The organism is Pseudomonas sp. LAMO17WK12:I1 (genome assembly GCF_900177315.1).
Taxonomy (GTDB): Bacteria; Pseudomonadota; Gammaproteobacteria; order Pseudomonadales; family Pseudomonadaceae; genus Aquipseudomonas; species Aquipseudomonas marginalis.
The window spans coordinates 448,104-505,774 of sequence record NZ_FWZV01000004.1; the positions used below are offsets into that span (position 1 = coordinate 448,104).

General features: G+C 56.0%; 50 protein-coding genes. 45 read left to right on the forward strand and 5 right to left on the reverse strand.

Translation table 11 applies throughout. The annotated features are described in order from the left end of the window. The first annotated feature begins 117 nt into the window (after window positions 1-117). The 34 genes from gyrA to B9N88_RS10015 all read left to right on the forward strand — a co-directional run bounded on the left by gyrA (window position 118) and on the right by B9N88_RS10015 (window position 41,372). Window positions 118-2,772: a DNA gyrase subunit A gene (gene gyrA, locus B9N88_RS09850; RefSeq protein WP_027604181.1), complete on the forward strand. Its 2,655-nt coding sequence runs from the start codon at window positions 118-120 to the stop codon at window positions 2,770-2,772. A gap of 110 nt (window positions 2,773-2,882) precedes the next feature. Then, the gene (gene serC / locus B9N88_RS09855) at window positions 2,883-3,968 is read left to right on the forward strand and encodes a 3-phosphoserine/phosphohydroxythreonine transaminase (protein WP_027604180.1); all 1,086 of its coding nucleotides are present in this window, start codon (window positions 2,883-2,885) and stop codon (window positions 3,966-3,968) included. After that, the gene (pheA, locus tag B9N88_RS09860; protein ID WP_003172650.1) at window positions 3,968-5,062 is read left to right on the forward strand and encodes a prephenate dehydratase; all 1,095 of its coding nucleotides are present in this window, start codon (window positions 3,968-3,970) and stop codon (window positions 5,060-5,062) included. Before serC ends, pheA begins: the two co-directional genes overlap by 1 nt. 9 nt (window positions 5,063-5,071) lie before the next feature. Next, on the forward strand, window positions 5,072-6,184 hold the full coding sequence (gene hisC, locus B9N88_RS09865) for a histidinol-phosphate transaminase (protein ID WP_027604179.1): 1,113 nt from the start codon (window positions 5,072-5,074) through the stop codon (window positions 6,182-6,184). A 28-nt stretch (window positions 6,185-6,212) separates the two neighbouring features. Continuing rightward, window positions 6,213-8,423, forward strand: coding sequence for a bifunctional prephenate dehydrogenase/3-phosphoshikimate 1-carboxyvinyltransferase (locus B9N88_RS09870; protein ID WP_027604178.1), 2,211 nt, complete (start codon window positions 6,213-6,215; stop codon window positions 8,421-8,423). Next, complete coding sequence (gene cmk, locus B9N88_RS09875) at window positions 8,420-9,109, forward strand: (d)CMP kinase (protein WP_003172653.1); 690 nt, start codon at window positions 8,420-8,422, stop codon at window positions 9,107-9,109. The genes B9N88_RS09870 and cmk overlap by 4 nt, the downstream gene beginning before the upstream one ends. 120 nt (window positions 9,110-9,229) lie before the next feature. Beyond that, window positions 9,230-10,915 (forward strand): 30S ribosomal protein S1, encoded by a 1,686-nt coding sequence (gene rpsA / locus B9N88_RS09880; RefSeq protein WP_027604177.1) that lies wholly within the window; start codon window positions 9,230-9,232, stop codon window positions 10,913-10,915. Window positions 10,916-11,066: 151 nt separating this feature from the next. Then, the gene (locus B9N88_RS09885) at window positions 11,067-11,351 is read left to right on the forward strand and encodes a hypothetical protein (protein ID WP_027604176.1); all 285 of its coding nucleotides are present in this window, start codon (window positions 11,067-11,069) and stop codon (window positions 11,349-11,351) included. 131 nt (window positions 11,352-11,482) lie between these two features. After that, a complete protein-coding gene (gene ihfB / locus B9N88_RS09890; protein ID WP_027604175.1) occupies window positions 11,483-11,785 on the forward strand; it encodes an integration host factor subunit beta in 303 nt (100 codons plus the stop codon). A gap of 19 nt (window positions 11,786-11,804) precedes the next feature. Next, window positions 11,805-12,053: a LapA family protein gene (locus B9N88_RS09895; protein WP_027604174.1), complete on the forward strand. Its 249-nt coding sequence runs from the start codon at window positions 11,805-11,807 to the stop codon at window positions 12,051-12,053. A gap of 1,016 nt (window positions 12,054-13,069) precedes the next feature. Continuing rightward, window positions 13,070-14,383 carry a UDP-N-acetyl-D-glucosamine 6-dehydrogenase gene (wbpA, locus tag B9N88_RS09900; protein WP_027604173.1) on the forward strand — a complete coding sequence of 438 codons (1,314 nt, stop codon included), beginning with the start codon at window positions 13,070-13,072 and terminating at the stop codon, window positions 14,381-14,383. A 17-nt stretch (window positions 14,384-14,400) separates the two neighbouring features. After that, window positions 14,401-15,351, forward strand: coding sequence for a UDP-N-acetyl-2-amino-2-deoxy-D-glucuronate oxidase (gene wbpB, locus B9N88_RS09905; protein ID WP_027604172.1), 951 nt, complete (start codon window positions 14,401-14,403; stop codon window positions 15,349-15,351). 7 nt (window positions 15,352-15,358) lie between these two features. Next, window positions 15,359-15,943 (forward strand): UDP-2-acetamido-3-amino-2,3-dideoxy-D-glucuronate N-acetyltransferase, encoded by a 585-nt coding sequence (gene wbpD / locus B9N88_RS09910; protein WP_027604171.1) that lies wholly within the window; start codon window positions 15,359-15,361, stop codon window positions 15,941-15,943. After that, complete coding sequence (locus tag B9N88_RS09915) at window positions 15,940-17,031, forward strand: DegT/DnrJ/EryC1/StrS family aminotransferase (RefSeq protein WP_027604170.1); 1,092 nt, start codon at window positions 15,940-15,942, stop codon at window positions 17,029-17,031. The genes wbpD and B9N88_RS09915 overlap by 4 nt, the downstream gene beginning before the upstream one ends. A 14-nt stretch (window positions 17,032-17,045) precedes the next feature. Then, on the forward strand, window positions 17,046-18,020 hold the full coding sequence (locus B9N88_RS09920) for an SDR family NAD(P)-dependent oxidoreductase (protein ID WP_027604169.1): 975 nt from the start codon (window positions 17,046-17,048) through the stop codon (window positions 18,018-18,020). Between the two features lie 74 nt (window positions 18,021-18,094). After that, window positions 18,095-19,972, forward strand: coding sequence for an asparagine synthase (glutamine-hydrolyzing) (asnB, locus tag B9N88_RS09925; RefSeq protein WP_027604168.1), 1,878 nt, complete (start codon window positions 18,095-18,097; stop codon window positions 19,970-19,972). A 2-nt stretch (window positions 19,973-19,974) separates the two neighbouring features. Next, window positions 19,975-20,808 carry a class I SAM-dependent methyltransferase gene (locus B9N88_RS09930; RefSeq protein WP_081744394.1) on the forward strand — a complete coding sequence of 278 codons (834 nt, stop codon included), beginning with the start codon at window positions 19,975-19,977 and terminating at the stop codon, window positions 20,806-20,808. 41 nt (window positions 20,809-20,849) lie between these two features. Next, window positions 20,850-21,980, forward strand: coding sequence for a glycosyltransferase family protein (locus tag B9N88_RS09935; protein WP_143491249.1), 1,131 nt, complete (start codon window positions 20,850-20,852; stop codon window positions 21,978-21,980). Next, window positions 21,973-23,379, forward strand: a complete 1,407-nt coding sequence (locus B9N88_RS09940) for an oligosaccharide flippase family protein (RefSeq protein WP_027604165.1) — start codon at window positions 21,973-21,975, stop codon at window positions 23,377-23,379. Before B9N88_RS09935 ends, B9N88_RS09940 begins: the two co-directional genes overlap by 8 nt. Further along, on the forward strand, window positions 23,363-24,238 hold the full coding sequence (locus B9N88_RS09945; RefSeq protein ID WP_081744393.1) for an NAD-dependent epimerase/dehydratase family protein: 876 nt from the start codon (window positions 23,363-23,365) through the stop codon (window positions 24,236-24,238). The genes B9N88_RS09940 and B9N88_RS09945 overlap by 17 nt, the downstream gene beginning before the upstream one ends. Before the next feature lie 163 nt (window positions 24,239-24,401). Then, a complete protein-coding gene (locus tag B9N88_RS09950) occupies window positions 24,402-25,388 on the forward strand; it encodes a glycosyltransferase family protein (RefSeq protein ID WP_256221113.1) in 987 nt (328 codons plus the stop codon). A 1-nt stretch (window position 25,389) separates the two neighbouring features. Continuing rightward, complete coding sequence (gene asnB, locus B9N88_RS09955) at window positions 25,390-27,273, forward strand: asparagine synthase (glutamine-hydrolyzing) (protein ID WP_027604163.1); 1,884 nt, start codon at window positions 25,390-25,392, stop codon at window positions 27,271-27,273. Further along, window positions 27,270-28,472 carry a glycosyltransferase family 4 protein gene (locus B9N88_RS09960; protein WP_027604162.1) on the forward strand — a complete coding sequence of 401 codons (1,203 nt, stop codon included), beginning with the start codon at window positions 27,270-27,272 and terminating at the stop codon, window positions 28,470-28,472. Before asnB (B9N88_RS09955) ends, B9N88_RS09960 begins: the two co-directional genes overlap by 4 nt. Window positions 28,473-28,491: 19 nt before the next feature. Then, window positions 28,492-29,601, forward strand: a complete 1,110-nt coding sequence (locus B9N88_RS09965; protein WP_027604161.1) for an NAD(P)/FAD-dependent oxidoreductase — start codon at window positions 28,492-28,494, stop codon at window positions 29,599-29,601. Between the two features lie 16 nt (window positions 29,602-29,617). After that, window positions 29,618-30,826: a glycosyltransferase family 4 protein gene (locus B9N88_RS09970; RefSeq protein WP_027604160.1), complete on the forward strand. Its 1,209-nt coding sequence runs from the start codon at window positions 29,618-29,620 to the stop codon at window positions 30,824-30,826. A 53-nt stretch (window positions 30,827-30,879) separates the two neighbouring features. After that, entirely contained in the window at window positions 30,880-32,229 is a 1,350-nt protein-coding gene (locus B9N88_RS09975) for a hypothetical protein (RefSeq protein ID WP_027604159.1), read from the forward strand. After that, window positions 32,226-33,707 carry an oligosaccharide flippase family protein gene (locus tag B9N88_RS09980; RefSeq protein WP_081744392.1) on the forward strand — a complete coding sequence of 494 codons (1,482 nt, stop codon included), beginning with the start codon at window positions 32,226-32,228 and terminating at the stop codon, window positions 33,705-33,707. The genes B9N88_RS09975 and B9N88_RS09980 overlap by 4 nt, the downstream gene beginning before the upstream one ends. Window positions 33,708-33,732: 25 nt before the next feature. After that, window positions 33,733-34,590: a dTDP-4-dehydrorhamnose reductase family protein gene (locus tag B9N88_RS09985; RefSeq protein ID WP_027604157.1), complete on the forward strand. Its 858-nt coding sequence runs from the start codon at window positions 33,733-33,735 to the stop codon at window positions 34,588-34,590. Window positions 34,591-34,609: 19 nt separating this feature from the next. Then, on the forward strand, window positions 34,610-35,620 hold the full coding sequence (locus tag B9N88_RS09990; RefSeq protein WP_027604156.1) for a polysaccharide biosynthesis protein: 1,011 nt from the start codon (window positions 34,610-34,612) through the stop codon (window positions 35,618-35,620). Then, window positions 35,613-36,740 (forward strand): non-hydrolyzing UDP-N-acetylglucosamine 2-epimerase, encoded by a 1,128-nt coding sequence (wecB, locus tag B9N88_RS09995; protein WP_027604155.1) that lies wholly within the window; start codon window positions 35,613-35,615, stop codon window positions 36,738-36,740. Before B9N88_RS09990 ends, wecB begins: the two co-directional genes overlap by 8 nt. Before the next feature lie 7 nt (window positions 36,741-36,747). Beyond that, a complete protein-coding gene (locus B9N88_RS10000) occupies window positions 36,748-37,704 on the forward strand; it encodes a UDP-glucose 4-epimerase family protein (RefSeq protein WP_027604154.1) in 957 nt (318 codons plus the stop codon). Window positions 37,705-37,760: 56 nt separating this feature from the next. Continuing rightward, complete coding sequence (locus B9N88_RS10005) at window positions 37,761-39,752, forward strand: polysaccharide biosynthesis protein (RefSeq protein WP_027604153.1); 1,992 nt, start codon at window positions 37,761-37,763, stop codon at window positions 39,750-39,752. A gap of 95 nt (window positions 39,753-39,847) precedes the next feature. Beyond that, window positions 39,848-40,870, forward strand: coding sequence for an MraY family glycosyltransferase (locus B9N88_RS10010; protein WP_027604152.1), 1,023 nt, complete (start codon window positions 39,848-39,850; stop codon window positions 40,868-40,870). Between the two features lie 169 nt (window positions 40,871-41,039). Further along, window positions 41,040-41,372 (forward strand): ComEA family DNA-binding protein, encoded by a 333-nt coding sequence (locus B9N88_RS10015; RefSeq protein ID WP_027604151.1) that lies wholly within the window; start codon window positions 41,040-41,042, stop codon window positions 41,370-41,372. 17 nt (window positions 41,373-41,389) lie between these two features. On the opposite strand, the gene B9N88_RS10020 is transcribed toward B9N88_RS10015, so the two are convergent. After that, complete coding sequence (locus B9N88_RS10020) at window positions 41,390-41,968, reverse strand: TetR/AcrR family transcriptional regulator (protein WP_027604150.1); 579 nt, start codon at window positions 41,966-41,968, stop codon at window positions 41,390-41,392. Between the two features lie 131 nt (window positions 41,969-42,099). On the opposite strand from B9N88_RS10020, the gene B9N88_RS10025 reads away from it, so the two are divergent. Together B9N88_RS10025 and B9N88_RS10030 are read left to right on the forward strand one after the other, a co-directional pair. Continuing rightward, on the forward strand, window positions 42,100-42,744 hold the full coding sequence (locus B9N88_RS10025) for a GntR family transcriptional regulator (protein WP_027604149.1): 645 nt from the start codon (window positions 42,100-42,102) through the stop codon (window positions 42,742-42,744). Between the two features lie 15 nt (window positions 42,745-42,759). After that, window positions 42,760-43,608 carry an urea carboxylase-associated family protein gene (locus tag B9N88_RS10030; protein WP_027604148.1) on the forward strand — a complete coding sequence of 283 codons (849 nt, stop codon included), beginning with the start codon at window positions 42,760-42,762 and terminating at the stop codon, window positions 43,606-43,608. A gap of 6 nt (window positions 43,609-43,614) precedes the next feature. Here the strand turns inward: B9N88_RS10030 and B9N88_RS10035 are convergent, their stop codons facing one another. Then, window positions 43,615-43,782: a DUF2897 family protein gene (locus tag B9N88_RS10035; protein WP_003172675.1), complete on the reverse strand. Its 168-nt coding sequence runs from the start codon at window positions 43,780-43,782 to the stop codon at window positions 43,615-43,617. Between the two features lie 110 nt (window positions 43,783-43,892). Beyond that, complete coding sequence (gene eat, locus B9N88_RS10040) at window positions 43,893-45,257, reverse strand: ethanolamine permease (protein ID WP_027604147.1); 1,365 nt, start codon at window positions 45,255-45,257, stop codon at window positions 43,893-43,895. 412 nt (window positions 45,258-45,669) lie between these two features. Between eat and kdpF the strand changes: the two genes are divergently transcribed. The 6 genes from kdpF to B9N88_RS10070 all read left to right on the forward strand — a co-directional run bounded on the left by kdpF (window position 45,670) and on the right by B9N88_RS10070 (window position 53,661). Then, entirely contained in the window at window positions 45,670-45,759 is a 90-nt protein-coding gene (gene kdpF, locus B9N88_RS10045) for a K(+)-transporting ATPase subunit F (RefSeq protein ID WP_003218754.1), read from the forward strand. Window positions 45,760-45,768: 9 nt separating this feature from the next. After that, a complete protein-coding gene (kdpA, locus tag B9N88_RS10050; RefSeq protein WP_027604146.1) occupies window positions 45,769-47,463 on the forward strand; it encodes a potassium-transporting ATPase subunit KdpA in 1,695 nt (564 codons plus the stop codon). A gap of 9 nt (window positions 47,464-47,472) precedes the next feature. Continuing rightward, window positions 47,473-49,536 (forward strand): potassium-transporting ATPase subunit KdpB, encoded by a 2,064-nt coding sequence (kdpB, locus tag B9N88_RS10055; protein WP_043293386.1) that lies wholly within the window; start codon window positions 47,473-47,475, stop codon window positions 49,534-49,536. A gap of 64 nt (window positions 49,537-49,600) precedes the next feature. Next, window positions 49,601-50,146 (forward strand): potassium-transporting ATPase subunit KdpC, encoded by a 546-nt coding sequence (kdpC, locus tag B9N88_RS10060; protein WP_027604144.1) that lies wholly within the window; start codon window positions 49,601-49,603, stop codon window positions 50,144-50,146. A 136-nt stretch (window positions 50,147-50,282) separates the two neighbouring features. Then, window positions 50,283-52,934: a sensor histidine kinase gene (locus B9N88_RS10065; protein WP_027604143.1), complete on the forward strand. Its 2,652-nt coding sequence runs from the start codon at window positions 50,283-50,285 to the stop codon at window positions 52,932-52,934. A gap of 37 nt (window positions 52,935-52,971) precedes the next feature. After that, window positions 52,972-53,661 (forward strand): response regulator, encoded by a 690-nt coding sequence (locus B9N88_RS10070; RefSeq protein WP_027604142.1) that lies wholly within the window; start codon window positions 52,972-52,974, stop codon window positions 53,659-53,661. Window positions 53,662-53,975: 314 nt separating this feature from the next. On the opposite strand, the gene B9N88_RS10080 is transcribed toward B9N88_RS10070, so the two are convergent. After that, window positions 53,976-55,013 (reverse strand): patatin-like phospholipase family protein, encoded by a 1,038-nt coding sequence (locus tag B9N88_RS10080; RefSeq protein ID WP_003172684.1) that lies wholly within the window; start codon window positions 55,011-55,013, stop codon window positions 53,976-53,978. A gap of 216 nt (window positions 55,014-55,229) precedes the next feature. Here B9N88_RS10080 and B9N88_RS10085 point away from each other — a divergent pair, with 216 nt between their 5' ends. The 3 genes from B9N88_RS10085 (at window position 55,230) to B9N88_RS10095 (ending at window position 57,202) form a co-directional block, all read left to right on the forward strand. After that, window positions 55,230-55,508, forward strand: a complete 279-nt coding sequence (locus B9N88_RS10085; protein ID WP_017848818.1) for a hypothetical protein — start codon at window positions 55,230-55,232, stop codon at window positions 55,506-55,508. Between the two features lie 44 nt (window positions 55,509-55,552). Beyond that, a complete protein-coding gene (locus tag B9N88_RS10090) occupies window positions 55,553-56,314 on the forward strand; it encodes a CHAD domain-containing protein (protein ID WP_027604141.1) in 762 nt (253 codons plus the stop codon). A 90-nt stretch (window positions 56,315-56,404) separates the two neighbouring features. Beyond that, window positions 56,405-57,202 (forward strand): acyl-CoA thioesterase, encoded by a 798-nt coding sequence (locus B9N88_RS10095; RefSeq protein ID WP_027604140.1) that lies wholly within the window; start codon window positions 56,405-56,407, stop codon window positions 57,200-57,202. 3 nt (window positions 57,203-57,205) lie between these two features. Here the strand turns inward: B9N88_RS10095 and B9N88_RS10100 are convergent, their stop codons facing one another. Beyond that, a complete protein-coding gene (locus B9N88_RS10100) occupies window positions 57,206-57,568 on the reverse strand; it encodes an Mpo1-like protein (protein WP_027604139.1) in 363 nt (120 codons plus the stop codon). Window positions 57,569-57,671 lie beyond the last annotated feature (103 nt).

A 57,671-nucleotide genomic window follows, 5' to 3' on the forward strand; every position in this document is an offset into this window, starting at 1 on the left:
GTCATAACTCGTTGATTTGTCGTAAGTCGTTGTCAGGCAGTGTGCCGGCGACGGCGAGCTTCGTTCGTCCCATATGGATGCGACGAGGTTTCACCCGAAAAAGGAATCAGGCTTCTCATGGGCGAACTGGCCAAAGAAATCCTCCCGGTCAATATCGAAGACGAGCTGAAACAGTCCTACCTCGACTACGCGATGAGCGTAATTGTCGGTCGGGCACTGCCTGATGCGCGCGATGGCTTGAAGCCCGTGCACCGGCGCGTGCTGTTCGCAATGAGCGAGCTGGGTAACGACTGGAACAAGCCGTACAAGAAATCTGCCCGTGTTGTCGGTGACGTGATCGGTAAGTATCACCCTCACGGCGACACTGCGGTGTACGACACCATCGTTCGGATGGCCCAGCCGTTTTCCCTGCGCTACCTGCTGGTAGACGGCCAGGGCAACTTCGGTTCGGTCGACGGCGACAACGCCGCGGCCATGCGATACACCGAAGTGCGCATGACCAAGCTGGCGCACGAGCTGCTGGCCGACCTGCATAAAGAAACCGTGGACTGGGTGCCGAACTACGACGGCACCGAAATGATCCCGGCGGTCATGCCGACCAAGATTCCCAACCTGCTGGTCAACGGTTCCAGCGGTATCGCCGTGGGCATGGCCACCAACATCCCGCCGCACAACCTCGGTGAAGTCATCGACGGTTGCCTGGCCCTCATCGACAACCCTGAGCTGACCGTCGATGAGCTGATGCAATACATCCCGGGCCCGGACTTCCCGACCGCCGCGATCATCAACGGTCGCGCCGGCATCATCGAAGCCTACCGCACCGGTCGCGGCCGTATTTACATGCGCGCCCGCTCGATCATCGAGGACATCGACAAGGTCGGTGGCCGCCAGCAGATCGTCATCACCGAACTCCCGTACCAGTTGAACAAGGCGCGTCTGATCGAGAAGATCGCCGAGCTGGTTAAAGAGAAGAAACTCGAAGGCATCACCGAGCTGCGCGACGAATCCGACAAAGACGGTATGCGCGTGGTGATCGAGCTGCGTCGTGGCGAAGTGCCTGAGGTGATCCTCAACAACCTCTACGCCCAGACCCAGCTGCAAAGCGTGTTTGGTATCAACGTGGTTGCACTGATCGACGGCCGCCCACGCATCCTGAACCTCAAGGACCTGCTGGAAGCCTTCGTACGTCACCGTCGCGAAGTGGTTACCCGCCGTACCGTGTTCGAGCTGCGTAAGGCCCGCGAGCGCGGCCACATCCTGGAAGGCCAGGCTGTAGCGCTGTCGAACATCGACCCGGTCATCGCCCTGATCAAGGCTTCGCCGACGCCGTCGGAAGCCAAGGAAGCGCTGATCAAGATGCCATGGGAATCCAGCGCCGTCGTGGCGATGGTTGAACGTGCCGGCGCCGACTCGTGCCGCCCGGAGACACTGGACCCGCAATACGGCCTGCGTGACGGCAAGTACTTCCTGTCGCCGGAACAGGCCCAGGCCATCCTGGAACTGCGCCTGCACCGCCTGACCGGCCTGGAACACGAGAAGCTGCTGGCCGAGTACCAGGAGATCCTCAACCAGATCGGCGAGCTGATCCGCATCCTCAACAGCGCCGTGCGCCTGATGGAAGTGATCCGCGAAGAGCTGGAAGTGATCCGCGCCGAATACGGCGACGTGCGCCGCACCGAAATCCTCGATGCCCGCCTCGACCTGACCCTGGGTGACATGATCCCGGAAGAAGAGCGCGTGGTGACCATCTCCCACGGTGGCTATGCCAAGACCCAGCCATTGGCTGCGTACCAGGCCCAGCGTCGTGGCGGTAAAGGTAAATCGGCTACCGGCGTGAAGGATGAGGACTACATCGCCCACCTGCTGGTCGCCAACAGCCACACCACGCTGCTGCTGTTCTCCAGCAAGGGTAAGGTGTACTGGCTCAAGACCTACGAAATCCCGGAAGCCTCCCGCGCTGCCCGTGGTCGTCCGTTGGTCAACCTGCTGCCGCTGGACAGTGATGAGTACATCACCACCATGCTGCCGGTCGAGGAATACACCGAAGGTCACTTCATCTTCATGGCCACCGCCAAAGGCACCGTGAAGAAGACCCCGCTGGAATCCTTCAGCCGTCAGCGCAGCGTGGGCCTGATCGCCCTGGAGCTGGACGAAGGCGACGTGCTGATCAGCGCGGCCATCACCGATGGCGAGCGTGAAGTCATGCTGTTCTCCGACGGCGGCAAGGTCACCCGCTTCAAGGAATCCGATGTTCGCGCCATGGGCCGTACCGCCCGCGGTGTACGCGGCATGCGCCTGCCGGAAGGGCAGAAGCTGATTTCGATGCTGATCCCGGAAGAAGGCAGCCAGATCCTCACCGCTTCCGAGCGTGGCTATGGCAAGCGCACCGCCATCAGCGAGTTCCCGGAGTACAAGCGTGGCGGCCAGGGCGTTATCGCCATGGTCAGCAACGACCGCAACGGCCGTCTGGTCGGCGCGGTCCAGGTGCTCGATGGCGAGGAAATCATGCTGATTTCCGACCAGGGCACCCTGGTGCGTACCCGTGTGGCCGAAGTGTCGAGCCTGGGCCGTAACACCCAGGGTGTGACCTTGATCAAGCTGGCCAAGGACGAAAAACTGGTCGGCCTGGAGCGTGTCCAGGAACCATCGGAAGTCGAAGGCGAAGAGCTGGAAGGTGAGGAGTTCGAAGGCGAGGTGATCGCAACCGGCGATGACAGCGTCGACGAGCCAACCCTCGATGCTGCCGCAGACGAAGAAGAACCGCAGGAATAAGCGGACACACAGGGGGCGGATGAAGATTCGCCCCCTTGTTGTTTGTCCCTTATGAAAGTATTGAAACCCGATTTATTGCACCACCCCACCAGATCAGAGTGAGATTGGATGTGAGCAAGAGAGCCTATAACTTCTGTGCCGGTCCCGCGGCGCTTCCTGAAGCAGTCCTGCAGCGCGCGCAGGGTGAACTCCTCGACTGGCATGGAAAAGGCCTCTCCGTGATGGAAATGAGCCATCGCAGTGATGAGTTCGTGTCCATTGCCACCAAGGCCGAGCAGGATCTGCGCGACTTGCTCGACATTCCATCCCACTACAAAGTGCTGTTCCTGCAAGGCGGCGCGAGCCAGCAGTTCGCCCAGATCCCGCTGAACCTGCTGCCGGAAGACGGCACGGCCGACTACATCGACACCGGCATCTGGGGGCAGAAGGCCATTGAAGAGGCTTCGCGCTACGGTCATGTCAATGTGGCCGGCACCGCCAAGCCCTACGACTACTTCGCCATTCCCGGTCAGAACGAATGGAAGCTGTCCAAGGACGCGGCCTACGTGCACTACGTCGCGAACGAAACCATTGGCGGCCTGGAGTTCGACTGGGTGCCGGAAGTGGGTGACGTTCCGCTGGTGTGCGACATGTCCTCGGACATCCTCTCGCGGCCTATCGATGTCTCGCGCTACGGCATGATCTACGCCGGTGCGCAGAAGAACATCGGTCCGAGTGGCATCCTGGTCAATATCGTCCGTGAGGACCTGCTGGGCCGCGCCCGTTCACTGTGCCCGACCATGCTCAACTACAAGGTCGCGGCCGACAACGGCTCGATGTACAACACCCCGCCGGCCTTCGCCTGGTACCTGTCGGGCCTGGTGTTCGAGTGGCTGAAAGAGCAGGGCGGCGTGGCGGCCATGGGCAAGCTCAACGAAGAGAAGAAGCGCACCCTGTATGACTTCATCGACGCCAGCGGCCTGTACAGCAACCCGATCAACCTCACCGACCGCTCGTGGATGAACGTGCCGTTCCGCCTGGCTGATGACCGCCTGGACAAGCCCTTCCTGGCCGGTGCCGACGCCCGCGGCCTGTTGAACCTCAAGGGCCACCGTTCGGTGGGTGGCATGCGCGCCTCCATCTACAACGCTGTCGACATCCATGCGATCAACGCGCTGGTTGCCTACATGGCAGAGTTCGAAAAGGAACACGGCTAATGTCTGAACAAGAACTCAAGGCCCTGCGTGTACGCATTGACAGCCTGGACGAGAAAGTCCTGGAGCTGATCAGTGAGCGTGCGCGCTGCGCCCAGGAAGTGGCACGGGTGAAGATGGCGTCCCTGGCGGAGGGCGAAGTGCCGGTGTTCTACCGGCCGGAGCGTGAAGCCCAGGTGCTCAAGCGCGTCATGGAGCGTAACAAGGGCCCGCTGGGCAACGAAGAGATGGCGCGGTTGTTCCGTGAAATCATGTCGTCGTGCCTGGCGCTCGAGCAGCCGCTGAAAGTGGCCTACCTCGGCCCGGAAGGCACCTTCACCCAGGCGGCGGCCATGAAGCACTTCGGCCACGCGGTGATCAGCAAGCCCATGGCGGCCATCGACGAGGTGTTCCGTGAAGTGGCGGCCGGCGCGGTGAACTTTGGCGTGGTGCCGGTGGAAAACTCCACCGAAGGCGCGGTCAACCACACGCTGGACAGCTTCCTTGAGCACGACATGGTGATCTGCGGCGAAGTCGAGCTGCGCATCCACCATCACCTGCTGGTGGGTGAGAACACCAAGACCGACAGCATCAGCCGCATCTATTCCCACGCCCAGTCCCTGGCCCAGTGCCGCAAGTGGCTGGATGCGCATTACCCGAATGTGGAGCGCGTGGCGGTGTCCAGCAACGCCGAAGCGGCCAAGCGGGTCAAGGGTGAATGGAATTCGGCGGCGATCGCCGGTGATATGGCGGCAGGTCTGTATGGCCTGACGCGCCTGGCCGAGAAAATCGAGGATCGCCCGGACAACTCCACGCGCTTCCTGATGATCGGCAGCCAGGAAGTGCCGCCGACCGGCGACGACAAGACTTCGATCATCGTCTCCATGAGCAACAAGCCCGGCGCGCTGCATGAGCTGCTGGTGCCGTTCCACGATAACGGGATTGACCTGACGCGCATCGAGACACGTCCTTCGCGCAGCGGTAAATGGACTTACGTGTTCTTTATCGACTTCATCGGCCACCACCGCGATCCGCTGGTCAAGGGCGTGCTGGAGAAGATCAGTCAGGAAGCTGTGGCACTCAAGGTGCTGGGCTCTTACCCGAAAGCGGTTTTGTGAGGCTTTAACATGAGTGGCAACTTCCTCGCCCTGGCCCAGCCGGGCGTGCAACAACTGTCGCCTTACGTTCCGGGCAAGCCTGTGGACGAGCTGGCGCGTGAGTTGAACCTGGACCCCTCCAAGATCGTCAAGCTGGCGAGTAACGAGAATCCACTGGGCCCAAGCCCCAAGGTGTTGGCGGCGATTCGCGAAGAATTGGCCGAGCTGACCCGTTACCCGGACGGCAATGGCTTCGCCCTCAAGTCCCTGCTGGCAGAAACATGCCGGGTCGGGCTGAACCAGGTCACCCTGGGCAACGGTTCCAATGACATCCTCGAGCTGGTTGGCCGTGCCTACCTGGCGCCGGGCCTGAACGCCGTGTTCAGCGAGCACGCGTTTGCGGTCTACCCGATCGTCACCCAGGCGGTCGGTGCCGACGCCCGCGTGATTCCCGCCAAGGACTGGGGCCACGACCTGCCGGCCATGCTGGCTGCCATCGATGCCCAGACCCGCGTTGTGTTTATCGCCAACCCGAACAACCCGACCGGCACCTGGTTCGATGCACAGGCGCTCAACGACTTCCTGCAGGACGTGCCTGAGCATGTGCTGGTGGTGTTGGACGAGGCCTACATCGAGTACGCCGAAGGCAGCGACCTGCCGAACGGCCTGGATTTCCTGGCGGCCTACCCGAACCTGCTGGTGTCGCGCACCTTCTCCAAGGCCTATGGCCTGGCGTCGCTGCGGGTCGGCTATGGCTTGTCGACAGCGGTGGTGGCCGATGTGCTGAACCGCGTGCGCCAACCGTTCAACGTCAACAGCCTCGCCCTGGCGGCAGCCTGTGCGGCGGTGAAGGATGCCGAGTACCTGGAAGACGGTCGCCGCATCAACGCAAGCGGCATGCTGCAGTTGCAGGATGGCTTCCGTGCGTTGGGCCTGGGCTGGATTCCCTCCAAGGGCAACTTCATCTGTGTCGACCTTGGTCAAGTGGCCGCCCCGGTATTCCAGGGGCTGCTGCGCGAAGGTGTGATCGTGCGGCCGGTGGCCAACTACGGCATGCCGAACCACCTGCGGATCACCATCGGCTTGCCGGCTGAAAACAGTCGCTTCCTGGAGGCGCTGGCCAAGGTCCTGGCTCGTGGTTGATGTCACTGCATTGCAACCTGCCGTGCCTATGATCGGTCGCCTGGTGGTGGTCGGCCTGGGCTTGATCGGTGGCTCCTTCGCCAAAGGCCTGCGCGAAAGCGGGCTGTGCGGCGAAGTGGTTGGTGTGGACCTTGACCCGCAATCGCGCAAGCTGGCGGTGGAGTTGGGCGTGGTGGATCGTTGCGAGGCGGACCTGGCGCTGGCGTGCCAGGGGGCTGACGTCATCCAGCTCGCTGTGCCGATCCTGGCCATGGAGAAACTGCTGGCGGTATTGGCCGGCATGGACCTGGGCCAGGCGATCCTGACCGACGTCGGCAGCGCCAAGGGCAATGTGGTGCGGGCGGCGCAGCAGGCCTTTGGCGGCATGCCGTCGCGCTTTGTGCCGGGCCATCCGATTGCCGGCTCCGAGCAGAGCGGGGTGGAAGCGTCCAATGCGCAGCTGTTCCGCCGTCATAAAGTGATCCTGACGCCGCTGGAGCAAACCGATCCGGCCGCGCTGGCGGTGGTGGATCGTCTCTGGCGTGAGCTGGGGGCGGACGTGGAGCATATGCAGGTCGAGCGCCACGACGAAGTGCTGGCGGCGACCAGCCATTTGCCCCATCTGTTGGCATTCGGCCTGGTGGACTCCCTGGCCAAGCGTAACGAAAACCTCGAGATTTTCCGTTATGCCGCCGGTGGCTTCCGTGATTTCACGCGGATTGCCGGCAGCGATCCGGTGATGTGGCACGACATCTTTCTCGCCAATCGCGAAGCGGTGTTGCGCACCCTGGACACCTTCCGCAGTGACCTCGACGCCTTGCGCGACGCGGTCGATGCCGGGGATGGCCATCAATTATTGGGCGTGTTCACCCGTGCGCGGGTGGCGCGTGAGCATTTCAGCAAGATCCTGGCTCGCCGGGCCTATATGGAAACCGCTGTGAACGCCGATGACCTGACATTTCTCGCCAACCCGGGCGGCCGCTTGAGCGGGCGTATCCGGGTGCCGGGTGACAAGTCGATCTCCCATCGCTCGATCATGCTCGGCTCGTTGGCCGAGGGCGTGACGGAGGTGGAAGGGTTCCTTGAGGGTGAAGACGCCTTGGCGACCCTGCAGGCGTTTCGCGACATGGGCGTGGTGATTGAAGGGCCGCACCATGGGCGCGTGACCATTCACGGTGTGGGCTTGCACGGCCTGAAGCCGGCGCCGGGGCCGATCTACCTGGGCAATTCCGGTACGTCCATGCGCCTGCTGTCCGGTTTGTTGGCGGCACAACGCTTTGACAGCGTGTTGACCGGCGATGCTTCCCTGTCCAAGCGCCCGATGAACCGCGTGGCCAAGCCATTGCGGGACATGGGCGCGGTGATCGAGACCGGGCCGGAAGGGCGTCCGCCGCTGACCATTCGTGGCGGCCAGGCGCTCAAAGGCATGAGCTATGCAATGCCGATGGCCAGTGCCCAGGTCAAATCCTGTCTGTTGCTGGCGGGGCTGTATGCCGAAGGTCAAACTGCGGTGACCGAGCCTGCGCCGACCCGTGACCATACCGAGCGTATGTTGCGCGGTTTTGGTTACCCGGTTGCGGTGGAAGGCGCTACCGCATCGGTGGAATCGGGTCATGTACTGACGGCTGCCCATATTGAAGTGCCGGGGGATATATCCTCTTCGGCATTCTTCCTGGTGGCGGCTTCGATTGCCGAAGGCTCCGAGTTGTTGCTGGAGCATGTCGGCATCAACTCGACCCGCACCGGGGTGATCGATATCCTGCGGTTGATGGGGGCTGATATCACGTTGGAAAACCCGCGCGAAGTGGGTGGCGAGCCTGTCGCTGACGTGCGGGTGCGGGCAGCTGTATTGAAGGGTATCGAGATTCCAGAAGCGCTGGTGCCCCTGGCTATTGATGAATTCCCGGTGTTGTTCGTCGCGGCCGCCTGCGCTGAAGGCCGGACCATTTTGCGGGGCGCCGAAGAGTTGCGCGTGAAGGAGTCCGACCGTATCCAGGTCATGGCCGACGGTCTGCAGGTGTTGGGGGTGAAGTGTGAACCGACCGCCGATGGGATTATCATTGACGGTGGCCTGATGGGCGGTGGTGAAGTCCATGCCCATGGCGATCACCGGATTGCCATGGCCTTCAGCGTGGCTTCCCTGCGGGCGGCTGCGCCGATTCGTATCCATGACTGCGCCAATGTTGCTACGTCTTTTCCGAACTTTCTTACACTGTGTGCCCAAGTCGGCATCCGTGTTGCCCAAGAGGCTCAATTGTGAATATCAAAGCACCGGTGATTACCATCGACGGGCCAAGCGGCTCGGGCAAAGGCACGATCGCCGGCATCCTGGCCAAGCGCCTGGGCTGGTGCCTGCTGGATTCCGGCGCGTTGTACCGCCTGCTGGCGTTTGCCGCACGCAACCATGGCGTCGACCTGACCAACGAAGAATCCCTGAAGCTGCTGGCCGCGCACCTCGATGTGCAGTTCGTCGGCGCGACGGAAGGTCATCCCCAGCGCATCATCCTGGAAGGGGACGATGTGACCGATGACCTGCGTAACGAGCAGGTCGGCTCCTGGGCCTCCCAGGTTGCCGCGCTGCCGGCGGTGCGTGATGCGCTGTTGCAGCGTCAGCGGGCTTTCCAGGAGCCGCCGGGGCTGGTGGCCGATGGCCGCGACATGGGCACGGTGGTGTTTCCCGAGGCGCCGCTGAAGATTTTCCTGACCGCCAGCGCCGAGGAGCGGGCTCGCCGCCGCTACTTGCAGTTGAAGGGCAAAGTCGATGGTGTTAGTCTGTCGAGTCTGCTAGATGAGATCCGTGCACGCGATGAGCGTGATACCCAGCGCGCAGTAGCCCCGCTCAAGCCGGCGGCTGATGCCATACAGCTGGATTCCACGGAGTTGTCCATCGAGCAGGTGCTGGAACGCATCTTGAGTGAAATCGCCATTCGCGATATCGCCGGGTGATCAAGAAGGCCGCAGGGGACCAGTCATAGTCCTGCGGTGGCTTCTTTTAACTGAAACTGACCCACACCGTCTGGGGTGTGGAGATGGGCGTATTCTTCGCCCTTATCAACAGGAATTAAAATGAGCGAAAGCTTTGCGGAACTCTTTGAAGAAAGCCTAAAAACCCTGAACCTTCAGGCAGGCTCCATCATCACCGGTGTTATCGTTGATATCGATTACCAAGCTCGCTGGGTAACCGTTCACGCTGGTCTGAAGTCTGAAGCTCTGATCCCGCTGGAACAGTTCTACAACGATGCTGGTGATCTGACAATCAATGTCGGTGACGAAGTTCACGTTGCTCTGGACTCGGTTGAAGACGGTTTCGGTGAAACCAAGCTGTCCCGTGAAAAAGCCAAGCGCGCTGAATGCTGGATTGTTCTCGAAGCAGCCTTCGCAGCTGAAGAAGTGGTCAAGGGCGTTATCAACGGTAAGGTTAAAGGCGGCTTCACTGTCGACGTTAACGGCATCCGTGCGTTCCTGCCAGGTTCTTTGGTCGACGTTCGTCCTGTGCGCGACACCACGCACCTGGAAGGCAAAGAACTCGAATTCAAGGTCATCAAACTCGACCAGAAGCGCAACAACGTTGTCGTTTCCCGTCGCAGCGTCCTGGAAGCAGAGAACTCCGCCGAGCGTGAAGCTCTGCTGGAATCCCTGCAGGAAGGCCAACAAGTCAAAGGTATCGTCAAGAACCTCACCGATTACGGCGCATTCGTCGATCTGGGTGGCGTCGATGGCCTGCTGCACATTACCGACATGGCTTGGAAGCGTATCAAGCATCCTTCCGAAATCGTCAATGTTGGCGACGAGATCGATGTCAAGGTTCTGAAATACGATCGCGAGCGCAACCGTGTTTCCCTGGGCCTGAAGCAACTGGGTGAAGATCCATGGGTCGCTATCAAAGCCCGTTACCCAGAAAGCACTCGCGTCACCGCGCGTGTTACCAACCTGACCGACTACGGCTGCTTCGCTGAGCTGGAAGAAGGCGTTGAAGGCCTGGTACACGTTTCCGAAATGGACTGGACCAACAAGAACATCCACCCTTCGAAAGTCGTACAAGTCGGCGACGAAGTGGAAGTCATGGTTCTGGACATCGACGAAGAGCGTCGTCGTATCTCCCTGGGCATCAAGCAGTGCAAATCTAACCCATGGGAAGATTTCTCTGGCCAGTTTAACAAGGGCGATAAAATCTCCGGCACCATCAAGTCGATCACCGATTTCGGTATCTTCATTGGTCTGGACGGCGGCATCGACGGCCTGGTTCACTTGTCCGACATCTCCTGGAACGAAGTTGGCGAAGAAGCTGTTCGTCGTTTCAAGAAGGGCGACGAGCTGGACACCGTTATCCTGTCGGTTGACCCAGAGCGCGAGCGCATCTCCCTGGGTATCAAGCAACTGGAAAGCGATCCGTTCTCCGAGTACGTTCAAGAGAACGACAAAGGCGCAATCGTTAAAGGCACTGTGAAAGAAGTTGACGCCAAAGGCGCCATCATCGTTCTGGCCGACGATATCGAAGCGACTCTGAAAGCCTCCGAAATCAGCCGTGACCGCGTTGAAGACGCGCGCAACGTTCTGAAAGAAGGCCAGGAAGTAGAAGCCAAGATCATCAGCGTCGATCGCAAGAGCCGCGTGATCCAGCTGTCCATCAAGTCGAAAGACGAAGTGGAAGAGAAAGAAGCCATCCAGAGCCTGAAATCGGCTCCGGAAGCTGCAACAGGCGAGACCACCATGGCCTCCCTGCTGCGCGAAGCAATGGCTAAACAGAACTAAGTTCTGTAAGGCTGTTAAAAAGGGCGACTTCGGTCGCCCTTTTTTGTGCCTGAAATTCGCTGAATCAACACGCAAGAACCAAGGCAGACGCCTTGGTGTCAGAGCTGAATACAGTATTGATAAAGGCGCTCCCGTGTTTTTAAGGATTTCGATGAACAGGCTTATCGTGGTGTTCGCAGTGGTAATGCTTGCAGGCTGTTCCGTTACCAGCGCCAAAACTCACGCGAGGCGCGGTGTCAGCGGCATTGAGGTCGATTGCTCGGGGTTGGGCAACAACTGGGATAAGTGCGAGAAACGCGCCGCCCGCGAATGCAGGATGCAGGGCTATAAGGTCATCACCAGGTCCAGCGACGCCAAGGACGAAGAGGGTGATTACTTGTTCGGTTGGAACCCTGCAGGAGCGGTCACTCGTACCATGCTCGTGATCTGCAATTGAGAGTGTGGGTCGCTCATGGCGGGCGTTATTCAAACGGCAGATAAGTTGGTAGATGGGCTGTTCAAATTCATCAAGTCATGCTAAAACCTTCGAAGCGCTTTTCCTAGCTGCTTGAAAAAGAAGGGAAAAATATGACGAAGTCGGAGTTGATCGAACGAATTGTCACCCATCAAGGGCTGCTTTCATCCAAGGATGTGGAGCTGGCTATCAAGACCATGCTTGAACAGATGTCGCAGTGCCTGGCTACCGGGGATCGGATTGAGATTCGTGGGTTTGGCAGTTTTTCGCTGCACTACCGCGCGCCAAGGGTAGGGCGGAATCCTAAGACTGGGCAGTCGGTGAGCCTGGATGGGAAATTTGTGCCTCATTTCAAGCCGGGGAAGGAATTGCGGGATCGGGTGAATGAGGATGAGGAAGTTGAAGGTAGCCTGTGATTGCGGTTTGGAGGTTTGGATGAGCAAGGTTAAGCAGTTTTTCGGTGTCGCGCTGCTCGTTTTCGTTGTGGCGGTTGTGATCATATTCACTCTGGAAAATGATCAGCGAGTAACCTTGGTTTTCCTTACGTGGTCCACGCCTCAAGCCTCTATTGCTGTCTATGTTGTGTTGGCTTTGCTGGTTGGTTGCTGTATAGGTCCAGTTATCAGTTGGTTGGCAGCCATTCGGGGTGGGCGAGTCGAAAAGGCAGGTCCGAAGGTACAGTAAGCTAGTGGTATGTGGCCCTGTTGTGGCTTTCTGGTTGTGTTATTGCTGGTTGATATAGCCGCTCTCTGGATTTGATGCTCAAAATCAATGTCTGCGCGCTCTTCGTCAGAGTGGTATTTTTAGTTTCGCCGATTTGAATGCTGGTGAGTTGGCCTGGTGGCGCAATGCTATCGGAGGTTTGGGCGATTTTGATCGCTGAATTATTGGCTTTGTGTTTCGCATGGCTATTTGCTTCAGGGGTTGATTGTTCATGCCCCGGCTTTTTATACGGCGTATCCGCTACCCTCCTGTGTTAGGCGGTATTACATCCGCTTCCCTTCATGGTCTCGCTTGATCTTCTTCGTGCATGTGGCAGAATGCCGTCTTTTTTTGCGGTGCTAGCTCTCTCCGCATCATCTGCGGCGCCCATTACGAAAAGTGCCCCAGGCCTCGAGAGCATGTTTTGAGTGGTCAATTTGGCTGGCTGATTTGCTGTGGTTAAACCTGACAGCCTTGTATCGAGCATGACATTTTGCAGCGGTGAGGAAGGCCCTTTTGGTTGATGTGGTCGACACTGCTCGGGGTGGGGGGCATCAGTCTAGCCGTTAACATACGCGAGTCCTTGGTCTGGATTTGCACGCCGGTATCCCGTGATTGCTGGCATTTATCTCCGGTGCTGTGGTGGAATCATCAATTTGGCTACAGCCATGCGGGAAGAATAACGGCATAATGTGCACTTTGACTCATTGTCTGTATTGTATCCGCTCAGGCTATCCTGCAGGTTGGTAGACCCCAACCGGTGAGGTCCCTTGAAGGTTTCGTCGTGCGACCTTGCTGATAGCAGTCTTTTGTTTTTTTGGGATGCGTAGAAGTGGCAGTGAAACGCACGTGCAGTGTGCAACGTAGGACATAGGTGGCGATACGCGTGTTCGGGAATTGTCAGGCGCGTATGAAAAGAGAACCTCAGCATCGGGTTGTGATTCCCGGGATAGTTGATGTGTTGAACGTTCCAGAATTAGCTAATGGAGTTTTACCTGATGTCAGGCATCAAGCAGTCAAGTGTTGACAAATTCAAGAGCAAAGAAGCCCTAATTGGTATCGTTGGATTGGGATATGTCGGTCTGCCCTTGATGTTGCGTTATAACGCCATTGGCTTTCGTGTATTAGGTATTGATATTGACGAGGCTAAAGTCGCCCGACTGAACGCCGGTCAGAGCTATATCGAACATATTGCCGCTGAAAAAATTCACAAGGCCCGCCAAAGTGGTTTCGAAGCCACCACTGATTTCGAGCGTGCCAGCGAATGCGACGCCCTGATTCTGTGTGTTCCGACGCCTTTGAACAAGTACCGTGAACCAGATATGAGCTTCGTGATTAATACCACGGAAGCAATCAAGCCGTACTTGCGCGCAGGTCAGGTTGTATCGCTGGAAAGCACTACTTATCCAGGCACAACTGAAGAAGAACTACTCCCACGTGTTCAAGAAGGCGGTTTGAGGGTAGGGAAAGACATTTTCCTGGTTTATTCACCAGAGCGTGAAGATCCGGGTAATCCAAACTTTGAAACTCGTACCATTCCAAAAGTGATTGGTGGGCATACCCCCGCTTGTCTGGAAGTAGGTATCGCATTGTATGAGCAGGCGATTGATCAAGTTGTATCAGTCAGCTCCACTAAAGCTGCCGAAATGACTAAGTTGCTGGAAAATATTCACCGAGCAGTGAATATCGGTTTGGTCAACGAGATGAAAATAGTAGCGGACCGTATGGGAATCGATATTTTCGAGGTGGTCGACGCAGCTGCAACCAAGCCATTCGGCTTCACACCTTATTACCCCGGCCCAGGCCTTGGTGGGCATTGCATCCCGATTGACCCCTTCTATTTGACCTGGAAGGCTCGTGAGTACGGCTTGCACACTCGTTTCATCGAACTCTCCGGTGAAGTCAATCAAGCCATGCCTGAGTACGTAGTCAGCAAGCTGATGGACGGCCTCAACAACAACAGCAAGCCGTTAAAAGGCAGCAAAGTGCTGGTGCTGGGTATTGCCTATAAGAAAAACGTAGACGATATGCGTGAGTCGCCTTCTGTGGAGATCATGGAGTTGCTCGAATCCAAGGGTTGCGTCGTAGCCTACAGTGACCCCCACGTACCGGTATTCCCAAAGATGCGCGAGCATCACTTTAACCTGTCCAGCGAAGCGCTGACCGCTGAGAATGTCAACAGCTTCGACGCTATTGTTCTGGCGACTGATCACGATAAGTTCGATTACGAGTTGATCCGTAAACACGCTCGTTTGCTTGTCGATAGTCGCGGCAAATACCGCACCCCTGAAGCTCATATCATTAAAGCCTGATTGCTGGAGTGTTGCTTTTGAAACGTTTCGCCCTTATCGGCGCCGCCGGCTATATCGCCCCGCGGCACATGCGCGCAATCAAAGACACGGCCAATGAGCTGGTGTCCGCTTATGACATCAATGACTCCGTAGGGATTATCGACAACCTGTCTCCGCAGAGTGAGTTCTTTACCGAGTTCGAGCGTTTCATCGAGCACGCGTGGCAGCTTAAGCGTGATCCAGCTACCGCGCTGGATTACGTCGCGGTCTGCTCGCCCAACTATCTGCATCATTCGCACATCGCAGCCGGCTTACGTCTTGGCTGCGATGTGATTTGCGAGAAGCCATTGGTACCCACGCCTGCGATTCTGGACGAACTGGCTCAGGTCGAACGCGAAACAGGCAAGCGTGTCTACAATATTCTGCAATTAAGGCACCACCAAGCCATTCTTGACCTCAAGGAAAAGGTTGCCCGTGAAGCTCGTGACGGCAAGTACGACGTAGAACTCACCTACATAACCTCGCGCGGCAAGTGGTACATGGAAAGTTGGAAGGGGGATCCGCGCAAGTCTTATGGAGTCGCGACCAATATCGGGGTGCACTTCTACGACATGCTGCATTTCATCTTCGGCAAGCTCCAACGTAATGTTGTGCACTATGCCAATGATTATAAAGCCGCTGGTTATCTGGAGTATGAAAAAGCCCGTGTGCGTTGGTTCCTATCGATTGATGCCGATGATTTGCCGGAGTCGGTCAAGGGCAAAAAACCTACCTACCGCTCCATTACGGTAGATGGTGATGAAATAGAGTTTTCCGAAGGTTTTACTGACCTGCACACCACCAGCTACCGGGAAATCCTCGCAGGCCGTGGTTATGGCATCCAAGATGCCCGTCACTGTGTAGAAACCGTGAATACCATTCGTTCGTCCGTCATCGTTACACCGCAAAATGACGAGGGCCACCCTTTCCTTGCAACTCTGAGTCGCTGAGGCAGGCATGAATTATCAGGTCCATCCTTCCGCTATCGTCGATGACGGTGCGCAGATTGGTGATGAGTCGCGGGTTTGGCATTTCGTGCATGTGTGCGGTGGTGCCCGTATCGGCAAAGGCGTCTCTCTTGGGCAGAATGTCTTTGTCGGTAACAAAGTGGTCATTGGTGATAACTGCAAGATCCAGAACAACGTGTCGGTGTACGACAATGTCACGCTGGAAGAAGGCGTGTTCTGCGGACCGAGCATGGTGTTTACCAATGTATACAACCCACGTTCGCTGATCGAGCGCAAGAGTGAGTACCGAGATACCCTGGTCAAAAAAGGCGCCACCTTGGGTGCCAACTGCACCATTGTCTGTGGTGTCACCATCGGCGATTACGCTTTTGTTGGTGCTGGCGCAGTGATCAACAAGTCTGTGCCTGCCTATGCTCTTGTAGTGGGTGTGCCTGCACGCCAAGTCGGCTGGATGAGTGAGTTTGGCGAGCAATTGGACTTGCCGCTGGAAGGCGATGGAATTGCGATTTGCGAGCACAGTGGTGCTCGCTACGTATTAAGGGGTAAAGCGCTGGTCAAGGAGGTCGTGCGGTGATCGAGTTTATTGATCTGAAAATCCAGCAAGCCAGAATCAAGGACAAAATCGATGCTGGTATCCAGCGCGTTTTGGCTCATGGGCAATACATTCTTGGGCCTGAAGTGTCGGAGCTGGAAGAGCGCCTCTCCACATTTGTCGGTGCTAAACACTGCATAACGTGCGCCAATGGCACCGACGCGCTGCAGATTGCCCAGATGGCCTTGGGTGTAGGCGCGGGAGATGAAGTAATCACTCCGGGCTTCACGTATATCGCAACCGCAGAAACTGTAGCATTACTGGGCGCCAAGCCGGTCTATGTTGATGTTGACCCGCGTACTTACAATCTAGATGCGACCAAGTTGGAAGCTGCGATCACGTCGCGCACCAAAGCGATCATTCCAGTATCACTCTATGGGCAATGTGCGGATTTTGACGCCATTAATGCCATCGCTTCCAAGCACGGTATTCCCGTGATAGAGGATGCGGCGCAGAGTTTTGGTGCAACGTATAAAGGTAGGCGCTCCTGCAATCTAACTACTATAGCGTGTGCCAGTTTTTTCCCGAGCAAGCCGTTGGGTTGTTACGGCGATGGTGGCGCGATTTTCACCAACGATGATGAGCTTGCCAAGCTGTTACGTCAGATCGCTCGTCACGGCCAGGATCGTCGTTACCACCACATCCGCGTCGGTGTGAACAGCCGTCTTGATACGCTTCAGGCAGCAATATTGCTTCCCAAGCTGGAGATCTTCGAAGAAGAACTCCAACTGCGTCAGCAGGTGGCCGACCGCTACGCGACGCTTCTCGACGAGACGCGAATTGCCGCTCCTTATGTCGAAGCGCACAACACCAGCGCCTGGGCCCAATACACCGTTCAAGTCGAAGAGCGCAACACCGTCCAGGACCGCCTGAAGCAAGCGGGTGTTCCTACAGCAGTCCACTATCCGATTCCGTTGAACCGCCAGCCGGCGGTCAAGGATGATCATGCACATTTGCCTATCGGTGACACCATTGCCACACGGGTAATGAGCTTGCCAATGCATCCCTATATTGGTCTGGCCGACCAGCAACTTATATGTGAGTCGCTATCGGCCGCCACCCACATTTGAATGGAGTACGTTGCATGAAGGTTCAAGGTTCTAAAGTTCTGGTTATTGGTGGCGCTGGTTTCATCGGTAGTTTCGTGGTTTCAGAATTGCTGAAGGCTGGTGCTGAGAAAGTTGTTATCTACGACAACTTCGCTCGTGGAAAGGTCAGCAACATCGCTGAACAGCTGAAAGACCCACGTTGCAGCCTCTACGCTAATGGCGGTGACGTACGCGAAATAGACTTGCTGAACGATGCCATGAAAGGCATGGATGGCGTAATTCATCTCGCCGCCATGTGGCTTCTGCACTGTAAAGACTTCCCCCGAACAGCTTTTCACGTGAACATCGAGGGTACTTTCAACGTACTTGAGGCTTGTGTTCAAAACAACATCAAGCGTCTGGTGTATTCCTCCTCCGCCTCCGTTTATGGTGACGCGGTGCAGGTGCCAATGACCGAGGAGCATCCGTTCAACAACCGAAACTTCTACGGCGCCACCAAGATTGCAGGTGAAGCCATGTGCCACGCCTACCACGACCGCTTCGGCCTGAGCTTTGTCGGCCTGCGCTACATGAACGTCTATGGTCCGCACCAGGATCAGACAGCCGCCTACACCGGTGTTATCCCGATCATGCTGAACAAGATCGACGCCAACGAAGGCCCTGTTATCAACGGTGACGGCACTCAGGCTTACGACTTCATCTATGTGGAAGACGTTGCTCGTTGCAACGTGCTGGCGCTTGAGGCTGAAGTTACCGATCAGTTCTACAACGTCGGCACGGGTGTCCAAACCAGCATCAAGCAACTGTGCGACGGTATCTTGGATCTGAAGAAGTCCGATCTGGTTGTCGAATATCGCCCTTACAGCGCAGACGACGCGCGCCGCATGGTGCAAAACCGCATCGGCTGCCCGAAAAAAGCAGCAGAAGATCTCGGTTTCACCTACAAGTACGAACTGCAGGAAGGCTTGCAGAAGCTGGTTGATTGGCGTGAAGCGCACGGCGAGGGGTGAGTTGAGTAGTCTTTTTCAAGTAGGACTATGAGTTTTAACGTTACTCGCTAAGTTTTAATTGGAGTTTTGACCTGATGTGTGGTATCGCCGGACTGATACACCTTGATAATAACCCGGTATCGCCTGCAGTTTTGCAGCGAATGACCGACGCCATTGCCCATCGAGGACCTGATGGTGAAGGGCATTGGATCGAGGGCAATGTTGGTCTCGGCCATCGACGCTTGGCAATTATTGACCTGTCGCCGGCAGGTCACCAACCTATCGCTTCGATTTCTCAGCGATTTCTAATGGTTTATAACGGTGAAGTCTATAACTACCGCGAGTTGCGCACGGAGCTCGAAACGCTGGGTTATCAGTTCCGTTCCCGGACGGATAGCGAAGTTGTTCTCAACGCGCTGATCGCGTGGGGCGTGAAAGCGCTTGAGCGATTTAATGGCATGTTCGGTCTGGCACTATGGGATAGGCAGGAGCAAACCTTGCTGCTCGCCCGCGATCGCTATGGAATTAAGCCTCTGTACTATTCCATGCAAGGTCAGACCTTGGCGTTTGGTTCCGAGCAAAAAGCGATTCTTGCCATTCCTGAATTTCGCCGCAGTCTGGATAAGGAGGCTCTGCTGGAGTACTTCACGTTCCAGAACATCTTCACCGACAAGACTCTACTTAATGATGTAAAGCTGATGCCGGCTGGTCATTTCGCTGTTATGGATCTAAAGCGCAAGTCACCAACGCTGCAATTTACTCAATACTGGGACTATGACTTTCGCGAGCCGAAGAATAAAGCCAGTGATGAAGAGTATCGCGAGGAGCTTGATCGTCTGTTCAAACAGGCCGTAAACCGTCAGTTGGTAACCGATGTAGAGCTTGGTAGCTATCTTAGTGGCGGCATGGATTCGGGATCGATTACGGCTATTGCTGCCAAATCGTATCCTTATATGAAGACATTCACTTGCGGTTTCGACCTGAACTCCGCCTCAGGCATAGAGATGGGGTTCGATGAGCGTAGCAAAGCTGAATACATGTCCTATCACTTCAAGACTGAGCACTATGAGATGGTCTTAAAGGCCGGGGATATGGAAAGAGTTTTGCCGAAGTTAGCCTGGCACCTTGAAGAACCAAGAGTGGGCCAGAGTTATCCTAACTACTATGCTGCGCAACTCGCATCAAAGTTTGTCAAGGTCGTGATGTCCGGCGCCGGAGGGGATGAACTATTTGGTGGATATCCGTGGCGATACTACCGGGCTGTCGTCAATGATGACTTCGAACAATATATCGACAAGTACTATCAGTTCTGGCAGCGGTTAATCCCAAATGATCAGATCAAACAAGTGTTCGCACCTATATGGGATGATGTTAAACACGTCTCGACACGGGATATATTCCGTGACGTATTCAAACATCATGCGGATAATCTATATACGCCTGAAGATTATATCAACCATTCGTTGTATTTCGAGGCTAAGACATTCCTCCATGGCTTACTAGTCGTGGAGGATAAGCTCAGCATGGCCCATGGTCTCGAAAGTCGAGTGCCATTTCTGGATAACGATTTGGTTGATTTTGCTATGCGTTGCCCGGTCCATCTGAAGTTGAATAACCTTCAAGGGGTTGTTCGTCAGGATGAAAACCAGGTTGGTCATAAGACCGAAAACTATTTTTCGAAGACAAAAGATGGCAAGCAGATATTGCGGGATGTAATGAGTTCGCATATCCCTGCTGATATTGCAAAGGCAGAAAAACAAGGTTTCTCTGCGCCGGATGCATCGTGGTTTAGAGGTGAGAGTATTGAATTTATAAAGGCGAAGTTGGCGCCAAGCTCGCCTATTTATAAGTATATGGATTTTAAAGGCGTTTCGGGTTTGGCCGAGCAGCACTTTTCAGGTAAGGAGAATAAACGTCTACTTATTTGGTCGCTTATCTCTTTTGATAAATATTTAGATGCTTTTGGGGCTTGATTATGCTTCAGTGTATTGGTTGTAGTTCTGCTCTTCCGGTCGATGTGAAAGGCGATGCTGAATGCTCGAAATGTGGTGAGAAATATTCTTTTTCGGAAAATTATGTTAGATCGAATTTTGATAAAAAATTATTCGATAACTACCGGAAAGATTATCTTTTAAATAAAGTTCTCAATAATAATGGGTATATAAGCTATCAGTTTCTTCAGGAAGGTTCTATTTCTCTTCCAGATAGAGATGATGTGGCGGGGTTTCGTGCGTTTCTGGGTTCCAATAGCGCTGGTGGCGTAATTCTTGATGTTGGCTGCGGCGTTATGGCTCGCCCTGGTTATCTGGATTTTGATAATGTTAAGTATACAAAGTTTATTGGTCTTGATCCAATAGACGATGACTCTTTCGTCGGACTTCGATTGGTTGCTTGTAGCGAATATATTCCATTGGTTTCCTCTGCGGTCGATACCGTTGTGTTTGCGACTAGTATGGATCACGTGTGCAATCTCAAAAAAACTGTAGCGGAAAGCAATAGAGTTTTGAAAAAGGGGGGGCGAGTTGTCGTCTGGATGAGTGATCGCAGTATGAGCTTTACTCAATGGTGTAAAGACTGGCTGCGTCGTCGTCTAAATTCCTGGAAAAAGGGTTACTCGGTAGATAAATACTATGTTTACCCGAACTGGACCGTTTTGGGTGTCCCTCCCGGTGGTGTTGATCCATTTCATAGCTTTTTTGAAACTCCGGAGAAAATAATAAAACTATTTTCGAAGGGCGGCTTTAAGCTCGTTCAATCAGAGTCAAAGTCGAAAATGGAAGTTTTTCTATCTTTTGAGAAAATGCAGTAATGGTCAGGCTTTTAAAAAATCTAATACTGGTTCTATGGGAGATGTTTCTACTTCCATTTGTGTTTTTTGCTGCTTTGTTGGCGAGGTTTACTCCTAAGCCAATAGGAATAGGCTTGGGGCCAGAGCCTTTAATTAATAATGTTTATCATGCAAAGGCTTTGAGGTCAAAAGGATGGCAGGCGGAGACTTTTGTTGATTCTTTGTATTTTATTACCAATGAGTTTGATGTAAAGCTAATAAGTTCTAACAAGCTTATCTCTCGTGCAATTCGGCTGAGTTTTCTCCCCTACTTTTTTTCTATTTTTCGTTATAAAGTAATTTATATCTATTTCAATGGCGGTGGTTTATATGCTGCTAGGGTTCTGTGGGTTTTAGAACCATTTTTGTATCGTCTTGCTGGTGTAAAGGTGGTAGTTATGCCTTACGGTGGTGACGTTCAAGATATGCAGAAAAGTGGAGAGTTATATTTCAAACACGTAGTGGATCAAGATTATCCAAAGCACTTTCGTCGCCGTATGATGATTCGGTGCAAAGTTTGGATGTGGTCTCTCTATGCGGATCATGTGATTTCTGGTTGTGATTGGGTGGATTACATGCAGCATTGGGATACGTTATGTATCTCTCATTTCTCTATTGATTTGGATCGCTGGGCCCCTGGGGGTGAAGTTAATACCACTGGGCCTGTGAGAATACTTCATGCGCCGAATCATAAAAATATCAAAGGTACTCACTTTTTTAAAATCGCGGTTGAGCGCTTGAAGAATATGGGGCATGACGTCGAACTTGTCATGGTTCAAGGAGTTCCTAATGCTGAGTTGAAAAGGATGATCAGCGATTGCGATATCGTCGCGGACCAGCTGGTGATTGGCTGGTATGCAATGTTTGCTATCGAGGCAATGGCTTTAGGTAAGCCTGTTCTTTGTTACGTACGGGATGATCTTGAAGAGCTCTACATTAGAGCTGGGTTACTTGAGCGCGACGAACTTCCACTTATAAAATGTTCTCCTAAAGATTTAGATCAGATTATTGAAAAACTTGTTGTTGATCGGTTGGAACTGCGAGCGATAGGCGCGCGTGGCCGACTATATGTTGAAAAGCATCATTCGTTGGATGCTATCGGTACGATGTTTAACGCTATCAATGAAAAGCTTGAGGTAAGAGGTAATGTATAGCGTTTTACGAAGTTTCTTTATCTATGGGATGGGAGAGTTTCTTTCTCGAGTTATAGCCTTTGGTTGTTTTTTATTTCTCGCCAGTGCTTTGGTTAAGCAAGATTACGGCCTGATTGAAACGTACGTAGTTGCTATTGCTTTGCTGTGCATTCTATGTTCTTCAGGTCTTTCAAATGCACTTCAAGCTTTTTATTATTCAAGAGATGAGTTTGCAGGTGTGTCGGAGGTCGTTCGGCTCTCTACAGGGTTGACAGTTTTTCTGATATGGCAATTTTTTGCTTTTTTCCTCTTGTTACTTGTTTATTTGTTTTTTGGGCAAGATTATCCGGTCAGTGTTTTTATTTTGGCATTTGCTATTGCCTCTATGCTTGGCTTTACTCAGTTAATTCAGGATATTTTCCGTTTGCGTTTTCAGCCATTTCGTTACTTGATGGCTAGCCTTTTTTCAAAAGGTGTCGCAGCTATTGTTTCTCTTGCCTTTGTCATAGCGGGTTTTGGCGTCGAGGGTTATCTGTATGGATACGCTTTGGCTCTTTTCATTGTTGCAGTTTCTCTTTCATATTGGCTTCGTGATTTTATGTTTAAAGGTTTTGATTCGGAGCTGGCGAGGAAAATGCTCCGTTATGGTATCCCGTTTATTTTTGTAGGCTTTGGAAGCTGGGTGTTTTCTTCGCTTGATCGCTGGATGCTTGCCTCTATGGTCGGGCTTGATTCGGTAGGGGATTATGCTTTTTCAGTCCGTATCTCATTTTTAGTTGGCTTCCTCTCGTTAGCATTTGGGCAAGCTTGGGCCCCGCTGGTTTTTAAACTAAAGGAGTCTCGGCCATGGGATTACTCCTCCATTTACGGGGAAGTTCTTCTTGTTTTTACGTTGTTGATGTCTTTATTAGCTGCCGGGGTTTCTGTTTTTTCTGGTGATTTTGTTCACATGTTCTTCGCCGAAAAATATGGCAATGTTGTGCCGGGGATATTTGTTCTTTCTTTCGCGTGTGTCGTTCAGTCGACAACCAGCTTTACTGCTATTGGTATTTCTCTATCCAGAAAAACTTACTATTTTGCTTGGATGACATGGGGGGTCGCCCTATTCAGCTTTATTCTTAATTTGTATTTGATACCAAGATTTTATTTCTTTGGAGCAATTATTTCTAACTTCTGTAGTGTTTTTATTTTGACGGTTTTTTATTTTGTGTTTTCACAGAAGCTGTCTCCCATGAAGTTTAGGGTTGTTGATTTGTTATTTTCTGGAGGGATGGTGTTGGTGATGTTCGGTTTTTCGGCGCTGTTTGTGTTTAAATTGAACGACTTGTGGTTGAGTAAAGTCTTATTTTTGTTATGTGCGTTTTTGCTTGTGGCTATTTTTTCTATAAAAGTTGGGAGGCGTTATGTCCAGGCTGCATAAAACCGTTTTGTTGACCGGTGGGGGGGGGTTGTTAGGACGGGCGCTCGCGTCATCAGTTCCTGACGGTTGGGATGTTTACAGTGTGGGTAGAAACCTGCCTCAATTGCCGTCTGTCACTAATATACAATTGGACCTCACAGATCCTGATTTTTGCGACCACCTGCCAGCCAAGGTAGATGCAGTTGTGCATCTTGCACAATCTCGACGATTCAGAGAGTTTCCTTCGGGTTCGATGGATGTGTTCGCGGTAAATTCGATTGCTACCCTCAAGCTTGTGGATTATGCGCAGCGTGTTGGCTGCAAACAGTTTGTATATGCATCTACTGGTGGAGTGTATAAGCCGATTGATTGTGCCCTTACCGAAAAATCTCCAATACTGGATTGCGAGGCATCAAGTATATATCCCGCCTCTAAGATTTCGGCGGAACTAATACTAGGCGCTTATAAAAGCGTTATGAATGTAGCGATCTTGCGGTTTTTCTTCATCTATGGAGAAGGTCAGGAAGGGTCCATGCTTATGCCTAGGCTGGTCTCCAGTATAAAAAATGGAGATCCCATCAATTTGGCAGGTGAAAATGGGTTTTCATTTTGCCCTTTGTATGTAGGTGATGCCGCAGACCTGGTTTCCTCTGTCGTAGATTCTGAATATTCAGGTGTTTTGAACGTTGCAGGCCCAAGTGTCGTTAGCTTGCGAGAAGTTTGTGATGTGATTGGCACTACAATCGGTCGGGCACCTGTCTTCAACGTCCTTGATTCAGCTCCTGTCAATTTTATGGTTGACTCCTCTCGCTTGGAAGAAAAATTTGGACGGATGCATCATTCATTCGAAAGCGTCGTCGATCGAGTCGTTAGTGAGTAACCTAAAAGTTCTTCATGCCCCCAGTTCAGTGGGCGGCAACCCGCAAGCGCTCAGTCGAGCCTTGCGGATGTTGGGGGTGCGTAGTTGTTCCCTGGTTGTGTCGCAGAACTACCTAGCCTATCCGGCCGATATAGAACTACATCGCCCAGGCCAAAGTTTAGTAATGCGAGAGCTGAAGCGTATCGGGGCAATTCTATTCTTGCTCCCTCGTTTCGATGTAATCCATTACAATGCTGGGACCACGCTGGCAAACGCTTATGCTTTCAGTTTCAGTCCGCGTCAGGGTACTAAAGGCTTCCTGCGCCTTTTTTATGCCGGCTACTTGCGCGCACTGCAGCGCTTGGAAATCGCCTACATTCGTATGCTTGGCAAGGCTGTGTTTATCACCTACCAAGGCGATGATGCACGTCAGGGCGATTACAGCCGCGAACATTTCGCTATCAATATTGCCAGCCAGGTAGACGAAGGCTACTACTGCGCGGCTTCCGATGCCTTTAAGCGGCGCAACATCAAATTGCTTTCGAGTATCGCCCATCAGGTTTACTCGGTGAACCCGGATTTGTTGCATGTGCTTCCTGAGAGCGCACGTTTCACTCCCTACTCTCTTGTCTTTCTGGATGAGTGGGTGCCTTCATATACCCAAGATCAGAACCGGCCTTTGCGAATCGTGCATGCACCAAGTAACCGGAAGGTTAAAGGTTCGGATCTTATTCTCCATGGGCTGGAGAGATTGCGTGCTCAAGGCTTCGAGTTCGAGTTGCTGCTGGTCGAAGGTATGAGCAACACCGAAGCGCGGAAAATATATGAGTCGGCAGACGTTCTGGTAGACCAGCTGTTCGCTGGTTGGTACGGCGGTTTGGCGGTGGAGTTGATGGCACTTGGCAAGCCAGTGCTTGTGTACATTCGGGATGAGGACCTGGGGTTCATTCCGCCTGAAATGAAAGCGGATCTGCCCTTTCTTCAGATTACTCCCACTACGGTAGAGGACGCTTTGCGCAATTTGCTGCAGATGCCGCGTGAGACGCTTGTCGCCTTGGGCAAGCGAAGCCGGGCATTCGTTGAACGCTGGCATGACCCCCTGAGTATTGCTCGCGAGATCAAGGACGAATACGAAAAAACGCAGCATTTTATTGCAGAGGTCGCCAAATAGGATGTGTGGAATTACAGGAGGATTTTGGCGGGCTACACCTGTGGAGCTAGAACACCGGGTCAATGGCGCTCTGGCTGCGATGCATCTCCGAGGCCCGGATCATCAAGGCTTCGATCGTCACCCGTTAGGCTCTGGCACGGTCGTACTTGGTCACACTCGGCTTGCCATCATTGACCTTTCCGCTTCGGGTCAGCAGCCGATGTATTCCGCTGATCAACGTTTCGGGCTGGTATTCAACGGCGAAATCTATAACTACATCGAGTTGCGAGCAGAGCTGGAGGTTCTTGGGGCATGCTTTCGCACGCGTTCGGACACTGAGGTGTTGCTGGCTGCGTGGAGCCAGTGGGGTAAAGCTGCGCTACCTCGGCTCAAGGGCATGTTTGCCTTCGTGGTATTTGATCGCCAAGAAGATTCACTGACCTGTGTTCGCGATGCCTTTGGCATCAAACCATTCTTCTATGCGTTGGAGGATGGCGCTTTCATCTTCGGCTCCGAGCTCCCGGCCCTGCGAGCCCTGAAGGGGCAACGCTCAACGCTCAACTGGCAACGTGCATACGATTATCTGGTGCATGGCGAATACGACTTCGGGCAGGAGAGTTTCATCGAAGGCGTGGTCAGCCTGCTTCCTGGGCAGTTGCTGACAGTCGACCTCGCCATGCTCAAGGTGTCCAGTCCCAAGCCCTGGTGGACGCCGTCCATCGTACAAACCCAATCCATAAGCTTTGCCAGCGCCAGCGATCAGTTGCGCGAGATGTTTCTCGACAACGTGCGCCTGCACTTGCGTAGCGATGTGCCGGTCGGTGCCGCCTTGTCTGGAGGTGTCGATTCTTCTGCGATTGTCTGCGCCATGCGCTACCTTGAGCCGGATTCGGATATAAACACGTTCAGCTATATTGCCCGGGGCAGCGTGGTCAGCGAAGAAAGCTGGGTAGACAAGATCAACACCCACGTCGGTGCCAAGTCGCACAAGGTGATTGTTTCCGGGGACGAGTTGGCAGCCGATCTCGAAGACCTGATTACCGCGCAGGGCGAACCGTTTGGCAGTACCAGCATCTATGCCCAATATCGCGTGTTCAAGAAGGCCAAGGAACAGGGCATTACTGTCACCCTGGAAGGGCAGGGCGCCGATGAGAATCAGGGAGGGTACAGCGGATATGCGGGGCAACGTATTCGCAGCCTGCTGGACAACGGACAATGGCGCGAAGCCTGGAGCTTCTTGAATCAATGGTCGCAATGGCCGGGGCGCAGCCGTCTGGAAGGCCTGAAACGGGTTGTTGGCGAGTACAGCGAGGGCGGCCTGCACGATCTGTTGCGCGGGCTTAACGGTATGGACAATTGCCCTGCCTGGATCCGTCCGGGCCCGTTGCGCGAAAGCGGTGTTCATCTCGGCTTCCCCAAGCATGCGTCATCCCAACAAATACCGGGGCGCCGCATGATGAGCGCGTTGGCAGCCTCGTTGAACACGCGCGGTTTGCTCGGCCTGCTTCGCCATGGTGATCGCAACTCGATGCGTTTCTCGGTGGAAAGCCGCGTACCGTTCCTGACCACAAACCTGTCCGACTTCATGCTGTCCTTGCCAGAGGAATATCTGGTTTCCCCGGATGGTGAGACCAAGCACCTGCTGCGCTCGGCGTTGCGTGGGATCGTGCCGGCGGAGGTCCTGCATCGTCGCGACAAGATCGGCTTTGCGACGCCCGAGCAGCAATGGCTGATGGGCATGGCGGAGACACTTCGTCCCTGGCTGGAAGAGGATCTGGGGCTACCCTTTCTTGACCAGGCCAAACTGCTCGAGCATTTCGATGCAGTGGTTTCGGGCCGTCGGCCCTATACGTGGCAGGTCTGGCGCTGGGTCAATTTTGCACGCTGGTACGGTAGTTTGCGATGAGTAAGTTACCACTACGGATACTTTACCTGCATCCAGTCGCTGCATTCGGTGGCGCGTCAAAGAGCCTTATCGAGCTGTTCACCCGTTTGCATGCACTGGGTGTACAGGGCACGGTACTGACGCCGGATGGTCCGGTGTGCGAGGCTTTTGTCAAAGCCGGTATGGACGTACGCACGGTCAGGGGGCTTAGCCAGTTCGACAATACGCGTTTTAGCCACTATCGCCGGCTACGCTGGATTATTTTGTTGCGGGAGCTCTTACTTTTACCGTTTTCATTGACGGCGATCTGGCGCTTGCGCCATGAAAAGTTCGATTTGTTGCATGTCAACGAAGTGACATTGCTGCCTTTGGCCATTCTGGCCAAATGGCTGCTGCGTGTGCCGATGTTGGTACATGTGCGATCTCTGCAGCGCGCTCCAGGCTCTGGTTTTCGTACCAAGCTGGTCAACGCCTGGTTGAGACGTTATGCCGAGGCTGTCGTGCCGATTGATCATACCGTCGCAGCAACGCTGGCGTCGGACTTGCCCTTGAGCATCGTGCACAACGGTCTCGGGATCGAAAGCGAAGCCCTGGTCCCCTCGTCGCGAAATGCCGAAGAGCCTGTGCGCGTTGGGTTCCTCGGTGTTTTGATTCCGCTCAAGGGTATCTACGAGTTGATTGAGGCGATGCGTATCCTAAAGGCACGTAACGTTGATATCGAGTGCCTGATAGCTGGAGAAAATGCCCGCAAGCTCTCCGGGATGAAGGCCTGGGTGCTTCGTAAGTTGGGTTTTGCTGATGATGTGCGAGCCAATGTGGAACGGATGATCGATGACTACGGTTTGCAGAAGCATGTTCGTATGCTGGGCTTTATTGGCGACGTCAGGTCGCTTTACCCACAACTCGACATTCTATGCTTTCCCTCTCATCTGGATGCGGCGGGGCGGCCGGTATTCGAGGCTGCGTTCTATTCGATCCCCAGCGTTGTAGCCGTGACAAATCCTGTGTCGGACGCGCTGCTGCACGAGATCACCGGGTTAGCGATCCCGCGGCCCGACCCGGCTCTGCTTGCCGATGCCCTGCAGCGTCTGGCAGAAGACCACGGCTTGCGTCAGACCCTTGGTCGCCAGGCTCGCCAGTGGGCAGAGGAAAACTTCGCGATCGAAGTCAACGCGCAGCTGATGTACGACGTCTACGTGCGTCTACTTTCCAGATCCTGATTCTTACAAGGCACTCACTATGAGTTCTTATGATTGTCTCGTTATCGGCGCCGGTGTCATCGGGTTGGCCTGTGCTTCTCGTCTGGCGCGTTCCGGGCAGCGTGTGCTGGTGGTCGAGGCTGAACGATGGATTGGCTCGCATACCTCCAGCCGCAACTCGGAAGTCATTCACGCTGGTATCTACTACTCACCCGGTTCGTTGAAGGCACGCCTGTGCGTAGAGGGGCGCGATTTATTGTATCGCTGGTGCGTAGACCATCAAGTAGAGCATCGGCGGATTGGCAAGCTGCTCGTGGCGGTGAGCCCGGATGAAATCGCTGCGCTTGATGCCCTTCAGGACAATGCAAAAAAGTCAGGTGTTGATTCTTTGCAAGAAGTGACTGCGGCACAGCTTCGTCGGATAGAGCCTGCAGTCTCCGGTGTTGCTGCCCTGATGTCTGTGGATACTGGCATTATTGATAGCCACGCATATTTGCTCTCCCTGCTCGGTGACGCGCAGCGACATGGTACCGATCTTGCGCTGGAGACTCGGGTCAACCGTCTGCAACGCAATGGTGAGGAATGGCTGGCGGAGGGTGAAAGCTGCGGCGAGTCATTCTCCGTAGGCGTGCAGCGAGTGATAAACGCGGCAGGGATATTTTCCAGTAAGCTCGCGTCATACATCGACGGCCTTGAGGCGCGTCATGTACCGACAACCCAATGGTGTCGGGGGCGTTATTTTTCCTACAGTGGGCGTTCACCGTTTACACGTCTGATCTACCCGATGCCAGAGATGAATACGGCGGGCCTCGGAGTGCACGCCACGATCGATATGGGGGGGCAGGTGCGATTCGGGCCGGACGTCGCCTGGACCGACACAGTCGACTATCAGGTGGAAGAATACCTCAGAAGCGATTTCGCGGTGGCGATCCAACGCTATTTTCCGAAGCTTGATCCGCAGCGCCTGACGCCGGGTTACTGCGGTATTCGCCCCAAACTTTCAGGACCGGGACAGCCGGCGGAAGATTTTCTTATACAGTGTTCACAAACCCATGGCCTGCGCGGGCTCATCAACCTTTACGGGATAGAATCCCCAGGGCTGACTGCTAGTCTTGCTATCGCCGATCATGTTGTCAGAATCATTGATTGAGTTCTCCTGATTACTTATGAAGATTCTCGTTCTATCCCAATACTTTTGGCCTGAAAGTTTTATTATCAACGACATTGTGCGGACCCTCGATGAGCAGGGTCATGACATCGTCGTGGCTACAGGAAAACCCAACTACCCGGATGGCAGGATTTTCGAAGGCTACAGTGCCAAAGGCATCCAATACGAACGTTATCTCGGCAAAATTGATGTGTTTAGAGTACCGCTGTGGCCGCGAGGTAAGGGCGGGGCGAAAAACCTGATATTCAATTATCTTTCGTTTGTTTTGGCTGGTTTGTTGTTTCTGCCTTGGATGTTGCGCAAGCGTGAGTTTGATGCAATTTTGGTGTTCGCTCCGTCACCCGTCTTACAGGCTATTCCGGCGATTCCATTGAAGTGGCTGAAGAGAGCAAAACTTGCTCTGTGGGTACAGGATCTGTGGCCGGAGAGCCTCAAGGCTACCGGTTTTATCAGCAATCCTCATGCTCTCAAGGCTGTTGGATGGCTGGTTAAAGGTATCTATCGTTGCTGCGATATTTTGTTGGTGCAGTCGCGTGCCTTTTTTGAACCGGTTTCGCGCTATGCTGATCCCGATAAAATCATTTATTACCCTAACTCGATAGATGCAAATTCGTCTGCGGACGCGGTTCCTGTTCCTCCTGAACTGAGCGCATTGCTGGAACAGTATTTCTGTGTGGTTTTTGCGGGTAACCTGGGTACTGCTCAGGCTCTGGATACTCTAGTGGAGGCTGCCTTGCATTTGCGCGAGGATGCGCAAATCCGATTGGTTCTCGTGGGCAGCGGAAGTCGCCTGGAGTGGCTCCAGTCACAGCAGCAGGCTCTAGGCTTGAATAACCTTATCCTGGCTGGGCGATTTGTGCCGCAAGCGATGCCGAAAATTTTTGAGAAATCATCTGCATTGCTGGTTTCGCTCAATGATAACGAAGCGTTTGCACAAACAGTTCCGAGCAAGATCCAGGCATATTTGGCAGCAGGTCGACCAATTCTTGCCAGCATTAATGGTGAGGGCGCGCGGGTCGTGTCAGAGGCGGGCGCGGGGTTGACATCAGCAGCCGGGGAGGCCTTGCCTCTTGTTGAAAACATTCGTCGTCTGCAGGCTCTCGGTGTCGCCGAGCGTGAGGCTATGGGGAAATCGGGGCGAGATTATTTTGATGCGAATTTTGACATGCCGTCCCAAGTGAACAATTTGGTTCGCCTTCTGTCATAAGTGCTGTAGTGCTTGCAGATGTTTTTCCTTTTAGATCATGAGGAAGGTGTTTTTTGAACCATTTTTTCACGAGTGTCAAAGCCCTTCCTGTTTTTTTAATTGGATTGATTTATTTTCCTGCATCATTGCTGGGATTGGTTCTTTTTCATGATCGGGAGTCGATCGAGCTTTTAATCTTGATTTTGTTGTTTTGTCTGATTTATTTTTTTTCTTATGGTTTTTTTTCGCAAATATTCCTATTTTTAGCTCAGAAAATATCGAGATCCATTCGAATTTCTCGCGTGGTTTGGTATCGCCTGTCGATTGTTGCATTTTGTATATATGCAACAAGTCTTTTTTATGCTGTTCATCTGGCGGACGCCGTGCCTGCAATGGTCGCCCTGAAGGGCGGGACATTAATGGATATTGCGCAGGCACGCGGTCAATTCCTAGCGGGATTAGAGGGGTATGAGAGCTTGCTTAGATATGCGGTTTTTATTTTAGGGCGCTCTGTGATGCCGCTGGTTCTGGTTGCCGCATTTGTTTTTAATTCAAAGTTTCGTTATTGGCTTTTAATCGCGCTGCTCGCGCTCTCGATGTTGTCTTTGGAAAAGGCAGCACCGGTATTTATATTTCTTCCCTGTATATTGTTTTTTTTTACTTCGAGGAAATGGTTGAGTGCGTTTTTGGTTATTCTCTTAATGGTTGCAAGCATTGGTGCCATGACCCTTCTTGCCATGGGCGGCGTCGGGGATGCGCGAATGAAAGGTGCGAATGCTGTACTCAAGGAAGAACATCCTATGGAAGTTTCAATACCGCCAGGCCTGCCAATTCAGGAGGCGATGGGACGCCCCGGGCGATTTTTTTTGCCGAATATGGTTCAAGATCAGTTTGGGGTCGGACAAGTTACGGTTGACGCAGATGAGGTATCCGGAAAACTAATTATTTTGTTAAATAGAGTCGTATGGATCCCTTACATAACGGCTTACGATTGGCTAGGTTTTCATCGAGAAGTGTTGGATGGAAAGCTGTCGTTAGGCCGTTCGATTAGCTTTGTTCACCTTCTTTATGGTGAGCCGAAAATGCTGCTTGAGAAGATGGTTTATGTTTACGAGTTTGGTGCGTCTCCTGGAGGTGCAGGTGCCGCCAATACCGCTTTTTTTGTAGATGCCAAACTTGCGTTCGGGTGGGCGGGAGTGGTGGTTTACTGCCTGATCTTCACATTCTGCGCGGCATGCATATTTTCCTCTGGAAATCAGATATTGATGGTTTCGAGTATTGTGTGTTTTTTCGTGGCATCAGTGAGTTCGCTCACCGCTACGCTTCTTAGTGGGGGACTCTTTATATATGTAGTATTGGCCTTTCTTCTTTTTGAGCGTAGAGCCGTTGTTCCGGTTCTGTGTAAAACTGGTGATTATAAATGAAGCCAGGCATGGCGGTGTCTACGTTGAAAACCGCCGTAGGGCAGTTTGTTGGTTTGGTGCTAGGTGCGGTCGCGGTGAAGCTACTCGCCGTGCTAGCTGGGCCTGCGGGCGTAGGGCTGTACTCTATACTGCGGCATTTGCAGCAGATGCTTTCATCCATTGCTTCCATTGGAGGCCAGAACGCTGTAGTTCAAGGGCTAAGCAGCCATAAAGGGATTGCAAAGCGCCAATTTTTCATATCGTCTTTCTATATTTTTATCCTCGCGAGTGTTTTACTTTCAATAACTATTTTAATTTCTGCTGATTTTATCGCCGCCTGGATTTTCGCAGGCGAGCATGCGTCCGCTATTCGCTGGCTGATTATCCCGATTGTCCTTGGTGCACTACTTTTTTTCTTTCGAGGCGTGCTGACGGCCGAAATGGAATTTGGGGCACTGAGCATAGTGACCATGCTCACTGGCCTGGGGGCTGCGCTTGTCGCGTTACCGGTAGGCCTTGTCTATGCTCGCGGTAACTCCAATGCCATGGTTCTTTTTCTGGCCGGCGGGCCATTGCTTGGATTGATCGCCGCTTTTTTTTATGTTCGACGCCAAGGTTATTTCAGAGGCATAAAAGCGATTGCGCCGAGCGGAGCGACACGAGGCGCAGCCGTGCGATTCCTGCAAGTCGCGCTACCGTCCTTACTGTCACTGTTTCTAACGCTGGGCAGTGTGCTGATCGTCCGAAGTTACATCGTACGTCTCTATGGATTGGAGGGCGCCGGGCAGTTTGATGCGGCGTGGAGTATCAGTGCAATGTATCTTGCGTTGTTTTTGACATCGTTACAAAGTTATCTGTTACCTGAACTCAGCAAAGTTGTTGGGGGGCGTGAGTTACATTCGGCCTTAGCCAAGGCATTTCATTTCGCGCTGTTAATATCGCTACCGCTTATATGCGGCCTGGTGGTGATGAAGCCGCTTATTGTGTCTGTTCTGTTCAGCCATGAATTTCTCCCTTCACTTGATGTATTGCGCTGGGTACTTATTGGGGATTTTGTCAGGGTCTTGGGTTGGGTTATCTCAACGGCGCTGGTCGCGCGTGCCGACATGAAAGGTTTTGCGATGGCCGAGGCCCTCTGGAGTATGATTTTTATGTCGGTGTCCCTGTGGCTTCTGCCCTATGGGCTTGAGTGGGTCGGCTTTGCGTATTTCGCCAGCTATGGGTTCTATCTTGTATTCTTGACATCACGCCTGCGACTCAGTCATGGCGTGGCACTGAAGGGGCGAAAACTTCTGTATTGGCTGGCTGGTTTTCTGATAGTCGTTGTCACTGCCTGGCTCTGTCGCGACGATAGAGAGTTTTATTCGTGGCATTTCATTCTGATATTGCCGGCAATGTTGTTCAGCTTTTTTATCATGGGCGTAGATGAACGACTGTTTGCTCAACATCTTTTGAGTCGCTTGCGACTCAAATTGTCTGGTTTGTCCGGGCGTCGTTAAGACGGCTCGAGGTTAAGGGATAGATATGAAGATTTTGGTTCTTGGAGTCACTGGCATGCTCGGTAACGCAGTGTTCCGCGTGTTTTCGGGGGATGCCGAACACGACACATGGGGTACCGTACGAAGCAATACCGCGCTGCGGAATTTTTCGCCGCAACACCAGTCGCACCTGCTCACCGGCGTGGATGTTCTCGATCAGGATGCGCTCGTCGCGGTATTGGCGAAGGTCCGGCCGGACGTTGTAATTAACTGTGTAGGGCTGATCAAGCAACTGGCCGATGCCAAGGATCCGCTGACCGCATTGCCAATCAACGCCATGTTGCCGCATCGACTCGCACGACTCTGTGCGTTGAGTAATGCACGACTCATCCACATCAGTACCGATTGTGTCTTTTCCGGAGGCAAGGGTGGCTATCTGGAAAGCGATATTTCGGACGCCGAGGACCTCTACGGTAAATCGAAGTACATCGGCGAACTCCACGATTTGCCTCACGCAATCACTTTGCGTACCTCGATCATTGGGCACGAACTGAACTCCAACCACTCGCTGTTGGACTGGTTTCTGTCACAAGAAGGTACTACGCGAGGTTTTTCCCGGGCGATTTTTTCAGGTTTGCCCACCGCTGAGTTGGCCCGAGTGATGAAAGACTTCGTCCTCCCGCACCCGGAGCTCAATGGCCTGTATCATGTGTCCGCAGATCCAATTGCCAAGCTCGATCTATTGACACTGATTGCCAGCCAATATGGCAAATCCATTGAGATTCGCCCAGACGCAGCGTTGGTGATCGATCGCTCGCTCAACAGTGAGCGCTTCACTCAGGCAACTGGATACAAAGCTCCAACCTGGCCCCAGCTCATCGAGTTGATGCACGCCACTCGCTAACGAATTCGGAAGGGTTTACATGTTCGACGACAAGGTATTGATGATCACCGGTGGCACCGGTTCTTTCGGCCATACGGTCCTCAGGCGTTTTCTCAATACCGCTGTGCGCGAGATTCGCATCTTCAGTCGTGATGAGAAAAAGCAGGAAGATATGCGTATCGCCTTGGCCAACGACAAGGTCAAGTTCTACATCGGCGATGTTCGTGATCGCGATAGCCTGGATCAGGCCATGGTGGGTGTGGACTACATCTTCCATGCTGCGGCCCTGAAGCAGGTTCCGTCCTGTGAGTTTTATCCGATGGAAGCGGTGCGCACCAACGTGCTGGGTACCGAGAATGTGCTGAACGCGGCTATCTCCAGCGGTGTGCAGCGAGTTGTGGTGTTGAGTACCGATAAGGCTGTCTATCCGATCAATGCTATGGGCATCTCCAAGGCGATGTCCGAGAAGTTGATGGTCGCTAAATCACGCATGATCCCGGCTTCAGGCCCAGTCATTTGTGCGACACGTTACGGCAATGTCATGGCCTCGCGCGGCTCAGTGATTCCCTTGTTTGTTGACCAACTTCGTAAGGGCGGGGCGTTGACGGTAACCGACCCGGAGATGACCCGCTTCCTGATGTCGCTTGAAGATTCGGTTGATCTGGTTTTGCATGCTTTCGAACACGGCCAGCAAGGCGATTTGTTCGTCCAGAAAGCACCGGCCTCGACCGTAGGCGACTTGGCCGAAGCGCTCAAGCAGCTGTTCGGCAAGACAAACGAGGTCAAGGTCATCGGTACACGCCATGGCGAGAAGCTTTACGAGTCGCTGGTTTCTCGCGAGGAAATGGCCAAGGCCGAGGACATGGGACGTTACTACCGGATTCCGGCTGACAACCGTGACCTGAACTACAACAAGTACTTTGTTGAAGGAGAGGAGCGTATATCCGAATTCTACGACTACACCTCGCACAATACCGAGCGCCTGGATGTACCCGGCATCAAGGAATTGCTACTCAAGCTTGATTACATCAAGGAGCAACTCGATGCTTAAGGTCATGACACTCGTCGGCACGCGTCCCGAGCTGATCAAAATGAGCCGGGTCATCGCCGAACTGGATCGTCAGGTCAATCATGTCCTGGTGCACTCGGGGCAGAACTACGATTACGAGCTCAATCAGGTGTTTTTCGACGATCTGGAAATTCGCAAGCCGGACCACTTCCTCGGCGCTGCCGGCGATACAGCCGCGAAAACCATTGCCGAAGTCATTGCCAAGTCCGATGAAATCTTCGAACTGGAACAGCCTGATGCGTTGCTGCTTTATGGTGACACCAATACGTGCCTTGCAGTGATCGCCGCCAAACGTCGCAAGATTCCGGTATTCCATATGGAGGCCGGAAACCGCTGTTTCGATCAGCGGGTACCTGAGGAACTTAACCGCAAAGTGCTGGACCACCTCAGTGACATCAACATGGTCTTGACCGAGCATGCTCGTCGTTATCTGATCGCCGAGGGCATTCGTCCGGAAACGATCATTAAGACAGGCTCGCACATGCAGGAAGTTCTTGAGTACTACATGCCCAAGATCGAGCAGTCCGATGTGTTGGCACGCAGTGGCCTAGAGCAGGATAAGTTCTTCATCGTCAGTGCCCACCGCGAGGAGAACGTCGACACACCGGATAACCTGCGTGATTTGCTGGATACGTTGCGCTCCCTGGCGGACCATTATGGTTTCCCACTGATCGTCTCGACGCACCCTCGTACGCGCAAGCGGCTCGAAGAGTTGGGTGAGTCCCTTGACCATCCGCTGATCCGCTTCGTCAAACCGTTCGGTCTGTTGGATTACATCAAGCTGCAAATGTCGGCGTTTTGCGTGCTGTCCGATAGCGGCACCATTACCGAGGAGGCTTCGTTGTTGAGCCTGCCGGCGGTCACCTTGCGCAACGCCCACGAACGCCCTGAAGGTATGGACGAGGGGACATTGATCATGAGCGGCCTCAAGCGCGAATCCGTGATGGATGCGGTTCGAGTGATTACCAGCCAGCATGCGCGCGAGCAACGTAAAGTGCCAGTGGTTGCGGATTATCAAGGTGGACCGGTTTCGTTACAGGTGGTTCGTGTTGTGCTGAGTTACACCGACTACATCAATCGTACGGTGTGGAAGAAGGCTTGAAGTCGCTATGACACGTGTTCTTCTAACCGGAGCCAGTGGCTTTGTCGGAGCTGCGGTTCAGGCTCGCCTGCTGAGTGACCCCAGATACCTGGTGCGTTCGGTCTATCGGCGGCTACCGTCGCAGCCGCTCGCGCGTCTGGAAGTCTGTCAGGTCCCGGGACTTGAGCCGCAAAGTGACTGGCAGCAGGCGCTTGAGAGGGTTGATGTGGTCATCCACTGCGCCGGTCGGGTCCACGTCATGGACGAGCGTGAGGTCGATCCCTTGGAGGTGTTCCGGCGCGTGAATGTGCGGGGGACATTACGTTTGGCAGAACAAGCGGCAGAGGCCGGTGTTCGCCGTTTCATCTATCTGAGCTCAATCAAGGTCAACGGTGAGGGGACTTTGCCGGGCCACCCTTATACCGCGAATGACGTGCCCGCCCCAGTAGATCCCTATGGCATCTCCAAGTTGGAAGCAGAGCAAGCATTGCTGATGCTCGCAGCTGAAACGCAGATGGAAGTCGTGATTATTCGTCCGGTGCTGGTGTACGGGCCAGGGGTGAAAGCCAACTTTCGTAGCATGATGGGCTGGCTCAATCGTGGTGTGCCTTTGCCGTTGGGCGCGATCACCAACAAGCGAAGTTTGGTGGCGCTGGACAATCTGGTCGACCTGATAGTGATATGCACACATCACCCTGCTGCTGCGAATCAGGTGTTTCTGGTGAGCGACGATGAAGACCTCTCAACGAGTGAGCTGCTGCGACTGATGGCGCGAGCACTGGGCAGGCCAGCGCGCCTGTTGCCGTTTCCTATGTGGATGTTGCGTGGAGTTGCGCAGTTGCTTGGAAAAAAAGCACTGTCACAGCGTCTGTGTGGATCGCTTCAGGTCGATATCAAAAAAACCAAAGCATTGCTTGAGTGGACCCCTGCGATCAGTGTGAGCGGGGCGTTGGAAAAAACCGCAAAAGATTTTCTGGAGCGTTGACCGTGGCAGGGAAGGAGGGTGGGCAATTCGAAAGTCGAACGAAAGGATCTCGGACAATGCGTGAGCGTTTATTAAATTTGCCGCGTAGTTACAAGCGTATCTTGCAGTTGATGGTCGATGTGGTGTTGCTCTGGTTGGCATTGTGGCTCTCGTTTGTCGTGAGACTGGGGATTGAGCAACCTATCAACCCGTTTGGTGATTACGCCTGGCTATTCATCGCCGCACCGATCATTTCTGTGCCTATTTTTATCCGATTTGGCCTTTATCGCGCGGTGATGCGCTATTTCGGTAATGAGGCGCTGGTCAGTATCTTCAAAGCCGTGGCGTTGTCGGCGCTGGTATTAACGGTCTATGTCTATTTGTACCGTCCTAACGTATTGGTACCCCGTTCGTTGATCATCAACTTCTGGTGGCTCAGTTTGTTGATGATCGGCGGGTTAAGGTTGTTCATGCGCCAGTATTTCCTTGGTGACTGGTTCCTAGCCGGTCAGCATGTGCCTTTTCTACGACAGGACGATGACGCCACCAAAGTCGCTGTCTATGGTGGTGGTGCGGCAGGTAATCAGTTAGTTGCGGCGCTGCGGTCGGACAAGTCAATGCGGCCGGTTGCGATTATTGACGACGACGCGAGTATCGCGCGCCGGGTAATTGCCGGGCTCAAGGTTTACCCTTCTTCTGATATTGAGCAGATGATCGAGGAGACCGGTGCCACCGAAGTACTGTTGGCTATCCCATCGGCCTCGCGTGCGCGACGCCGTGAAATCCTGGCTGCGCTTGAGTTTTATCCGCTACATGTGCGTACGATTCCGGGGTTCATGGACTTGGCCAATGGCCGTGTCAGCGTCAGTGATCTGCAGGAAGTTGATATTGTCGATCTGCTCGGCCGGGATCCAGTTGCGGCGCAGCAGGCTCTATTCGAACGCTGCATCCGCGATCATGTTGTCCTTGTGACGGGGGCCGGCGGCTCCATTGGCTCGGAATTATGTAGGCAGATTCTCACCAGCCAGCCAACGGCGCTGATCCTGTTCGAACACAGTGAATTCAATCTCTATAGCATCCAGACCGAACTGGAGAAGCTGATCCAGGATGAAGGGTTGAACCTGGAGCTGGTGCCGATTCTGGGTTCGATTCGCAACAGTGAGCGTTTGCTTGATGTGATGCGTGTCTGGAACGTTAATACGGTTTATCACGCAGCAGCCTACAAACACGTCCCCATTGTCGAACATAATGTCGCTGAGGGTGTGTTGAATAATGTCCTTGGGACGTTGCTCACCGCGCAGGCTGCAGTGCAAGCCGGTGTAGAGCACTTTGTGTTGATATCTACCGACAAGGCGGTTCGACCGACTAACGTCATGGGATGTACCAAACGACTGGCTGAAATGACGCTGCAGGCGTTGAGTCGAGAGCCCCAACCGTTGCTGTTCGGTGAGCATGTCATGCAGCCGTGCACCAACAAGACACGGTTCACCATGGTGCGTTTCGGCAATGTCCTGGGCTCGTCTGGCTCAGTCATTCCCTTGTTTCGGGAACAAATAAAGAATGGTGGTCCCATTACGGTTACCCACCCGAACATGACCCGCTATTTCATGACCATCCCCGAAGCTGCGCAGTTGGTTATTCAAGCGGGCTCCATGGGGCAGGGCGGTGATGTATTTGTGCTCGATATGGGGCAACCGGTGAAAATTGCGGATTTGGCCGAAAAGATGGTTCACCTATCGGGTCTGTCATTACGCACTCATGAGAGTCCCAACGGAGACATCGCGATTGAGTTCACCGGGCTGCGTCGGGGTGAAAAGCTCTATGAAGAATTGCTGATTGGGGACAACGTATCACCCACCGAGCACTCGATGATCATGCGCGCCGACGAGGAGCATCTGCCGTGGGAACCATTAAAACTGGCAATAGCGGCGCTGCTGGATGCTGTTGCTGCGGATAATTATGTCCAATTGCGCGAATTGCTCGGCGCGACAGTGAGTGGCTACGTGCCCGAGTGTCAGATTGTCGATCTGATTCACAGGCGCCGTCAGGAAAATGCTGGCGGCCTTTGAGTGACAGAGCAATTGAAGCGCCATTTTCTGGGCCCTGTATTAGGCCGCTCTATCAGTGCCAATAAGAAATTTATGTTTTTGGAGTTGTTCGGATAATGAACTATTGGTGGCTGATTCCGGCATTGATCGGACTTTCCTTTTTTCTGACTGCTGCCCTGCGTCGCTATGCGTTGTCGCGAAAAATGCTCGATATTCCCAATGTGCGAAGCTCGCACTCCGTACCTACACCGCGTGGTGGGGGCGTGGCTATTGTACTGAGCTTTAGCGCGGCGTTGATCGGCATGTTTGCGGGAGGGTTGATACCCTCCACGCTGTTTTACGCATTGACCGGAGCAGGCATGTTGACTGCTGTTGTTGGTTTTTTGGATGATCATGGGCATATTGCCGCCCGCTGGCGACTGTTGGCGCACTTCGCTTCGGCGATATGGGCCGTGGCATGGCTCGGAGGGTTACCGGCTATAAGTCTGTTCGGCTTTAATATTTATATCAGTTGGGTTGGGTATCTTTTCGCTGTCGTTTATTTAGTGTGGATGCTTAACCTTTATAATTTTATGGATGGCATTGATGGCATCGCTGGTGTAGAAGCGATGACAGTTTGTCTTTGTGGTTGTCTCTTATACTGGATCAACGACACACCCGTGCAAGCTTGGTCATTAGTTGCTTTGGCAAGTTGTGTCGCAGGTTTTTTACTCTGGAATTTTCCGCCAGCCAAAATATTCATGGGGGATGCCGGAAGTGGATTTCTTGGCATGGCATTGGGCGTTCTATCACTCCAGGCAGCTTGGACCTCTCCCAAGTTTTTTTGGGCCTGGCTGATACTTCTTGGCGTGTTCATTGTCGATGCTACGTTCACCTTGTTACGCCGTCTGTTACGAGGAGATAAAGTCTACGAAGCCCACCGTAGCCATGCATACCAGTTTGCGTCACGGCAATTTGGCGCACACTTGCCCGTTACTCTGGCGGTAGGCGTAATCAACATTTTGTGGCTTTTGCCTGCTGCACTGTGTCTGGTGATCTACGATTTGGACGGTGCGACGGTATTGACAGTGGCTTATGTTCCCTTGGTTTTCTTAGCCCTAAAATTTCGTGCCGGTGAGTTGGAGCGCAGCACTGTATAAATAAAAACTGTCCGGAATGTTACTTGGTGTGAGCGCAGTAACTTGCTAGTAATGCTGCTGTCTCACATCCTGTAATGAACGCGGTTTTGACAGTTGCCTCATATGACCTAAGTTAGAAAAGCAGCCTCGGAAAGCTGCTTTTCTCTCACACTGTCATGGAGCGTCACCAATGCAAAACACCTACCTCACCTCCCTAATCTTCGCCTTCCTCACGACCCTTTCAGTCACCACCACCGCAGCCCCGTCCATCAAACCCGAAGCTCCAACCCCTATCACCGCCCAGATGACCAAGGTCGAGCAGTCCACCAAGGTCAACCTGAACACCGCCGACGCCGAAACCCTGCGTCGTGACCTCTTCGGTATCGGTGCCGCTAAAGCCCAGGCGATCATCGCCTATCGCGAAAGCAATGGTCCGTTCACGGCGGTGGATGAGTTGTTGGAAGTGAAGGGGATTGGCAAGGCGCTGCTGGAGAAGAATCGCGATAGGCTGGCCATCAACTGATTCATCCAGGAGGCCGGTCATTGATCGGCCTTTTTGCCCTCCGGGTTCTGCGTTTTCAGGCGTTCGCGCACCACGGCCATGATCTGTCTCGCCAATTGAGGGTCTTCAACACTCCTGGCCAGTACCAATGCGCCCACCAGTGTCGACATCATCACCAGGCTCTCTGCATCGCAACGCTCATCTCCCAATGCCGTTTCTATTTGCTTGAGCCTTGCGTTGAGTACCTGGTCTGTAGTCGCACTGGGCTGGCCTCGGAGCCCCAGTTCTGAACACATCGTTGGCAGCGGGCAGCCCTGGTCCGGGAAGGTCAGGTGCCATTCCGACAGGTAACTGTCGATAAACGCGCCCAGCGGCTGCTCCTGGCTGAACAGCATGTCGCAATGGGCGTCGAGGTCTGCGGCGGCCGCCTGCAGCGCTGTCTCTACCAGTTCGCCCTTGGAGTTGAAATGCGCGTAAAAGCCGCCATGGGTCAGGTTCAACGCTTTCATCAGTGGCTGCAGGCCGGTGGCGTCGATGCCGTCGCGGCGAAAGCGCGCAGAGGCTTCCTTGATGATGCGTTGGTGGGTTTGGGCTTTGTGGTTTTGTGAATAACGCATGGGGCAGCCTCGGTTACAGGCGGGCATTTTAACCAACTTGACCTTTTTTACACACTCGTCGGCATGCAGGGCGTTGGCATGAAATGTGATTACATCTAGACGGAAGATTGTTCAACAATCGTGAGGTGGTCATGACACTCAGTTTGTCTTTAGCCGACCAGATTGCCCTGGAGCTGCGTGCCGACATTATTGCGGGGCGGTTATTGCCAGGTATGGCATTGGTCGAGGTGGACCTGGTCAAGGCCTACAGTGCGTCGCGCAATACGATTCGCGAAGCCTTGCACCGTTTGGGGCAGGAGGGGTTGACCCGTTATGTGCGTAACAAGGGCGTCATGGTGCGGCGGTTGGAGCGGGAGGAAGTCTGCGACCTGTTTGTAGTCCGCCGTACCCTGGAGTTGCAGGCCATCGCCGGAAGCGAGGCCTTGACGCCCGAGCAATCCGAGCGCCTGCAAAACGCCATTGACGCCACCACCCTGGCCCGTGAGCGCGAGGATTGGCGTGCGGTGGCCACCCACAGTTTGCTGTTCCATCAGCACATCGTCGGGTTGATGGGCAGCCCGTTGTTCGATGAGTTTTTTGCCCAGGTCATCGCCCAGTTGCGCCTGGTGTTTTGCGCCGCGCCGGATGAGCAACGTTTCCAGTTGCCCTGGCTGGAGCGTGACCGTGAGATTTATCAATGGCTTGTCGAGCAGGACAAACCGGCGGCAGGGGAGGCGATGAGCCTGTACCTGGATGATTCGGAACGCCTGTCCTTGGCCCTGTTTACCCACCCCTGATCGAGGATCTGCATCATGTACAAAGACTATCCGGCCGCTTATCAGGTCAGCAAGGGTTCGGCGTTGCAGGTCGACGCGGCATTTTACGAGCGCATTCGTGACCGAAAAGATCAGCGCAGCTTGATCGAGCAGTTCGAGGTACCGATTCGCACGGGCAGGGCGTGGAAGGTGCCCGCCGGGCATGTGTTTCGTGTCACCACGCCCGTGGGCCCGCAGGTGGGGGACTTCAATGTGTGGAACGCCAATGACCCCCGCGAACGTCTTTGGGCTGCACGTACCCGTCAGTTGCAGGGGGCGCATGTGAGCACTCATGACCGGCTATGGTCGAATCTGCCATTTCTAAGGCCACTGGTGACCATCACCGATGACAGCCTGGCCAGTTACGGCATCGATGAGCACGGCGGGCGTCTGCATGACTTGCTGGGGACGCGGTGCGATCCCTATGTGAACCGCATGCTCACCGGCGAGGACTTCCATCACCATTGCCACTCCAACCTGACCCGCGCGGTATTACCCCACGGTCTGACGGAATTCGATGTGCATGACGTGCTGAATATTTTCCAGTGCACGGGCCTCAATCACGACGACATGTATTTCATGAAAGCCTGCCCGGCGCAGAAGGGCGATTACCTGGAGTTCTTTGCCGAGATTGATTTGCTCTGCGCGCTGTCGACGTGCCCGGGCGGGGATTTGTCGCTGCCGATGTGGGGCCCGGATGCGCAGGACCCGCTGACGGTGTGCCGTCCGCTGGGGGTGGAGATCTATCGGCTGGAGGACGAGTTGCTGGACGGCTGGAGCCAGCCGGAGCGTGCTGCCTATAAAGGGCAGCACGGGTTGCAGATTGCCAAGGCGGATTGGGAGTAAGCGGTCCTAGCGGTCCTGCGCGTCCTTGGCATCCGCCTGGGCGTTGCGTTCGGCCACGCGTTTGCGTTGTTCGTCGGTGAGTTCCACCTTGTTGGCGCTGTCACGCAGCATCATCAGCCCTCCGACGATCGACCCGATCGCAACCACCATAATCAACCACGCATACCACGGCATAAGGCTCTCCTTGAGGCAGATTACCGTCGGAGAATTTTCCCACGGCAATAACTACTTTGAGTGACGGGCTTTCTGAGTAGTTCAGTGTAGGCCCGTTCTGCCTCGAAACCTTAGAGCCCGGTCAACATTGCGTCTGCCGGTGCATCGGCACGATCCTGTGCGGTCATTTGGAAGTAGATGAAACCCACGGCCATAAAGCCGAGGAAGATCAGCCCGATCAGCGTGTTGAACCACGCCATGGCCACCAGGCAGACCACGGCCAGCGCCAGCGCAATGCCGGGCACGATCGGATAACCCGGCGCGCGGAAGGTACGTTCCAGCAGCGGTTCGGTCTTACGCAGTTTGAACAGGCTGAGCATGCTCATGATGTACATCACGATGGCACCGAACACCGCCATGGTGATCATCGCCGCGGTCAATGTCATGCCGCCCAGGTTGATCAGGCCATCGCTGTAGATGGCGGCGATGCCGACCACGCCACCGGCGATGATTGCCCGGTGTGGTGTCTGAAAACGCGATAATTTGGCGAGGAAGGAGGGCAGGTAACCGGCGCGGGCCAGGGCGAAGAACTGGCGCGAGTAGCCCAGGATAATGCCGTGGAAGCTCGCCACCAGGCCGAACAGGCCGATCCAGACCAGCATGTGCAGCCAGCCGGAGTTGTCGCCCACCACGGTTTTCATCGCCTGCGGCAGTGGATCGTTGATGTTCGACAGGGTGCGCCAGTCGCCCACGCCGCCGGCGAAGAACATCACGCCCATGGCCAGGATCACCAGGGTCAGGATGCCGCTGATGTAGGCCTTTGGAATGGTGCGCTTAGGATCTTTTGCTTCCTCGGCCGCCATGGCTGCGCCTTCGATGGCCAGGAAGAACCAGATGGCAAACGGAATCGCCGCAAACATCCCGGCAATCGCCGGGGCGCCGAAGGTATCGGAACCGGCCCAGCCGTTCAGGGCAAAGTTGCTGAAGCTGAACGCGGGCGCGACCACGCCCATGAACACCAGCAGCTCGGCGACGGCGAGCACGCACACCACCAGCTCGAAGGTCGCGGCCAGTTTCACGCCGAGAATATTCAGCCCCATGAACACGATGTAGGCACCGACGGCCGCATGCTTGGGGTCCAGGGCTGGGAACTGCACATTCAGATACGCGCCGATCGCCAGGGCGATGGCAGGCGGGGCGAAGACAAATTCGATCAGGGTGGCGAGGCCTGCGATCAAGCCGCCTTTCTCCCCAAAGGCGCGACGACTGTAGGCAAACGGCCCGCCTGCGTGAGGAATGGCGGTAGTCAGCTCGGTGAAACTGAAGATAAAGCAGGTGTACATCGCGGCGACCATCAGCGAGGTCACCAGGAAGCCCAAGGTCCCGGCCACGCCCCAGCCGTAGCTCCAGCCGAAGTATTCCCCGGAAATCACCAGCCCGACGGCAATGCCCCATAAATGCAGGGTGCCCAAGGTGGGTTTGAGTTGTGTGTTCATTGTGCTGCGCTCCCTGAACGGTTTGGAATGATTCAAGGTGTTGCAGCGGCCATGCCAGCCTGAGAATGATTGTCGTAAAGCGGCGCAACTGTCGTGTGGGGGATGGTTTGGCGTTTGAAATTTGCCGGCGTCGCACCAGTTAGGTGCGGCGGTGACGGTGCCGGCGCTATCGGGAGCAAGCCCCCTGCCATAGGTTGACTGGCGCTCGGCATGACAACGCGGTCAAGTGTGGGAGGGGACTTGCTCCCGATAGCGCCCGCCCAGACACCAAATACCCCCCTGTAAGCCCCGCATAAACCCACTCTTTACGCCATCTTTACGCCCCGCCCACCCCGTCGCTCTCGTTCCTTTACGCCACTCCTGCGGACAATTGCCCCACACGCGGCACTCGCCGCTAAACGGAGAGACTTCCATGAGCGTTCTGGACGGGGTGTCACTGCTATTGGCCGTGGCGCTGTTCATTTATCTGCTGGTTGCGCTGTTACGCGCGGATCGGAACTAGGAGCTGGCCATGCACAGTTATGACTATTGGCTGATCATTGCCTTCTTTGCCGTGGTACTGGTGCCGGCACCGTTCCTGGGGCGGTTCTACTACAAGGTGATGGAAGGCCAGCGCACCTGGCTGAGCCCGGTGCTGGGGCCTGTCGAAAAAGCCTGTTATCGCCTGTCGGGGGTGGATGAACATCAGGAACAAAGCTGGCAGAAATACATGCTGGCCTTGCTCGCGTTCAACCTCGCGGGCTTTTTGCTGTTGTTCGCGATCCTGCTGTTCCAGGACTATCTCCCACTGAACCCGCAGAAATTGCCGGGCCAGGAATGGACCCTGGCCTTCAATACTGCGGTCAGTTTCATGACCAACACCAACTGGCAGTCCTACAGCGGTGAGGCGTCCCTGAGCTATCTCAGCCAGATGGCTGGCCTGACCGTGCAGAACTTCGTCAGTGCGGCCACCGGCCTGGCCGTCCTGGTCGCGCTGTGCCGTGGGATCGGGCGCAAATCCGCCAGGACCCTGGGTAACTTCTGGGTCGACATGACCCGCGCGACGCTCTACGGCCTGCTGCCGTTGTGCCTGGTGCTGGCGCTGTTCCTGGTATGGCAGGGCGTACCGCAAACCTTCGCGCACTATGTGGATGCCGTGACCCTGCAAGGCGTGGATCAAGTGATCCCCCTGGGCCCGGCAGCCAGCCAGATTGCGATCAAGCAACTGGGCACCAACGGCGGCGGCTTCTTCGGCGTCAACTCGGCGCACCCGTTTGAAGACCCGACCGCCTGGGCCAACCTGTTCGAAGTGGCCTCGATCATCCTGATCCCGGTGGCGTTGGTATTCACCTTCGGCCACTACGTGAAAGACCTGCGCCAGAGCCGCGCGATCCTTGGCTGCATGCTGGCGCTGTTCCTGATCGGCGGCGCCACTTCCCTGTGGTCCGAATACCAGCCCAACCCGAGCTTGAACAACCCGGCCGTCGAGCAGACCGCACCGCTGGAAGGCAAGGAAGCGCGCTTCGGCACCACCGGCACGGTGTTGTGGTCGGTGACCACCACCGCGGCGTCCAACGGTTCGGTCAACGGCATGCAAGACAGCCTCAACCCCCTCAGTGGGATGGTGGCGCTGGTCAACATGATGGTCGGCGAAGTGATCTTCGGCGGCGTCGGCGCCGGTATGTACGGCATGTTGCTCAACGTGTTGATCGCGGTGTTCCTGGCCGGCCTGATGATCGGGCGCACCCCGGAATACCTGGGCAAGAAACTCCAGGCCAAGGAAGTGCAGCTGCTGGTCGTGACCCTGCTGGTGATGCCGGTGGGCGTGCTGGTATTGGGTGCCATCGCCGCGAGCCTGCCCGGCCCAGCCGGCGCGATCAGTAACCCTGGCCCTCACGGTTTCAGCCAGTTGCTGTACGCCTACACCTCGGCCAGCGCCAACAACGGCTCGGCGTTCGGCGGTTTCAGTGCCAACACGCCGTTCCACAACCTGATGCTGGGCCTGGGCATGTTGATCGGCCGCTTCGGCTACATCCTTCCGGTACTGGCCCTGGCTGGCAGCCTGGCGATGAAGAAGACCGCACCGATTGGCCAGAACAGCTTCCCGACCCATGGTCCGCTGTTCGTGACCCTGTTGACCGTGACTATTTTGCTGGTGGGCGGCCTGACTTTCCTGCCGACGCTGGCGCTGGGGCCCATCGCTGAACACTTGAGCATGGGCTTCTAAAAAGGGGATATGAACATGAATATGCCTGCAAAAAACGCGGCCCCGGTCAAAACCCAGGAACCCGCCAAAACCGCCGTCTCTGCCCTGTGGCGCCCGGCGCTGGTCCAGGCGTTCGTCAAGCTGGACCCGCGCCAGCTGCAACGCTCGCCGGTGATGCTGGTGGTCGAGCTGACCGCCATCCTCACCACCGTGCTGTGCTTTGTGCCCGACACCGCCGTACCGACGTATGTGGCCGTGCAAATCGCGGTGTGGCTGTGGTTCACCGTGCTGTTCGCCAACTTCGCCGAAGCCTTGGCCGAAGGACGCGGCAAGGCCCGTGCCGACAGCCTCAAGGCCGGCAGCGAAGGCCTGAGCGCGCGGCGTAAGGAAGCCGATGGCAGCTTCAAGGTCGTGCCGGCCACCAGTCTGCGTAAAGGTGATGTGGTGCGTGTGGCCGCCGGGGAAATGATCCCCGGCGATGGCGAGGTCATCGAAGGCATCGCAGCGGTCAACGAAGCGGCGATCACCGGCGAATCCGCACCGGTGATCCGCGAGTCCGGCGGCGATCGCTCGGCCGTCACCGGCAACACGCGGCTGGTGTCGGACTGGCTGCTGATCCGCATCACCGCCAACCCCGGCGAGTCCACCCTGGACCGCATGATCGCCCTGGTCGAAGGCGCCAAACGCCAGAAAACCCCCAACGAAGTCGCGCTGGATATCCTGCTGATCGGCCTGACCCTGATCTTCCTCCTGGTGGTCGTGACCTTGCAGCCGTTCGCCCACTTCGCCAATGGCAGCTTGCCCCTGGTGTTTTTGGTCGCACTGCTGGTGACGCTGATTCCTACCACCATCGGCGGCTTGTTGTCGGCCATCGGTATTGCCGGCATGGACCGCCTGGTGCGCCTCAATGTGATCGCCAAGTCCGGCCGTGCCGTGGAAGCGGCCGGTGACGTGCATGTGTTGCTGCTGGACAAGACCGGCACCATCACTTTTGGTAACCGTCGGTGTGCGGCGGTGGTTGCGGCGCCTGGCGTCAGCGGCAAGGAAGTGGCCGAAGGTGCGTTGTTTGCCTCTTTGGCCGATGACACGGCAGAAGGCAAATCCATCGTCGAATACCTGCGGGCTCTGCACCCGCAGGCCGAGCCATCCCTGGATGAACTGACCGCGGTACCGTTCAGCGCCGAAACCCGCTTGTCCGGTGTCGACTACCAGGGCCGCGTGTTCCGCAAAGGCGCAGTGGATTCGTTGCTGGCGTTTATCGGCCAGCCACGTGGCGACCTGCAACCGGCATTGGCACGGGAAATCGACAAGATCGCCCAGAGCGGCGGCACACCCTTGCTGGTGTGTGCCGACGGCAAATTGCTCGGTGCGATCCACCTCAAGGACGTGGTCAAGCCCGGTATCCGCGAACGTTTCGCCGAGCTGCGCAAGCTGGGGATTCGCACGGTGATGGTCACCGGTGACAACCCGCTGACGGCCGCTGCGATTGCTGCCGAAGCCGGTGTGGATGACGTGCTGGCCGAAGCGACCCCGGAGAAAAAACTCGCGCGCATCCGTCACGAGCAAAACGACGGCCGCCTGGTGGCGATGTGCGGCGACGGTGCCAACGACGCCCCGGCACTGGCCCAGGCGGATGTCGGCATGGCGATGAACGACGGCACCCAGGCCGCCCGCGAGGCCGCCAATATGGTCGACCTCGACAGCGACCCCACCAAGCTGCTGGACGTGGTGCAGATCGGCAAGGAGTTGCTGGTGACCCGTGGCGCGTTGACCACCTTTTCCATCGCCAACGACGTGGCCAAGTACTTCGCGATCCTGCCGGCGTTGTTCGCCTCGATCTACCCGCAGTTGGGCGTGCTCAACGTGATGCATTTGCAGAGCCCCCAGAGCGCGATTCTCTCGGCCATCGTGTTCAACGCGCTGATCATCGTGGTGCTGATTCCCCTGGCGCTGCGCGGTGTGCGTGTGCAGGCCGCGAGTGCGGCGGCGTTGCTGCGGCGCAACCTGCTGATCTATGGCCTGGGCGGGTTGCTGGTGCCGTTCGTGGGCATCAAGGCGATCGACATGCTGCTGACCGCGCTGCACCTGGTGTGACCCGATGCCTGTGGGCGCCACCCCGGTGCCCACAGGTTGCAAAGACCGAATTGAGGAATTTGAAATGTCCAACATAATCCGCCCGGCCCTGAGCCTGCTGGTGCTCATGACCCTGATCACCGGCGTGGCCTACCCACTGGTGGTGACCGGCGTCGCCCAAGTCGCTTTCCCGGACCAGGCCAACGGCAGCCTGGTGCGCGATGCCAGCGGCAAGGTGCGTGGCTCCAGCCTGATCGCCCAGGACTTTACCGGTGACAGCTGGTTCCATCCGCGCCCTTCGGCGGGGGCCTTTGCGACGGTTTCCAGCAGCGCCAGTAACCTCGGCCCCAGCAACCCGGCCTTGGCCACCCGCGTGTTCGATGACGCGAACAAACAGTTGGTGCCCGGCCAGGGCCCGGTGCCTTTGGTGTCGCTGACTACCTCCGGCAGCGGTCTTGATCCACACTTGCCACCCCAGGCGATTGCCTATCAACTGGCACGGGTGGCTGCCGCGCGAAATGTGCCGGTGTCGACCCTGCAACGGTTGTTGGATGAACATATCGAAAGCCCGCTGGTGGGGCCGCCAGTGGTGAATGTGCTGGCGCTGAACATGGCCCTGGAAAAACTCTGAACCCTGTGGGAGGGGGCTTGCCCCCGATAGCAGAGTGTCAGTCAACACAGGTATCGACTGAACCACCGCTATCGGGGGCAAGCCCCCTCCCACATTGGATTTTCTCTGGGTCTGAACAATTGAAGGAAACCCCAGCATGAGCGACTCCGGCCGCGCCGATGCCCTGCTAGCCGATCTACCCCGGGACGGCCGTGGCCGGCTCAAAGTTTTCCTCGGCGCCGCGCCGGGTGTGGGCAAGACCTACGCCATGCTCCAGGCTGCCCATACCCAACTGCGCCAGGGCGTCAAACTGATCGCCGGCGTGGTTGAAACCCACGGCCGCGCCGAGACCGAAGCCTTGCTCAGCGGCCTGCCGCAACAACCGCTGTTGCGCAGCGAATACCGTGGCGTGATGCTCGAAGAAATGGACCTCGACGGCCTGCTCGCCGCCAAGCCCAAGCTGGTGCTGGTGGACGAACTGGCCCACAGCAACGCCCCCGGCAGCCGCCATGAAAAGCGCTGGCAAGACATCCAGGAACTGCTCGCCGCCGGCATCAACGTGTTTACCACGGTCAACGTCCAGCACCTGGAAAGCCTGAATGACCAGGTCCGCGGCATCACCGGTGTGCAGGTCCGCGAAACCCTGCCGGATTGGGTGCTGCAGGAAGCCGACGAACTGCTGCTGATCGACCTGCCGTCCCGCGAACTGCTCGAGCGTCTGCGCGACGGCAAGGTGTATGTGCCAGAGCAGGCCCGCGCCGCCATCGATGCGTTCTTCACCCAGACCAACCTGATGGCCCTGCGCGAGCTGGCGATGCAGACCGCCGCCGCCCATGTCGACGACGATTTGGCCCAGGGCTATCGCCAGCTCGGCCAGGCGGCGCCGGCGGTGCGCGGTCGTCTGTTGGTGGGCGTGGATGGCGATGCGCAGGCCGAACGCCTGGTGCGCCATGCCAGTCGCGTCGCCCAGCGCCGGCATTTGCCGTGGAGCCTGGTGCATATCGACAACGGCCGTGCGCGGGATGAGCAGGCCCGCCTGCGCCTGCAAAACGCCCAGCAACTGGCCGAGCGCCTTGGCGGCGAAGTGGTGCTGCTGCGGGCGGGGGAGGTGGCCAAGACCTTGATCCAGCATGCCGCCGAACGCCGTGCCAGCCTGCTGTTGGTGGGGCAGTCGCGAATGCGTTGGCGGCGTCGCCTGTTCGGTGGCGGTTTGGCGGCGCGCCTGTTGCGTAATGCCCGGGGCTTGGAAATCAACGTCCTCGACAGTGACGATGTGCCCGCAGCCCCACGCCTGCCGGATGTGCGCGGCCTGGTGTGGTTCGATTACGCCTTGGCTGTGGTTGCGACTGTCGTCGCCGCCGCTGTGGCCTGGGCCGTGGCAAGCGCGCTGCCGTTGCCGAATATCTCGCTGGTGTTTCTTGCCGCCGTGTTGCTGGTGGCGGTGCGCAGCAGCCTGGGGCCGTCCCTGGTGTGTGCGGCGTTGTCGTTCCTGACCTATGACTTCCTGTTTATCCCGCCGAATTTCTCCTTCGCCATCCAGCGCGAAGAGGACGTGCTGACGCTGTTGTTCTTCCTGCTGATGGCGGCGCTCACCGGCAATCTTGCCGCACGCCAGCGCCGTCAGTTGCAGGCATTGCGCGACACCCAGGAAGAAACCGGCGAACTGCTCGACCTGTCGCGCAAACTCACCGCCGCCACCGACCGCCAGGCGGTGATCAGTGCCGCCGCCCACCATCTGGAAGGTTGGAGCGACCTGGATCTGTGCCTGGTCAATCGCGACGGCCAGGGTGGATGGAAGGTCGAGACCGGCGGCCCGCTGACCTTCACCGAAGCCGAGCGTGCTGCGGCCGATTGGGCCTGGCAGCATGACCAGCCGGCAGGTATGGGCACCGGCACCCTGCCGTTCGGGCGCTGGTGGTGGTGGCCGTTGTCGGGCGAAGAAGGCCCGCTCGGGTTGCTCGGCGTCAGTGCCAAGCCGGGCCTGGAATTGAGCGGCCAACGCCGTCGCTTGCTGACCGCCTTGAGCCAGCCCCTGGCCCAGGCCCTGGCGCGGGCGCAGTTGGCCCAGGAGCTGGAATCCGCCCGTTTGCATGGCGAAACCGAGCAACTGCGCAGCGCCTTGCTGGCGTCGGTGTCCCACGATTTGCGCACACCGTTGACCTCCATGCGCGGCAGTATCGACAGCCTGCTGGCGCTCGGCGAAGCCATCCCCCTGGAGGATCGCCGCGAGTTGCTCGAAGGTACTCGTGATGAAGCCGAGCGCCTGGACCGCTATATCCAGAACCTGCTGGACATGACGCGACTGGGCCATGGCGCGCTGAAGCTGGCGCGGGACTGGGTGTCGCCCGGCGATATTGTCGGCAGTGCGCTCGGGCGCTTGCGCGCGGTGCTGGCACCGCTGCAGGTGAGCACCGATGTGCCGGCGGAGTTGCCGCTGCTCTATGTCCATGCTGCGTTGATCGAACAGGCACTGGTCAATGTGCTGGAAAATGCCGCGCGCTTTTCACCGCCCCACGGTCGATTGCAACTGAGCGCCGGCGTCTCGGATAACCGATTGTTTTTCGCCGTGGCGGATGAGGGGCCCGGTATTCCTGAGGATGAGCGGGCGAAGATCTTCGACATGTTCTACACCGCCGCACGCGGTGATCGAGGCGGGCAGGGCACCGGCCTGGGCCTGGCGATCTGCCAGGGCATGGTCGGCGCCCATGGTGGGCATATCAGCGTGGCCGATGGCATTGAGGGGCGCGGTACCTGTATCACGCTGTTCCTGCCATTGCCGACACAGCCTGGCCTGGAAGGCGAGGCGTGAGCTACCCTGTTTTCTCTACGGATGTTGATTGGACGCCATGAGCCAGACCGCGACGATTTTAGTCATTGATGACGAACCGCAGATCCGCAAATTCCTGCGCATCAGCCTGGCCTCCCAGGGCTACAAAGTGATCGAGGCCGGTACCGGCAACGAAGGCCTGGCCCAGGCGGCGTTGAGCAAACCCGACTTGCTGGTGCTCGACCTGGGCCTGCCGGACATGGACGGCCAGCAGGTGTTGCGCGAGTTTCGTGAGTGGTCGACGGTGCCGGTACTGGTGCTGTCGGTGCGGGCCAGCGAAGGGCAGAAGGTCGAAGCCCTCGACGGTGGCGCCAATGACTATGTCACCAAGCCCTTCGGCATCCAGGAGTTCCTGGCCCGCGTGCGCGCCTTGTTGCGCCAGGCGCCGGTGGGCGAGACCCAGGAAGCGGCGCTGCAGTTTGGCCCGTTGACGGTGGACCTGGCCTATCGCCGCGTGCTGCTGGACGGCGCCGAGGTGGCACTGACCCGCAAGGAATACGCGGTGCTGGCACAACTGGCGCGGCATCCGGGACGGGTGATCACCCAACAGCAACTGCTCAAGGACATATGGGGCCCGACCCACACCGACGACAGTCACTACCTGCGGATTGTGGTGGGGCATCTGCGCCAGAAGCTGGCGGATGATCCGACCCAGCCGAGGTTTATCGTGACCGAGGCTGGAGTGGGGTATCGGTTGTTGAGCGCCTGAGGCGATCTGTCAGCCTCTCTGTGGTTCTGTGGTTCTGTGGTTCTGTGGTTCTGTGGTTCTGTGGGTTCTGTGGGTTCTGTGGGTTCTGTGGGTTCTGTGGGTTCTGTGGGTTCTGTGGATTCTGTGGATTCTGTGGATTCTGTGGATTCTGTGGGTTCTGTGGTGAGCGGGCTTGCCCCGCGCTGGGCTGCGTAGCAGCCCCAAAACCAGGCCCAAAGGAGTACCTGACACTGCGCGCTCCTCATTGAGTGGGGCCGCTGCGCAGCCCAACGCGGGGCAAGCCCTCTCACCACGGCTCTAGCGACACAGCTGTCTCAGCGCTGCTCACTCTCATAGCGATCCAGGGTATCACTGGCAATTTCCCGCCCAAGTGCGATCAACTCCGGCGCCTTGTAGAACTCGAAAAACCGGCACACCCGCTTCGGCACGTTGATCAGTACATCCGGCGGGTAGCCCGCGATCTTGTATTGCGCCAGCGAGGTTTGCATCACCTCGAAACTCTGGTTGATCAGATCCAGCAATGATGCAGGCCCGACGTTATCGATGATGAATGAACCGGTGGCCGACTTCGGCGCCCCCGGCTTTTCCGGAGCGGCGGCAGGTTGCTGGGATTCGGGTTCGGCCGACTCCAGCCACGGATTGATCTCGGCCGCCTGGGCCTGCAAGGCTTCCTGCTCAAGTTTCATCAACTGCTCGGCCTGCTTGCGGCGAAACGGCAGGTGCGAACCCAGTGATTTCGCGAGGCTGTTGAAGCGGCTCTTGAACGCCGGGGGGCGCTGGATCACCGGCAAATGGTAGTGTTTCTGGTTGGTGGCGTTGAGGTTGACCGCGATGATCAAGTCACAATGGCTCGACACCACCGGCACGATCGGCAGCGGGTTGAGCAGGCCGCCGTCCACCAGCATGCGGTTGCCTTGCATCACCGGGGTGAACAGGCTGGGAATCGCCGCCGAGGCGCGCATGGCCTGGTGCAGGCAGCCTTCCTGGAACCAGATTTCCTGTTGGTTGGTCAGGTCGGTGGCAACGGCGGTGTAGGGGATGCGCAGCTCTTCGATATTGATCTCGCCGACGATCTTGCGGATTTGCCCGAAGACCTTTTCGCCACGAATCGCCCCAAGGCGGAAACTCACGTCCACCAGGCGCAGCACGTCGAGGTAGTCGAGGCTTTCAATCCAGTTTCGATACTCGTCCAGTTTGCCCGCGGCGTAGATCCCGCCCACCACGGCCCCCATGGAGCAACCGGCGATACAGGCGATGTCGTAGCCGCGCCGTTCGATTTCCTCGATCACCCCGATATGGGCGTAGCCCCGGGCCCCGCCGGAACCCAACACCAAGGCAACACGTTTCTTCATGGTCGATGTCCTTCATAAACGGGGGCCCACAATGCGCCTATTTTGGGGGCCGCTTCAATCTTCGTTGCGCCTGGCAATATTTTTCAAGAATAGCGCCCAGGCTCGGGTATGCTCTGGCAATAGGTACTACCGATTTCAGGCTAAGGACAAGGCACTTTTTCTTGTAGGCAACGTCTACAGCGTACGACTGTTTTTCTTTATTTTGAGGTGTCATCGATGAAAGCCTGGATGTGTGTGCCTGTGATCATGTTGGCCCTGGCGGGTTGTGCCGGGAAAACCGCATACCGCGACAGCTGTGGCTCGCAATTGGATGCCGCCTGGAAAGAGCTCGACCTGGCCAAGGCCGAAGGTTTTGCCGGCACCGTCAGCTACTCCAAGGCCTTGTCGTTGTTGACTGGCGCCAAGACCCAGCAGCAATTCGAGGCGTTTGAAGGCTGCGCCAACAAGGCCGAAAAAGCGCGGTTCTATATTCGTGAGTCGCGCGCCGGGCGTTAACGTGCAGAGCAGAGTGGGATTTTTCATCTGAGAGTGAGGGCAGGATGTCATCTTTGGTCGATCAGTTAGTCGCTCAGGTCATTGGCCTGGAAGTAGGGTTACTGAGCTGCCAGGCTCGCCTCGCTGCCGTCACCGATGATGAAGCCTTGCATGATCTGCGCACCACCGTGCGCCGCCTGCGCAGTCTGTTGCGTCCTTTGCGCGGGCTGCCGGGTGTGGAACAGCTTGAATTGGCCGCCGGCACGGTCGGCCAGTTGACGACGCCGCTGCGCGACCGAGAGGTGCTGGCGGCGTATTTGCATCAGCATGGTTATCACGAGGCCGCTGATCGACGCCTGCGCCTGCAACCCGACGCCTATCGCCAGGTGGCACAGGGCCCGGAAGTTGCCCATCTGCTGCTGATCCTTGATGCATTCCCGCGCTTTATCCGCGCCTCGGAGCACCAGAAATTGCTCAAGGGTTTGCGACCGCGCATTGAGAAGCGCCTGGCCAGGCAATGGCAGAAACTCGATCAAGCGCTGAAAGATCCAGACCATGATCGCCACCGTTTGCGCTTGTTGATCAAGCGTGTGCGCTATGCCGCCGAGGCTTACCCCCAGCTGGATAAGTTGCCCGCCAATGCCCTGCCACGCCTGAAGAAAGCCCAAGCGGCACTGGGTGATTGGCATGACTGCTGGCAATGGTTGGCCCAGGCCGAACATCAAGCCGATCTGCAGCCTTGCGTTGCGATATGGCATCGCACCATGGCCAAGGCCGAAGGGCAGGCGGATCGCGTGCTGGACAAACTCAGCGCGGATTGTTTCTAAAACGGTCCGGCTTTTGGCCGGAATAAGCGCTGTACCTTGGCTGCGCGCTGGTTAAGATCGCCCATCTGTTTCTTTTGATGTGAGGTCGCCATGCGCTTTAGTGATTTGCTCGACGCCGCCCGAAGCAACCCGCTGAATGTCACCATTCCCGCTGAATGGGCCCAGGGCCGTGCCACGTTCGGTGGCCTGGTTGCTGCGTTGCAATACGAAGCCTTGCGCGCCCAGGTGCCGACGGACCGCCCATTGCGCTCGCTTGCGATCACCTTCGTTGGCCCGGTCGCACCCGATGTACCCGCCAGCTATCAAGTCGAAGTGTTGCGTGAAGGCAAGGCGGTCAGCCAGTTGCTCGGCCGTGTTGTGCAGAACGGTGAGGTCGCGACCCTGGTACAGGCAAGTTTTGGCGCATCCCGCGAGTCGGAAATCGATGTGGCCAGCGAGCCGCCGCCGACGTTCAAGCACTGGGATGAGTGCCAGGAACTGCCCTATATCAAGGGCGTCACGCCTGAGTTCATGCGCCACCTGGCGATGCGTTGGAGCGTTGGCGGTTTGCCGTTTACCGGGAATAAATCCCGCGAGATGGGCGGGTGGGTTCGCTTGCGCGGGGATGTGAAGGAAGAACCGCTGACCGAAGCGCATATCCTCGCCCTGGTCGATGCCTGGCCCCCGGCGTTGCTGCCGCACCTGAAAAAGCCCGCTCCGGGCAGCACCCTGACCTGGACCATCGAATTCATCCAGCCGTTGCAGGAATTGACGACCCTGGACTGGTGCCAGTACCACGTCAGCATCGAACATGCGCGCGACGGCTACGGTCACGCCGCCGCCGCGCTGTGGAGCCCAACCGGTGCGTTGATCGCCCTCAGCCGCCAGACCGTGGTGGTCTTCGCCTGATCGTCAGTGACGGTGGCGCAGCCGCCAGGCACGCCACCAGCCACCGCTCAACACAAAGCGCGGGAACGTCAGGAACTGCTCGACCACCAGGCGCTGTACTGCGTCTTTACGATCACTGAACGGCTCACCGGCCTCGGCTTCCAGGCTATGGCCATGACGCTGCAACGCCAGGCCAGCGAGGATGCCGACTACGCCAATGGCGAAACTGGCCAGGCTCAGGCTGAACACTCCGGACACAATCAACAGAAACCCGATGATAAACAACGGCACGGCAATCAGGTGCAACGCCAGGTTGGTCGGGTGCTGATGGTTTTGCGGGTAGTTACGCCATTGCCAGGCGGGGAGATTGGGATGACGTTTGCCCATGATGGTGAACCCTCTGTCCGTTGAAATAACATGGGGAGAGTTTAGGTGGGGGTGGGCGGGTGGGCGAATTGGGGTTGGCTATAGCGCTCATAGTTTCTGTTAT

Coding starts and splice junctions, on each gene's coding strand:
- gyrA (WP_027604181.1), top strand. CDS start 118: ATGGGCGAACTGGCCAAAGAAATCCTCCCGGTCAATATCGAAGACGAG.
- pheA (WP_003172650.1), top strand. CDS start 3,968: ATGTCTGAACAAGAACTCAAGGCCCTGCGTGTACGCATTGACAGCCTG.
- hisC (WP_027604179.1), top strand. CDS start 5,072: ATGAGTGGCAACTTCCTCGCCCTGGCCCAGCCGGGCGTGCAACAACTG.
- B9N88_RS09870 (WP_027604178.1), top strand. CDS start 6,213: ATGATCGGTCGCCTGGTGGTGGTCGGCCTGGGCTTGATCGGTGGCTCC.
- rpsA (WP_027604177.1), top strand. CDS start 9,230: ATGAGCGAAAGCTTTGCGGAACTCTTTGAAGAAAGCCTAAAAACCCTG.
- B9N88_RS09885 (WP_027604176.1), top strand. CDS start 11,067: ATGAACAGGCTTATCGTGGTGTTCGCAGTGGTAATGCTTGCAGGCTGT.
- ihfB (WP_027604175.1), top strand. CDS start 11,483: ATGACGAAGTCGGAGTTGATCGAACGAATTGTCACCCATCAAGGGCTG.
- B9N88_RS09895 (WP_027604174.1), top strand. CDS start 11,805: ATGAGCAAGGTTAAGCAGTTTTTCGGTGTCGCGCTGCTCGTTTTCGTT.
- wbpA (WP_027604173.1), top strand. CDS start 13,070: ATGTCAGGCATCAAGCAGTCAAGTGTTGACAAATTCAAGAGCAAAGAA.
- wbpD (WP_027604171.1), top strand. CDS start 15,359: ATGAATTATCAGGTCCATCCTTCCGCTATCGTCGATGACGGTGCGCAG.
- B9N88_RS09920 (WP_027604169.1), top strand. CDS start 17,046: ATGAAGGTTCAAGGTTCTAAAGTTCTGGTTATTGGTGGCGCTGGTTTC.
- asnB (WP_027604168.1), top strand. CDS start 18,095: ATGTGTGGTATCGCCGGACTGATACACCTTGATAATAACCCGGTATCG.
- B9N88_RS09930 (WP_081744394.1), top strand. CDS start 19,975: ATGCTTCAGTGTATTGGTTGTAGTTCTGCTCTTCCGGTCGATGTGAAA.
- B9N88_RS09935 (WP_143491249.1), top strand. CDS start 20,850: ATGTTTCTACTTCCATTTGTGTTTTTTGCTGCTTTGTTGGCGAGGTTT.
- B9N88_RS09940 (WP_027604165.1), top strand. CDS start 21,973: ATGTATAGCGTTTTACGAAGTTTCTTTATCTATGGGATGGGAGAGTTT.
- B9N88_RS09945 (WP_081744393.1), top strand. CDS start 23,363: ATGTCCAGGCTGCATAAAACCGTTTTGTTGACCGGTGGGGGGGGGTTG.
- B9N88_RS09950 (WP_256221113.1), top strand. CDS start 24,402: ATGCGAGAGCTGAAGCGTATCGGGGCAATTCTATTCTTGCTCCCTCGT.
- asnB (WP_027604163.1), top strand. CDS start 25,390: ATGTGTGGAATTACAGGAGGATTTTGGCGGGCTACACCTGTGGAGCTA.
- B9N88_RS09960 (WP_027604162.1), top strand. CDS start 27,270: ATGAGTAAGTTACCACTACGGATACTTTACCTGCATCCAGTCGCTGCA.
- B9N88_RS09965 (WP_027604161.1), top strand. CDS start 28,492: ATGAGTTCTTATGATTGTCTCGTTATCGGCGCCGGTGTCATCGGGTTG.
- B9N88_RS09970 (WP_027604160.1), top strand. CDS start 29,618: ATGAAGATTCTCGTTCTATCCCAATACTTTTGGCCTGAAAGTTTTATT.
- B9N88_RS09980 (WP_081744392.1), top strand. CDS start 32,226: ATGAAGCCAGGCATGGCGGTGTCTACGTTGAAAACCGCCGTAGGGCAG.
- B9N88_RS09985 (WP_027604157.1), top strand. CDS start 33,733: ATGAAGATTTTGGTTCTTGGAGTCACTGGCATGCTCGGTAACGCAGTG.
- B9N88_RS09990 (WP_027604156.1), top strand. CDS start 34,610: ATGTTCGACGACAAGGTATTGATGATCACCGGTGGCACCGGTTCTTTC.
- wecB (WP_027604155.1), top strand. CDS start 35,613: ATGCTTAAGGTCATGACACTCGTCGGCACGCGTCCCGAGCTGATCAAA.
- B9N88_RS10000 (WP_027604154.1), top strand. CDS start 36,748: ATGACACGTGTTCTTCTAACCGGAGCCAGTGGCTTTGTCGGAGCTGCG.
- B9N88_RS10005 (WP_027604153.1), top strand. CDS start 37,761: ATGCGTGAGCGTTTATTAAATTTGCCGCGTAGTTACAAGCGTATCTTG.
- B9N88_RS10010 (WP_027604152.1), top strand. CDS start 39,848: ATGAACTATTGGTGGCTGATTCCGGCATTGATCGGACTTTCCTTTTTT.
- B9N88_RS10015 (WP_027604151.1), top strand. CDS start 41,040: ATGCAAAACACCTACCTCACCTCCCTAATCTTCGCCTTCCTCACGACC.
- B9N88_RS10020 (WP_027604150.1), bottom strand. CDS start 41,968: ATGCGTTATTCACAAAACCACAAAGCCCAAACCCACCAACGCATCATC.
- B9N88_RS10025 (WP_027604149.1), top strand. CDS start 42,100: ATGACACTCAGTTTGTCTTTAGCCGACCAGATTGCCCTGGAGCTGCGT.
- B9N88_RS10030 (WP_027604148.1), top strand. CDS start 42,760: ATGTACAAAGACTATCCGGCCGCTTATCAGGTCAGCAAGGGTTCGGCG.
- B9N88_RS10035 (WP_003172675.1), bottom strand. CDS start 43,782: ATGCCGTGGTATGCGTGGTTGATTATGGTGGTTGCGATCGGGTCGATC.
- eat (WP_027604147.1), bottom strand. CDS start 45,257: ATGAACACACAACTCAAACCCACCTTGGGCACCCTGCATTTATGGGGC.
- kdpF (WP_003218754.1), top strand. CDS start 45,670: ATGAGCGTTCTGGACGGGGTGTCACTGCTATTGGCCGTGGCGCTGTTC.
- kdpA (WP_027604146.1), top strand. CDS start 45,769: ATGCACAGTTATGACTATTGGCTGATCATTGCCTTCTTTGCCGTGGTA.
- kdpB (WP_043293386.1), top strand. CDS start 47,473: ATGAACATGAATATGCCTGCAAAAAACGCGGCCCCGGTCAAAACCCAG.
- kdpC (WP_027604144.1), top strand. CDS start 49,601: ATGTCCAACATAATCCGCCCGGCCCTGAGCCTGCTGGTGCTCATGACC.
- B9N88_RS10065 (WP_027604143.1), top strand. CDS start 50,283: ATGAGCGACTCCGGCCGCGCCGATGCCCTGCTAGCCGATCTACCCCGG.
- B9N88_RS10070 (WP_027604142.1), top strand. CDS start 52,972: ATGAGCCAGACCGCGACGATTTTAGTCATTGATGACGAACCGCAGATC.
- B9N88_RS10080 (WP_003172684.1), bottom strand. CDS start 55,013: ATGAAGAAACGTGTTGCCTTGGTGTTGGGTTCCGGCGGGGCCCGGGGC.
- B9N88_RS10085 (WP_017848818.1), top strand. CDS start 55,230: ATGAAAGCCTGGATGTGTGTGCCTGTGATCATGTTGGCCCTGGCGGGT.
- B9N88_RS10090 (WP_027604141.1), top strand. CDS start 55,553: ATGTCATCTTTGGTCGATCAGTTAGTCGCTCAGGTCATTGGCCTGGAA.
- B9N88_RS10095 (WP_027604140.1), top strand. CDS start 56,405: ATGCGCTTTAGTGATTTGCTCGACGCCGCCCGAAGCAACCCGCTGAAT.
- B9N88_RS10100 (WP_027604139.1), bottom strand. CDS start 57,568: ATGGGCAAACGTCATCCCAATCTCCCCGCCTGGCAATGGCGTAACTAC.